The sequence below is a fragment of the Polaromonas sp. genome, assembly GCF_039932935.1.
Taxonomy (GTDB): domain Bacteria; phylum Pseudomonadota; class Gammaproteobacteria; order Burkholderiales; family Burkholderiaceae_C; genus Polaromonas.
Genome location: NZ_JBDTPB010000106.1, coordinates 1 through 56,842, shown reverse-complemented (window position 1 = coordinate 56,842; position 56,842 = coordinate 1). Strand labels below are relative to the sequence as shown.

The 56,842-nt window shown below is 59.9% G+C and carries 56 protein-coding genes (1 of these 56 cut by a window edge); 8 read left to right on the top strand and 48 right to left on the bottom strand.

Annotated elements, in window-relative coordinates:
- A protein-coding gene (locus ABI546_RS17680) for an LON peptidase substrate-binding domain-containing protein (RefSeq protein WP_348048632.1) crosses the window boundary here: on the top strand, positions 1-571 show its 3' portion. The gene continues 92 nt to the left of window position 1, outside the view; 571 of the gene's 663 nt are visible here — the last part of the coding sequence; the start codon falls outside the window, past its left edge; it ends in the stop codon at positions 569-571.
- 4 nt (positions 572-575) lie between these two features.
- Here the strand turns inward: ABI546_RS17680 and ABI546_RS17675 are convergent, their stop codons facing one another.
- From ABI546_RS17675 to ABI546_RS17580, 20 genes are all read right to left on the bottom strand, one after another.
- Positions 576-2,387: a nucleoside-diphosphate sugar epimerase/dehydratase gene (locus ABI546_RS17675; protein ID WP_348048630.1), complete on the bottom strand. Its 1,812-nt coding sequence runs from the start codon at positions 2,385-2,387 to the stop codon at positions 576-578.
- A gap of 12 nt (positions 2,388-2,399) precedes the next feature.
- Complete coding sequence (locus tag ABI546_RS17670) at positions 2,400-3,965, bottom strand: hypothetical protein (RefSeq protein ID WP_348048628.1); 1,566 nt, start codon at positions 3,963-3,965, stop codon at positions 2,400-2,402.
- Entirely contained in the window at positions 3,965-4,612 is a 648-nt protein-coding gene (locus tag ABI546_RS17665; RefSeq protein WP_348048626.1) for a TylF/MycF/NovP-related O-methyltransferase, read from the bottom strand. Before ABI546_RS17665 ends, ABI546_RS17670 begins: the two co-directional genes overlap by 1 nt.
- A 182-nt stretch (positions 4,613-4,794) precedes the next feature.
- Positions 4,795-5,841 (bottom strand): pseudaminic acid synthase, encoded by a 1,047-nt coding sequence (gene pseI, locus ABI546_RS17660; RefSeq protein ID WP_348048624.1) that lies wholly within the window; start codon positions 5,839-5,841, stop codon positions 4,795-4,797.
- A 28-nt stretch (positions 5,842-5,869) separates the two neighbouring features.
- The gene (gene pseG / locus ABI546_RS17655; protein ID WP_348048622.1) at positions 5,870-7,411 is read right to left on the bottom strand and encodes a UDP-2,4-diacetamido-2,4,6-trideoxy-beta-L-altropyranose hydrolase; all 1,542 of its coding nucleotides are present in this window, start codon (positions 7,409-7,411) and stop codon (positions 5,870-5,872) included.
- A gap of 17 nt (positions 7,412-7,428) precedes the next feature.
- A complete protein-coding gene (locus tag ABI546_RS17650) occupies positions 7,429-8,208 on the bottom strand; it encodes an imidazole glycerol phosphate synthase cyclase subunit (RefSeq protein ID WP_348048620.1) in 780 nt (259 codons plus the stop codon).
- Positions 8,202-8,831, bottom strand: coding sequence for an imidazole glycerol phosphate synthase subunit HisH (hisH, locus tag ABI546_RS17645; protein ID WP_348048618.1), 630 nt, complete (start codon positions 8,829-8,831; stop codon positions 8,202-8,204). Before hisH ends, ABI546_RS17650 begins: the two co-directional genes overlap by 7 nt.
- Positions 8,828-9,976: an N-acetyl sugar amidotransferase gene (locus tag ABI546_RS17640; RefSeq protein ID WP_348048616.1), complete on the bottom strand. Its 1,149-nt coding sequence runs from the start codon at positions 9,974-9,976 to the stop codon at positions 8,828-8,830. Before ABI546_RS17640 ends, hisH begins: the two co-directional genes overlap by 4 nt.
- A 1-nt stretch (position 9,977) precedes the next feature.
- Complete coding sequence (locus ABI546_RS17635) at positions 9,978-10,601, bottom strand: pseudaminic acid biosynthesis-associated methylase (protein ID WP_348048614.1); 624 nt, start codon at positions 10,599-10,601, stop codon at positions 9,978-9,980.
- Positions 10,602-10,612: 11 nt separating this feature from the next.
- Positions 10,613-11,347 (bottom strand): glycosyltransferase family protein, encoded by a 735-nt coding sequence (locus ABI546_RS17630; protein WP_348048612.1) that lies wholly within the window; start codon positions 11,345-11,347, stop codon positions 10,613-10,615.
- Between the two features lie 26 nt (positions 11,348-11,373).
- Positions 11,374-12,534 (bottom strand): UDP-4-amino-4,6-dideoxy-N-acetyl-beta-L-altrosamine transaminase, encoded by a 1,161-nt coding sequence (gene pseC / locus ABI546_RS17625; protein WP_348048610.1) that lies wholly within the window; start codon positions 12,532-12,534, stop codon positions 11,374-11,376.
- A complete protein-coding gene (pseB, locus tag ABI546_RS17620; protein ID WP_348048608.1) occupies positions 12,534-13,532 on the bottom strand; it encodes a UDP-N-acetylglucosamine 4,6-dehydratase (inverting) in 999 nt (332 codons plus the stop codon). Before pseB ends, pseC begins: the two co-directional genes overlap by 1 nt.
- 43 nt (positions 13,533-13,575) lie before the next feature.
- Positions 13,576-14,826, bottom strand: coding sequence for a UDP-glycosyltransferase (locus ABI546_RS17615; RefSeq protein ID WP_348048606.1), 1,251 nt, complete (start codon positions 14,824-14,826; stop codon positions 13,576-13,578).
- A 31-nt stretch (positions 14,827-14,857) separates the two neighbouring features.
- On the bottom strand, positions 14,858-16,162 hold the full coding sequence (glnT, locus tag ABI546_RS17610) for a type III glutamate--ammonia ligase (protein WP_348048604.1): 1,305 nt from the start codon (positions 16,160-16,162) through the stop codon (positions 14,858-14,860).
- Between the two features lie 20 nt (positions 16,163-16,182).
- Complete coding sequence (gene asnB / locus ABI546_RS17605) at positions 16,183-17,937, bottom strand: asparagine synthase (glutamine-hydrolyzing) (RefSeq protein ID WP_348048602.1); 1,755 nt, start codon at positions 17,935-17,937, stop codon at positions 16,183-16,185.
- 9 nt (positions 17,938-17,946) lie between these two features.
- On the bottom strand, positions 17,947-19,371 hold the full coding sequence (gcvPB, locus tag ABI546_RS17600; RefSeq protein ID WP_348048600.1) for an aminomethyl-transferring glycine dehydrogenase subunit GcvPB: 1,425 nt from the start codon (positions 19,369-19,371) through the stop codon (positions 17,947-17,949).
- Position 19,372: 1 nt separating this feature from the next.
- Positions 19,373-20,773: an aminomethyl-transferring glycine dehydrogenase subunit GcvPA gene (gene gcvPA, locus ABI546_RS17595; RefSeq protein WP_348048598.1), complete on the bottom strand. Its 1,401-nt coding sequence runs from the start codon at positions 20,771-20,773 to the stop codon at positions 19,373-19,375.
- Positions 20,774-20,874: 101 nt separating this feature from the next.
- On the bottom strand, positions 20,875-21,429 hold the full coding sequence (locus tag ABI546_RS17590; RefSeq protein WP_348048596.1) for a sugar transferase: 555 nt from the start codon (positions 21,427-21,429) through the stop codon (positions 20,875-20,877).
- A 4-nt stretch (positions 21,430-21,433) separates the two neighbouring features.
- Positions 21,434-22,231, bottom strand: a complete 798-nt coding sequence (locus ABI546_RS17585; protein ID WP_348048594.1) for an aldolase/citrate lyase family protein — start codon at positions 22,229-22,231, stop codon at positions 21,434-21,436.
- A gap of 7 nt (positions 22,232-22,238) precedes the next feature.
- On the bottom strand, positions 22,239-23,651 hold the full coding sequence (locus ABI546_RS17580; protein WP_348048592.1) for a lipid II flippase MurJ: 1,413 nt from the start codon (positions 23,649-23,651) through the stop codon (positions 22,239-22,241).
- A gap of 125 nt (positions 23,652-23,776) precedes the next feature.
- On the opposite strand from ABI546_RS17580, the gene lysS reads away from it, so the two are divergent.
- The 4 genes from lysS to ABI546_RS17560 all read left to right on the top strand — a co-directional run bounded on the left by lysS (position 23,777) and on the right by ABI546_RS17560 (position 27,899).
- Positions 23,777-25,312, top strand: coding sequence for a lysine--tRNA ligase (gene lysS / locus ABI546_RS17575; protein WP_348048590.1), 1,536 nt, complete (start codon positions 23,777-23,779; stop codon positions 25,310-25,312).
- A 61-nt stretch (positions 25,313-25,373) separates the two neighbouring features.
- Entirely contained in the window at positions 25,374-26,273 is a 900-nt protein-coding gene (locus ABI546_RS17570; protein ID WP_348048588.1) for a phytanoyl-CoA dioxygenase family protein, read from the top strand.
- 4 nt (positions 26,274-26,277) lie between these two features.
- Positions 26,278-27,396 (top strand): acyltransferase, encoded by a 1,119-nt coding sequence (locus tag ABI546_RS17565; protein WP_348048586.1) that lies wholly within the window; start codon positions 26,278-26,280, stop codon positions 27,394-27,396.
- Positions 27,393-27,899 carry a M48 family metallopeptidase gene (locus tag ABI546_RS17560; RefSeq protein ID WP_348048584.1) on the top strand — a complete coding sequence of 169 codons (507 nt, stop codon included), beginning with the start codon at positions 27,393-27,395 and terminating at the stop codon, positions 27,897-27,899. Before ABI546_RS17565 ends, ABI546_RS17560 begins: the two co-directional genes overlap by 4 nt.
- A gap of 137 nt (positions 27,900-28,036) precedes the next feature.
- On the opposite strand, the gene nagZ is transcribed toward ABI546_RS17560, so the two are convergent.
- The 24 genes from nagZ to ABI546_RS17440 all read right to left on the bottom strand — a co-directional run bounded on the left by nagZ (position 28,037) and on the right by ABI546_RS17440 (position 50,353).
- The gene (gene nagZ / locus ABI546_RS17555) at positions 28,037-29,095 is read right to left on the bottom strand and encodes a beta-N-acetylhexosaminidase (protein ID WP_348048582.1); all 1,059 of its coding nucleotides are present in this window, start codon (positions 29,093-29,095) and stop codon (positions 28,037-28,039) included.
- Positions 29,096-29,158: 63 nt separating this feature from the next.
- A complete protein-coding gene (acpS, locus tag ABI546_RS17550) occupies positions 29,159-29,557 on the bottom strand; it encodes a holo-ACP synthase (protein WP_348048580.1) in 399 nt (132 codons plus the stop codon).
- Between the two features lie 148 nt (positions 29,558-29,705).
- On the bottom strand, positions 29,706-30,521 hold the full coding sequence (locus ABI546_RS17545; RefSeq protein WP_348048578.1) for a pyridoxine 5'-phosphate synthase: 816 nt from the start codon (positions 30,519-30,521) through the stop codon (positions 29,706-29,708).
- A gap of 11 nt (positions 30,522-30,532) precedes the next feature.
- A complete protein-coding gene (recO, locus tag ABI546_RS17540; protein ID WP_348048576.1) occupies positions 30,533-31,282 on the bottom strand; it encodes a DNA repair protein RecO in 750 nt (249 codons plus the stop codon).
- Positions 31,283-31,461: 179 nt separating this feature from the next.
- On the bottom strand, positions 31,462-32,415 hold the full coding sequence (era, locus tag ABI546_RS17535; protein WP_348048663.1) for a GTPase Era: 954 nt from the start codon (positions 32,413-32,415) through the stop codon (positions 31,462-31,464).
- Between the two features lie 197 nt (positions 32,416-32,612).
- Positions 32,613-33,314 carry a ribonuclease III gene (gene rnc, locus ABI546_RS17530; RefSeq protein ID WP_348048574.1) on the bottom strand — a complete coding sequence of 234 codons (702 nt, stop codon included), beginning with the start codon at positions 33,312-33,314 and terminating at the stop codon, positions 32,613-32,615.
- On the bottom strand, positions 33,315-33,656 hold the full coding sequence (locus ABI546_RS17525) for a DUF4845 domain-containing protein (RefSeq protein WP_348048572.1): 342 nt from the start codon (positions 33,654-33,656) through the stop codon (positions 33,315-33,317). It abuts the gene before it with no gap.
- A gap of 67 nt (positions 33,657-33,723) precedes the next feature.
- Positions 33,724-34,695, bottom strand: coding sequence for a signal peptidase I (gene lepB / locus ABI546_RS17520; RefSeq protein WP_348048570.1), 972 nt, complete (start codon positions 34,693-34,695; stop codon positions 33,724-33,726).
- 11 nt (positions 34,696-34,706) lie between these two features.
- Positions 34,707-36,518 (bottom strand): translation elongation factor 4, encoded by a 1,812-nt coding sequence (gene lepA / locus ABI546_RS17515; protein ID WP_348048568.1) that lies wholly within the window; start codon positions 36,516-36,518, stop codon positions 34,707-34,709.
- Between the two features lie 599 nt (positions 36,519-37,117).
- Positions 37,118-38,581: a DegQ family serine endoprotease gene (locus tag ABI546_RS17510; protein ID WP_348048662.1), complete on the bottom strand. Its 1,464-nt coding sequence runs from the start codon at positions 38,579-38,581 to the stop codon at positions 37,118-37,120.
- A gap of 96 nt (positions 38,582-38,677) precedes the next feature.
- Entirely contained in the window at positions 38,678-39,664 is a 987-nt protein-coding gene (locus ABI546_RS17505) for a MucB/RseB C-terminal domain-containing protein (protein WP_348048566.1), read from the bottom strand.
- A gap of 90 nt (positions 39,665-39,754) precedes the next feature.
- Positions 39,755-40,375, bottom strand: coding sequence for a sigma-E factor negative regulatory protein (locus tag ABI546_RS17500; RefSeq protein ID WP_348048564.1), 621 nt, complete (start codon positions 40,373-40,375; stop codon positions 39,755-39,757).
- 88 nt (positions 40,376-40,463) lie between these two features.
- Complete coding sequence (gene rpoE / locus ABI546_RS17495) at positions 40,464-41,108, bottom strand: RNA polymerase sigma factor RpoE (protein WP_348048562.1); 645 nt, start codon at positions 41,106-41,108, stop codon at positions 40,464-40,466.
- Positions 41,105-41,554, bottom strand: a complete 450-nt coding sequence (locus tag ABI546_RS17490; protein ID WP_348048560.1) for a hypothetical protein — start codon at positions 41,552-41,554, stop codon at positions 41,105-41,107. The genes rpoE and ABI546_RS17490 overlap by 4 nt, the downstream gene beginning before the upstream one ends.
- 119 nt (positions 41,555-41,673) lie before the next feature.
- Complete coding sequence (fabF, locus tag ABI546_RS17485) at positions 41,674-42,918, bottom strand: beta-ketoacyl-ACP synthase II (RefSeq protein WP_348048558.1); 1,245 nt, start codon at positions 42,916-42,918, stop codon at positions 41,674-41,676.
- Positions 42,919-43,002: 84 nt separating this feature from the next.
- Positions 43,003-43,242 carry an acyl carrier protein gene (gene acpP / locus ABI546_RS17480; RefSeq protein ID WP_007873885.1) on the bottom strand — a complete coding sequence of 80 codons (240 nt, stop codon included), beginning with the start codon at positions 43,240-43,242 and terminating at the stop codon, positions 43,003-43,005.
- 161 nt (positions 43,243-43,403) lie between these two features.
- A complete protein-coding gene (gene fabG, locus ABI546_RS17475) occupies positions 43,404-44,150 on the bottom strand; it encodes a 3-oxoacyl-ACP reductase FabG (RefSeq protein WP_348048556.1) in 747 nt (248 codons plus the stop codon).
- Positions 44,147-45,097 carry an ACP S-malonyltransferase gene (fabD, locus tag ABI546_RS17470; protein ID WP_348048554.1) on the bottom strand — a complete coding sequence of 317 codons (951 nt, stop codon included), beginning with the start codon at positions 45,095-45,097 and terminating at the stop codon, positions 44,147-44,149. The genes fabG and fabD overlap by 4 nt, the downstream gene beginning before the upstream one ends.
- A gap of 92 nt (positions 45,098-45,189) precedes the next feature.
- Positions 45,190-45,831: a hypothetical protein gene (locus ABI546_RS17465; protein ID WP_348048552.1), complete on the bottom strand. Its 642-nt coding sequence runs from the start codon at positions 45,829-45,831 to the stop codon at positions 45,190-45,192.
- Positions 45,812-47,158 (bottom strand): sialidase family protein, encoded by a 1,347-nt coding sequence (locus ABI546_RS17460; RefSeq protein ID WP_348048550.1) that lies wholly within the window; start codon positions 47,156-47,158, stop codon positions 45,812-45,814. Before ABI546_RS17460 ends, ABI546_RS17465 begins: the two co-directional genes overlap by 20 nt.
- Positions 47,159-47,203: 45 nt before the next feature.
- On the bottom strand, positions 47,204-48,181 hold the full coding sequence (locus tag ABI546_RS17455) for a beta-ketoacyl-ACP synthase III (RefSeq protein ID WP_348048548.1): 978 nt from the start codon (positions 48,179-48,181) through the stop codon (positions 47,204-47,206).
- Positions 48,181-49,296: a phosphate acyltransferase PlsX gene (gene plsX / locus ABI546_RS17450; RefSeq protein WP_348048546.1), complete on the bottom strand. Its 1,116-nt coding sequence runs from the start codon at positions 49,294-49,296 to the stop codon at positions 48,181-48,183. The genes ABI546_RS17455 and plsX overlap by 1 nt, the downstream gene beginning before the upstream one ends.
- Positions 49,297-49,380: 84 nt before the next feature.
- Entirely contained in the window at positions 49,381-49,563 is a 183-nt protein-coding gene (rpmF, locus tag ABI546_RS17445) for a 50S ribosomal protein L32 (RefSeq protein ID WP_007873878.1), read from the bottom strand.
- A 238-nt stretch (positions 49,564-49,801) separates the two neighbouring features.
- Positions 49,802-50,353, bottom strand: a complete 552-nt coding sequence (locus tag ABI546_RS17440; RefSeq protein WP_348048544.1) for a DUF177 domain-containing protein — start codon at positions 50,351-50,353, stop codon at positions 49,802-49,804.
- Between the two features lie 25 nt (positions 50,354-50,378).
- Here ABI546_RS17440 and ABI546_RS17435 point away from each other — a divergent pair, with 25 nt between their 5' ends.
- Both ABI546_RS17435 and ABI546_RS17430 read left to right on the top strand, forming a co-directional pair.
- Positions 50,379-51,026: a Maf family nucleotide pyrophosphatase gene (locus ABI546_RS17435; RefSeq protein WP_348048542.1), complete on the top strand. Its 648-nt coding sequence runs from the start codon at positions 50,379-50,381 to the stop codon at positions 51,024-51,026.
- The gene (locus tag ABI546_RS17430) at positions 51,023-51,790 is read left to right on the top strand and encodes an SAM-dependent methyltransferase (RefSeq protein WP_348048540.1); all 768 of its coding nucleotides are present in this window, start codon (positions 51,023-51,025) and stop codon (positions 51,788-51,790) included. The genes ABI546_RS17435 and ABI546_RS17430 overlap by 4 nt, the downstream gene beginning before the upstream one ends.
- Before the next feature lie 68 nt (positions 51,791-51,858).
- On the opposite strand, the gene ABI546_RS17425 is transcribed toward ABI546_RS17430, so the two are convergent.
- The 4 genes from ABI546_RS17425 to ABI546_RS17410 form a co-directional block, all read right to left on the bottom strand.
- On the bottom strand, positions 51,859-52,815 hold the full coding sequence (locus ABI546_RS17425; protein ID WP_348048538.1) for a S49 family peptidase: 957 nt from the start codon (positions 52,813-52,815) through the stop codon (positions 51,859-51,861).
- Between the two features lie 122 nt (positions 52,816-52,937).
- Entirely contained in the window at positions 52,938-53,303 is a 366-nt protein-coding gene (locus ABI546_RS17420; protein WP_348048536.1) for a Rieske 2Fe-2S domain-containing protein, read from the bottom strand.
- Between the two features lie 18 nt (positions 53,304-53,321).
- On the bottom strand, positions 53,322-53,981 hold the full coding sequence (locus ABI546_RS17415; protein ID WP_348048534.1) for an HAD-IA family hydrolase: 660 nt from the start codon (positions 53,979-53,981) through the stop codon (positions 53,322-53,324).
- Positions 53,982-54,022: 41 nt separating this feature from the next.
- A complete protein-coding gene (locus tag ABI546_RS17410; protein ID WP_348048661.1) occupies positions 54,023-55,042 on the bottom strand; it encodes an RluA family pseudouridine synthase in 1,020 nt (339 codons plus the stop codon).
- Positions 55,043-55,818: 776 nt separating this feature from the next.
- Between ABI546_RS17410 and ABI546_RS17405 the strand changes: the two genes are divergently transcribed.
- Positions 55,819-56,842 (top strand): Rne/Rng family ribonuclease (locus tag ABI546_RS17405; protein WP_348048532.1); only part of this gene is annotated, 1,024 nt, incomplete at its 3' end.

The following is a 56,842-nucleotide window of genomic DNA, read 5'->3' as shown; positions in this document are numbered from 1 at the left end:
GGTCCGCTACCTCGACATGATCAGAAAATGCCACAAGGCCGGCGCGCCTTTCGGCGTTGTCTCGCTCACCGAAGGCTCCGAGGTACGCCGGCCGGCTGATGCAGGCACCCCCAGCGGCGACGGTTTTGCGAACGAAGCCTTCAGCACCGTGGGCACCCTGGCCACCATCACTGAATTTTCCATCCCCCAGCCGGGCCTCATGGTTATCCGCTGCACCGGTGCGCAGCGGTTCGAAATTACTCACCGCGAGAAACTCAGGCACGGACTATGGATTGCCAACGTCATCCGCCTGGAGGACGACCAACCCGTGAAAATACCGGCTGACCTGCAGGCCACTGCCGATGCGCTGGGCAAACTGATCAAAAGCCTGCAAGACCGCGACGTGCCGCAGACCCAAATGCCACTGTTGGCGCCCTACAGGTTGAACGACTGCGGCTGGGTTGCCAACCGCTGGTGCGAGCTGCTACCCATGCCGCTCGAACTGAAGCAGCGCCTGATGCAGCTGGACAATCCCTTGATGCGGTTGGAGCTGGTGAGCGATATTCTGGAGCGCACAGGAATTTCCCTGTAGTAGGTTAATAAATTTGGGGGCGGTATTCTGGCAAGTAGCTGCAGAGCCAAGCGCGGAGGTCGCTGCTCGGAGGCGACGGACCCACCGTAGCGACCCACTCCGTTATGCTGTCGATTGCAATTGCTTGACACCCCGAGGTCTCGGCAATGCGCAGCTTAGGATGAGGTGTCGGTTGGGTAGTCTCGTCGTCAGCTAACAATTCTTCAAACAGCTTTTCTCCTGGCCGCAAGCCAGTGAATACGAGGGGGATATCCTGCTCAGTCTTCCCGGAAAGCCGAATCATCATGCGAGCCAGCTCGGCGATCTTGACCGGTTCGCCCATGTCAAGCACATAGATTTGACCACTTCGACCCATCAGACTGGCCTGCAGCACCAGCCGTGCGGCTTCTGGAATGGTCATGAAGTAACGCACGATATCGGGGTGGGTCACGGTGATCGGTCCACCGCGCGCGATCTGTTCAGTGAACAGAGGAACTACCGAACCGCTGGATCCCAACACATTGCCAAAACGCACGGCGACGAACTCCGTCGCCGGATATTCGAGCGCGACGCTCTGTGCGACCAACTCGGCCATGCGCTTGGTCGCGCCCATGATGTTTGTCGGGTTGACCGCCTTATCGGTCGAGATCAGCACGAACTTACGGGCACCGCAGACGCCGGCGGCGCGCGCAGCATTTAGGGTGCCGAGGATGTTGGTGCGCACCGCCTCGATCTCGTTATACGACTCCATAAGCGGCACATGCTTGTAGGCCGCAGCATGGAAAAACATCGATGGTTTGTAACGCGCGGTGATCGCCTCGAGCCGTTCGTATTCGCGCACATTGGCCGTGTAATAAAACCCCTGCATCTGCGGGTGCGTGTCGCGCAGCTCCTGCTCCAGGCGGTAAATTGCGATTTCAGACGCGTCGGCGCAGACCATGCGCGCCACCCCAAGCCGGGCTATCTGGCGACACAGCTCCGAGCCGATTGAGCCGCCCGCGCCTGACACAAACACGGTCTGCCCCGAAAACAGGTCGGCCAAACCGCGCACATCGAGCTCGACCGCCTGACGGCCCAGCAAATCCTCAAGCTCGATCTTGCGCAGACCGGCGTTCTCGGCGCGCAGCCAGTCATCAGGATGCGGCATAGTCAGGAGCGTCAACCCGACCCCAGGCGACTGCAGCAGCACGTCGCGCCGCTGCTGCGAGCCCACCGCGCCGGTGACCAGAGCGGTGGAGGCTCCCGTGGCTTCGGCAAAGTACGCAAGGTCCGCCATCGAGCCGAGCACGGGCACATTCTGCAGCGACTTGCCGCGTTCGTCTTCCAGCGGCGAGACAATGCCTACCGCATGCCATTGCATAGAGCCCTTGAGCGCGCGCAGGGCGTCGGAGGCATGGTTGAGCGACCCAATGATCAGCAGCGGGCGCGAACTTGCAGCGATGGTGACCTGACGCTCGGCCAACATGCGTGTGCCGGCGCGCGCAGCGCCAAGGAGCACCAGGACGATCAGCGGGTGCAGCAGCAGTACAGAACGCGGCACGGCTGAAAACCGCAGCATCATGATCGCCGCCGTGGTGAGCTGTGCGCCCAACAGCACGCCCCAGCACAGCCTGCGCAGCTCTGGCATGCCCGTGAAGCGCCAAACCTGGCGGTATACACGCATGAGACCAAGTGCCACCACGACGCAGGCGGTGGCGACCAGGCCGCTGTCCAAGGCCATCTGTTCCTGGTCCCCCGGGATGTCGAGGTTGAAGCGCAGCCAGAATGCCAGCCACCACGCAGCCACCACCATGCATGCGTCAACGGCGACGAGAAGCGGGTTAATGATGCGGCTCAAGCGAACCCACCATCAAAAGCTGTGGTCGCCACCGACGAAGCCATCGGCACTGACGCTTATGCCCATGACCTCCAGCGACGCATGTGGCGACTCCATCACGTACCAGAGAATGTCGCCCTCCGCCGCCACATAGCCGGCGTGGGCAAGCATGTCCTCAGCGCACACCGTCATACCCGCATTGCCGTGCAGCATGAACCCGCGCGACGCGACTGGGCCCTGGTTGTCGTGGATGGTAAGCTTGAACTCCCGGTCAGACACCTCATTCTTCAGTTTGCTGAAGGCCGACACCATGATGAGATTGTGTCCGCCCTTGAGCACCGGCACCGCGCCCCAGCGCCATGACCGCCTGCCCATACCCCAGGACTTGGCGAGATATGCCGACGCGCTGATGTTGGTGCCGAGCTTGCCACTCACGTGGAAATTGAGGCCGTAGGTTATACGCGCCGGTACCTTGTGGTCGGGCGCCTCGATCTGCAGCACGTACAGGCCTGCAAGCGCCTCGTGACCCGCCGCCGTCACAAGCTTGCGAATTTCGATGCGGCGCGGCCCGCTCTCTGGCGAGCGGTACGAACCCAAGTCCATGCGGAAGCGCTCGCAGCCCGCGGCATCAAAGGCCTGCAGTGAGAGTCCCAGCTCGCAACGGGCATAAATCGGATACAGCACCATCTCCACGTCGATCCCTTCCTCGAGGTTGAAGGGGATGAACGCCGGATGGATGTCTCCGCCCAGCGTCGAGGTGTCGAAGTAGTCCTGGTGCTCGGTTGCGTCAAAGTAGCTGTGGGTCACTGACAACCAGCTCTGATCCTTGAGCGCGTTGCCCACACCCATGCGCAGGTGGATACCTTCGAACGGAAGGTTGAACTTGCACAGGCCCGGCTCGTCGCCCAGAAACTGGGCCAGCCCCTTGATCGACGCCAGCCGCCAGTCGCACACGCCGTAAGCCGGCAACGTATCGAGCACGACCTGCAGGCGTATCTCTTCGTTGCAGGAATTGACGGCCACTATATCCACCAGCCCGCCGGGAAATGGCACGGGGCCGTTGACGAGGAAGACGAAGGGGTCATGGCGGGCCGTGTCCACGTCAAACCCCGTCTGCCACGGATTGAGTTCAACGCCGCGGTCGCGGTCTTCAGCCGTGTTGTAGACGCGCTGGTTGGTATGGACGTAGCTAATGCCGCGCGGTGTCTCGTAGAATACGGTGATGCCGGGGAACTGGAACTTCAGATCTTGCGAGGAAAAGGCCTCGACCTCGATGCTGCCGGTGAAGTCCTCGTCCGGCGCGATCAAGTCGCGGAGGTCGAACAAGTAGGTCATCTCGGTGAGCATCGTGTGCCAGCGCGCGCGCTTTGCGCCCCGCGCGTCGCGCAAAGTCACCAGCACACCGATGTCGTGGACGTCATTCTTCTCACGCCAGTAATTGAGGAATGACACCTTAGTCGTGACACCTTTGTCGGCCATCGCATAGAACAACGCGGACGCCCGGAACACGGGCATGTATGAAAGATCCCCGTACGAGCCACGTTCCGTCTGAGCCAGTGTCTTCAGCACCGAATCATAGGAGCCGCTCGTTGGTTGCATCAGCAGGTTTCCTTGACGAGGTAGGCCGAAGGCGTGTTGGCCCAGGGGATAGACCTGAGCTTGATCTTCTTGCCCTTGAAGAATTCGTCCACCGCATTTGACTCGCCGTAGTTGCGCAGTGCGTATTCGTCGAACACGACAAGTCCGCCCGCGCTCACGATAGGGTATAGGTTCTCAAGGCACGCGAGGGCACCTTCGTAGTTATCCACGTCGATATAGAGCAAGGCGATGCGAGCACCCAGGTTATTTTTCACAAAGGCCTTGGTGGTCTCGACGACGTTTCCAGCGATCAAATCGACCTTATCGAAGCCCCATTCGCGACAGTTGCGCAGAATGGTCTCCTGGGGAGTCCAGCGCGTTTCGTGCTCATCCAGGCAGTCCTTGTCCTGCTGAAACTGGAATTCCATACTGCGGTCGGCGTCGAAGAAGTCAAAGCCCACGATGCGCACTTCATTGTGCGGTTTGAAAAGTCGCATGAGCTTGGCCCATGTATACAGCCCTGAGCCCTTGAAGACGCCGCACTCGACGATGTCACCGGGCACGTCCGCGACCATCTTGAAGAGTTCATAGCGGGCCAGGATCTTCTGCAATCGGTCAGGGCCCGTGGTCGCTAGAAAATCGTCGTAAATGCTCAGATTGGTGCTCATGGAAAGTCCGGTCATTAGGCTGCGGCAAGGCCACCACATCGCGGTGGCGGGGATCACAACTGCCCGGTACAACCACATCCTGTCTCGGTCGACTCCGGGCGCCCCTCGGGAGGCGCTTTTGAGTATAGCCCAGCCCTCCCGCGCGGGAGACGTAACCAACCTCGTCCGGTGCGCCTTTGCGCTCAAGCCGTGAGCAAGTCCCAGCTGAGCGGCGTTCCCGCCACGACATCACAACGCAGCCGCATGCCCAGCACGGTATCCATGTGATGGGGCTCCAGGCCGAAGCCGGGACGCACACAGCGCACGTTGGAGGGGCTCAGCACATCGCCAGCCCGCGCGTCGGCGCAGACGTAGAGTGAGCGCCGGAAGGCCAGCGACGGCTTTTCGGCAGCAGTCGGCCCGTAGCTCACGCTGCCTAGGGCCTGCCAGGCGCGCTCGGTCTCGGCTCGCAGCAGCAGGAATTCGGCCGGCTCCATCGAGAACGCGGAGTCCACCCCTCCATCGGCGCGCGTGAGTGTGAAGTGCTTTTCAATGACGCTGGCCCCCAGCGCCGTGGCCGCCACGGCCACGCCGCAGCCCATGGTGTGATCAGACAGCCCGACTTCGCAACTGAACAGCTGACGCAAGTGCGGGATGGTGCTGATGTTGGTGTTGCCCGGCGAGGCGGGGTAAGTGCTGGTGCACTTGAGCAGCACCAAGTCCTGCGCGCCGGCCTCTCGCGCAGCGCGCACCGCGCCATCGATCTCGGCGGCCGTTGCCATGCCGGTGGAGATGATCATCGGCTTACCCGTCGACGCTACCTTGCGGATGAGCCGCAGGTCGGTCACTTCAAACGAAGCGATCTTGTAGGCGGGCACGTGGAGCGACTCTAGGAAGTCCACTGCAGTTTCATCAAAAGGGCTACTGAAGCAATGCAGGCCGTGCGATGCCGCCCGGTCCATGATAGGCTTGTGCCAGTCCCAAGGCGTGTGCGCCTCATCGTAGAGCTCATAGAGCTGTCGACCGGCCCACGGACTTTTCGGGTCTTCAATGAGGAAACCAGGCATACGCACGTTCAGCGTCATTGTCGCGGCCGTATAAGTCTGCAGCTTAATTGCGTCCGCGCCTGAGTTTGCGGCTGCGTCCACTATGGCTAGCGCACGGTCCAGCGACTGGTTGTGGTTGCCGGACATCTCCGCGATCAAGTAGGGACGGTGGTCGGCGTCGATTGGTCGATTGGATATTTGCATGTATTCGGTGGGTCGCTGGTTCGTCCATCTATTGTCGCGCTTCCGCGAATTCAAGGGTGAACAGTGTGAAGTGACCCCGCTCGTCGAAGGCCGCCGCCTCGCTGAACCCCAGCGCCCTAAGCACCCGTGCGGAGGATTTGTTGTCCGGCTTGACGCGGCCAACCACACGGGCGGGTATTGCGTCCCGTCGCAGGGAGTCGAGCGCACCGCACAGAAGCGGGCGCGCCAAGCCCAGACCCCTGAACGCCGTGTCCACGGAATAGCTAATCTCCCAGTGGTCGCCCCGCTGATCGGCGCGCCAGTCGAACCTGACCTGACCTGCCGGGATGCCGTTGCCTGCCTGCCCGACGAAGATCCGGCACTGCGCCGATTGCGTCAGCTTCGCGCGGAACCAGACAGCATGCTGCTGCGGAGGAATCAATTGCGGCTGAAAGGCGTTGGCCCGCACGACCGGGTCATTGGCCCAGTCCAGCAAAAGGTCTTCGTCTTCAGCGCCGGCGGGGCGCATACGCAGCGTGCGCTCGGCGGCGCAGGCCAACACCGCCGCAATGCGCGCTGCGCCCTTGCCATCTACCAGTTGGGCACCGCGCGAGGCAAGCTCCCGCCTGCGCCCCGGATCTCTCACCAGCGCAGCCACGCAACTGCCAATGCCCTCGCGGAGATCGGCCGACGCTAGGCTGCCACCGGGGTTGGCCCAAGCCAGTACGCCGATCGCCTCGAGATGCGGCAAGGTGGCCATCTGGTTGTCCGCAACCAGGCACGCGATAGTGGGCGCGCCCACGCAGCAGCGCTCCCAAGTGCCCCCCCCGCCAGCACCAATATGCAGATCGTGGCGTGCGAAGAAGGCGGCTAGGTCCGGGAGATCTACCGCGAGCGTGGCGCCGGGCGTCCGCGCGCAAAGCGCCTTAAGCGCGTCGATGTGCGGGCTCATGCACGAAGAGACTATCTCTATGGGCCCTGCGAAATCCGCCACCTCGCGGCAGCCCCGCAAGGCCGCACTGCAGGCGTCCACCAGATCGGTGCCCCCCATGAAGATGCCGATGCTGCGCACGTCTTCCGAAAACCGGTAACGCGCCCCCTGCGCATAGGCCGAGCCCAGAAGTGCGAAGCGTGGCCCGGCGAGTAGCCTAACCCCTTCCGGGATCACGTCCCGGTATTTGGCTACCGGGTCAGGGTGGAAGTTATGGTCAATGAGCACGTCCGGCGCCAGCGGCCGGTCGGCCAAGTCGTCAACAGCAGCCACGAGGCAGGAGAAGCGAGCGCGCACCGCTTCATGCCATGGCGCGGTGATGCCGTACTGGTCCACTACTACCACTTGGGGGTCAAACGCGGCTATAGCTGCGATCGCAGCGTTCTGATCGGTGGGAGACGATGATGCATCAAGCCATTCACAGGCGAACGGCAGGCCGGCCATCAAAGGCGCTGCCGTGCCGTCAGCCGGGTGCAGCACAAAGCGAACCTCGGCCCCGCAGTCACTCAAGGCATGCGCCAGCGCGACACAGCGACGCACATGGCCCGTTCCGGTGGCGACCGATGCATCAGCGCGTATCGCGACTCGGAGTCTGCCCATCGTACTTGTCGACCGCGTCAGCCGGACCCGGCGACGAAATTGGAGCGCACGGCGATGCCAGCGGCGGCAAGCGCCTTCTTGGCTTCGGCCGGCGTCTGTTCGGTGAAATGGAACATACTGGCAGCCGCCACGGCCGAAGCGCCCGCTTCCTGAATGACTTGGCGCATGTGCTCGTAATTACCGGCGCCACCCGACGCCACTACTGGCACGTTGACAGCGCGCACCACCGCTTCGACGAGCGCCAGGTCATAACCCTGCATGGTGCCGTCGCGCTCAATCGAGGTGAGCAGGATCTCGCCCGCTCCGAGCAACACCACTTGGTGCGCCCAGTCCACCGCCGACAGGCCCGTGTCACGTGTGCCCGAATGGCTGAAGCAGCGCCAGCCTCCGGCGCCGTCGGCGCGCACATCGATACTAGCCACCACGCATTGCGCGCCGAAGCGCCGCGCGCTCTCGCTAATAAGGGCTGGATTGGCGTAGGCCGCCGTATTGACGCAGACCTTGTCAGCTCCCGCGCGCAGCAGGCCCTGCATCTGCGCTGTGTTGCGCACGCCGCCCCCGACCGTCAGCGGCACAAAGCATTCGTCGGCGAAATCAGACACGGCCTCGGCGTCAGGCTCGTCGCCCGTCGTGTTAGCGGTGATGTCGACCAGCACTAGTTCGTCCACCTCGCGCGTGTTGTAAACCTTGATGGCCGGTAATACCGATCCCACGCGGCGCCAGCTGTCGAAGCCCACACCCTTGACCAAGCCCACACCCTTCCACAACAACGTGGGGATGACACGAACCTTCAACATGGATGCTCCATGAAGTTCTTCAGGATGCGCAGGCCGGCCCTGGAGCTCTTCTCTGGATGGAATTGGATGCCCATGATGTGCCCCGCTGCCACGGCCGCCGTGAGCGGTGCACCATAGTCGACCGTCGCGGCGATGACGTTGTCCTGCGCAGCCAATGCATAGCTGTTGGAGAAGTAGACGTCCGTGCCCGAAGGGATAGACTTGAGCAGAGGATGCGTCACATTGCGGATCTCCAGTGAATTCCATCCCTGCTGCGGCACGCGCAACGCGCAGCCCAGCACATCCAGTCGCTGCACGGTACCCCGCACCAGCCCCAGGCCAGGCGTTGCCCGCCCCGGCTCGCAGCTCTCAGTACCGGCCTCGGCCAGCACTTGCATGCCGACGCAGATTCCGAGGATGGGTCGACCGCCCCGAACCAGTTTGACAATCTCATCGACCCAGCCGTCCGCCACCAAACGCTCCATCGCGTCCCTGAAATTGCCGACCCCCGGAAGGATGATGCGCCGCGCCGCGGCAAGCTCACCCGGCGTGTCCGCGATAACGGCCTCGGTGCCGATGGCGTGCAGCGCGCGCAGCACAGAGCCGAGGTTGCCCGCTTCATAGTTGACAATGCAAGTCTTCATACGTTGTCGTAATTGACCTTTTTCAAGTTGCCGCGCGCGTCTTTCACGAGGGTGCCGCCATCGCGCGCGAAGATTCTCTTGTTGGTGAACTTGTCGCACAGGCGCGTGAACTCATCCACGCTCATCTCAAGCGGCGCAAGGATGTCCGCCAACGGCTTTCCCAGGTACTCCCATGGGAAGAGCCCATCCAGCCGGCGCACGGCGTCTAGCCCGTCCTGCCGCGTCAGGCGGCCGCGCCTGATGTGCAAACACGCCAAATCCGTCGCGCGACCGAAGCCGAACTTCAGGAACTTGAAGTAGTCGTGGATGCCGGTCTGGTGATTGTCCAGATTCTCGTAGTTGACCATCGAACCTTCGACCACCTTGTCATAGGTGACGAAGCCGTTGGACTGCGCTATCAGAGTGTTAGATAGGCCGTCCCACGGTAGATAGTGGCCGAGGAACAGTCCCGTCACGCCAACGCGGGTGAGCTCCTCGTCGCTCGGGTAGGTGTAGTTGATAAGGTGCCGCGCTTCGATGCCGTCCATGCCGATAAGGTCCGACACGCGCATGCCAAGCAAGCCGCCGAACTCCTCCAACCAGCGCCGGTTCAGTGTGCTGCCTTCGGCCGCAGATGCGGGGCCACCGTATTCGTTCTGAGAGTTCTCGCCCCACACAATGAGCGGCACGTTGAACTGCACCGCGGCCCGCACGGGGATGGTGAAGATGCCCACATGCTCGGGCCAAGAGATGTCGCCAACCTGCGTGAGGCCGATGCGGTTGAGCCTGACGCGCACCAGGGGGTTGGGCGATATTTCGACGTAGTCCACACCCAGGTGTTTGAGGTTCTCGATGTTGCGTCGCCCGAGCTCTGAGAGATCGCAGGTGGTGGATGTCACACACAGCGGGTTAAGCCCCAACTGCAGCATCCGCACGACCTGATAGGTGCTGTCCTTACCACCACTCACAGGCACGATGCAATCCCAGTTGCTGCCATCGCGGCGACGGTAGCGCTCCAGCACATTCAGCAGCTCGACCTTGCGCGAGTCCCAATCCATCGTCTCACGATATTCGTAGCTCCGGCAGGCATTGCAAATACCCTCTCCGTCAAGGTGCAGGTCCGGCTTAGTGTCCGGCATGACGCAGCGCTTGCAATAGTGCAGCATGTCAGCCCCTTTTTTCCATCAGGAACCAGGTGATGTCGTCCTGCGGGAAGTTCGGATCGCGACGGTACGCAAACCCGTAGTCCACTAGCGTCAGGTTCTTGTGGCGGTCCATCAGCTCGCCGCAAAAATCGCGCTTGAAGAGTCGTTCAGTGTGGCCGCGGTAGTTGATAGCGACGGGCGCGGGGTTGTAATACTCCGCCACCAGCATGTACTTGCCCGTGGCTTGATGCAGCTTGTCGTACACCAACGGCAATGCGTCGGGGTTGATATGGATGAGAACGCCCTTGATCAGCACGAGGTCAAAGTTACGTTTGGGCTCGTGCTCCAGGATAGACTCCTGGAAAACATTGCCCGGCGGCACGATCTCGCCCAGCTGACGCGCGGCCTCGGCGTTGATCTCAATGCCGAACTGCTCCTGCAGGGGGTGGAGCAACTTCAACGCCCGCAGATTCATGCCGATGTTAGCGCCGAATTCAATGCAACTGCCCACGCCGCGCGCTTGGCGCAGCGCCTTGGCGAAGAAGTCGAGGTTGGACGCCAGCAGCGCATCGCCCTTGTTACGGTCAATGTATTCGGTGCCGAAATCGCCGGCCCAGAAAGCCTCTTGCTCAGTCTTGAAAGTCATGAATTTTCCTGTCACCCTTGAGAAACCTGTTTCTGTCCGATGTGGGCATTGATTTTGCGCCATTTCGGGTGCCGCGCCATAAGCGCCAGCACGTCATTCATGCCGAACTCCGGCTTGCTCGGGTACAACGCCTCGACGATGCGAGAGACCAGCTCAAAATCCTCCGGCGTGTCCACCGTCCAGCGATGGCCGCTCAGGTCGGGGGTCATAATGTAGGAATGGAGGCGAAACCGCTCCGGACGCCAGTAAATGAACGGTGTGACATGCTCGCGCTCCTGCGGGTCACGCGCTTGGCTACCGGCCGTGTACAGCGCCTCGGCCGTCATGATTTCTACCGCCAGGCCGTACGGGAAGCTGGGTGCCAACATGTTGGACAGGTAATCACAGCGCGGCGCGGCCGCTTCAAACCAATTGAGTGCTTCATCTAGGAGAGCGGGATCCATCAAGGGGCAGTCGGAGGTGATGCGCACAACGGTCTGTGCGCCGAACCGACGCGCCGCCTCTACATAGCGCGACAGCACGTCAGCCTCGGATCCACGCGTCACGTCGACGCCTTCGGACTCGCAGAAGGAAGCAATGGGATCATCGCTAGCGTTGACCGTCGTCGCCACGACGATTCGATCCAGCCGCGTGGCGTGGCGCATGCGCTCGAGCTGGTAGGACAACATCGGCCGACCCATGATAGGCATGAGCACCTTTCCAGGAAGACGGGTGGACGTCATCCGCGCCTGCACGATGGCTACCATGCCAACGCCACCCGTCGCTACGGCTCTCATCGTGCCAGCACCTCGCGCAACGAGCCGGCCACCCTGTCCTGTTGGCTTTCGTCCAGAAGAGGGTAAAGAGGGATCGACAGCGCGCGCCGGCCATAGGCCTCGGCCGCGGGGAACATGCCGTCGGTGAAGCCTAGGCGTCGATAATAGGGCTGCAGGTGGATGGGCGTGTAGTGAACATTCACGCCGATATTGGCAGCTCGCAGACGGGCATAGACCTCGGCGCGTGTGGCGGGCGCACCGTCCTCCACCTCGACTACGTACAGGTGCCATGAGCAGGTGCGATCAGCCGGTTGCGCAGGCAGCTTGAGCGGCAGGCCCCTGAGCAGCCCGGGGTAGCGCGCGGCAAGTCGCTCACGCTTTTGCTGGAACGCCCCCAGTCGGCTCAGCTGGCTATGGCCCAGCACGGCCTGAATGTCGGTCAACCGGTAATTGAAGCCCAGCAACTGCTGCTCGTAGCACCATGGGCCTTCCGGCGGCTTCTCCATCTCCGCAGGCTCGCGCGTAATGCCGTGGCTACGCAGCAATTGCAGCTTTGCGGCCAGCTCCGCGCTCTGCGTGGCCAGCAGACCACCCTCGCCGGTGGTGATGATCTTGACAGGGTGGAAACTAAAGACCGAGACGTCGGCATAAGCCTGCGCCACCGGAGCGCCCTCATATGTTGCGCCCACCGCATGCGAGGCATCGGCAATGATGGCGAAGCCATATTCGTCGGCCAGTTGGCGCATCTCGCGCAGGTCGCAGGGCAAGCCCGAAAAATGCACGGGGATCACCACGCAAGGCAGTCGGCCCGACATCTTAGCGGTCTCGAGCTTTTGCGCCAACGCCTGCACGCTCATGTTGCGGGTGATAGGGTCGATGTCGACGAAGTCCACGTCGCTACCACAATAGCGCGCGCAGTTGGCCGAAGCCACGAAACTGTTGGGCGTCGTCCAGACGACTTTCCCCGGACCGACGCCGAGCGCCACACAAGCCAAGTGCAAGCCAGCCGTCGCGTTGGATACCGCGACGGCATACATCACACCATGCACGGCCGCAAAAGCCGATTCGAACGCCGGTACAGCCGGCCCCTGCGTCAGCCAGTCGCTGGTGAGCACCTGCCGCACAGCGGCAAGGTCTTCTTCCTCGATGGTCTGCGTGGCGTATGGGATGAACGACATCAGATCGCCCCGATCTTCGATTCGTGCGCGGCGATCCATCTCCGCAGAGCCTCCACACTCATCCACTCCCCATTGTTGTCGCTAGAATAGGTGAAGCCCTCAGCCACGCGCGCGCCGTCCTTGATGCGCTTGAAGTCCGTGTGCCAGCTGTGGATGGCCGGCAGGATCTTGAAATGCTCCGGGTACTCGTAGGTGTAGTGAGCGTCCTCGGAGCTGATCATCTGCTCGTGCAACTTCTCGCCCGGTCGAATACCCACTATCTCATGGCGCGCCGCGGGGGCCACGGCCCGGGCTATGTCGAGTACATTCATGGACGGGATCTTCTTGACGTAGATCTCGCCACCTTCCATGTCCTCGAAAGCGTGCCAGACAAGCTCCACACCCTGCTCCAGCGTGATCATGAAGCGAGTCATACGCTCGTCGGTGATGGGGAGCGCGCCCTTATCGCGGATCGACAGAAAAAAGGGAATGACTGAGCCGCGCGAGCCCATAACGTTGCCGTAGCGCACGACAGAAAATTTGCAGCCATCGGCGCCTGCGTACGAGTTACCCGCCACAAAGAGCTTATCGGACGCGAGCTTGGTCGCGCCGTAGAGGTTGACGGGACTGCTGGCCTTGTCGGTGGACAGGGCGACCACACCCTTAACGCCCTTATCAATACATGCGTCAATGACGTTCATAGCGCCGTTGATGTTGGTCTTGACACACTCGAAGGGGTTATATTCAGCCGTTGGCACGATCTTGGTCGCAGCAGCATGCACCACATAGTCGACGCCATCCAGCGCGCGGTACATGCGCTCGCGGTCGCGCACGTCGCCGATGAAAAAGCGCACCCTCTCATCGCCGGTGAAATTCTTGGCCATGTCCCACTGCTTCATCTCGTCGCGCGAGTAGACGATGATTTTGCGTGGGTTGTAGCGGGCCAGCGTCATGGGCACGAATGTGTTGCCGAACGAACCAGTGCCTCCGGTCACGAGAATGGTGGAATTGGCTAGCATCGCGGGATTGCCTTGGTTGAGCGCCCGGGTCGGGCCTGAAGCTTCATATTGTCCGCGAAACGCTGATGGGCCTATCCAGCGCGCGCGCCACGACCTGAGCGACACGCGTCGCGGCCTGACCGTCGGACTGGAAAGTCCGCATAGGTTGCGGATCAGCTAGCACTCGGTCTAGCGTCGCCGGCAGATCCAGGTGGGTCGGGCTGGGGTAAGACACGCCCAGCGCAGCCAAGCTGAACCAAGTGTGGACCGATGGAGAATTCTCGATCGAAATCACCGGTTTGCCTGCGACGGCTGATTCCAAGCCGACTGTGGAATTGGTGTTGGTGATCACGCTCGAGGCCAGGATGAGCGGGTGGATAGGCTCCCTTGGCGGCTCGCTGAAATGCACCTGCGGGTCGTCCGCCAGGCGCGGGTACTCGAACCAGTCGCCGGGGTGGTAGCGCAGAATGAGGGCCGTGCACGGCCGCTCGCGCACGTAGGCCCGCAGGATGTGCTCGATCTGAATCGGGAAACTGCGTCCTGCCGGTATATCGGTGCCGGGGTGAGAGACGGGTTCCCACGCGCCGGCGTTAAGGATGATTTTTTTGCCCTCCCAGCCCTTGCGCCTTAGAAAGGCGTGAGCCTGCTCACGATTGGCCGGGTCGAACAGCCCGTCAAAGGCGGGATTGCCAGTCACGCGGATGCCTTCGGGCGGGAAGCCGCGCGCCAGCAGCCGCTGGCCGACCGACTCGCTGATCACGCAGGTGTATTGTGGCTTGACGAGGCGCAGCACGTAAGTGTCGCTGTCCAGCCCGAACAGGTCGACCATTCCCACGCTCGGGATGCCCCGCTCCACAGCCACTTCCAGCGCAGCCTGCTCACTGCGTGGAGAGTTGGTACACACGACCACGTCGGGGCGTATTGCATCCAACACGCGGCGCATGAAGTTGAGTGGCAGGAAGCTGTAGCGGCCATGCGCCGCGTAGGTATCGGCCGCGTCCTGCCCGCCAAGCCGCGCTACAAGATCCAGATAATTGATACCTAGGTAGGCGATGGACTCTTCCTCGCCCACGTCGGGGCTGATGTTTCTCGGATGCAGCTTACGGCCCCAGTGCTCCACCGAATCGGCGTCATACAGATGCATGAAATCCTTATAGCCCAACGGCGCCTCGCCGGCCTTGACCGCACGGGAGTGGCCCGTGGTCAGCGCCAGCAGCACGCACTCGATACGAGGGTGCAGCACCCTCAACTGCCGCATCACCGGCAGCACCATGGAAACATGGCCTCCGCCATACGTGACGAACAGTGCCTTCATGACCCCATAGCGCCTGATGTGCGTGCCGCGCTCAGAAGAAGTCCACGTAGCGGCGAAACTCCGCGGGCGACACGTTCAGCAGCAGTTCGTCGCATTCGGCGTTCTTTACGTCCAAGAATTCACGCACTAAGGCTTCGCCCAGGCCCTGCGTAAGTACGGCGTTTTTTTTCAACTCGTCCAGCGCCTCGGGCAGAGAGGCTGGCAGACGCCCGATGCCTTTTTGCGCCAGCTCGACAGCGGTGAGCTGATAGAGATTGTCGTTGCGCGGCTCACCCGGGCTCAACTCGCGCCTGATGCCGTCCAGCCCCGCGTAGATCACTGCGGCCGTCAGCAGATACGGGTTCGACGCGGCGTCCGGCAGGCGTAGCTCCAACCTACCGCCGGGGATTCGCACGAAGGCCGTGCGGTTGTTATCGCCCCAAGCGATGTTGACTGGCGCCCAGGTCGCGCCAGAGCGCGAGCCGCGCGAGACCAGTCGCTTGTAGGAGTTGACGCAGGGAGCAGCGATCGCGGTCAGCCCAGGGGCGTGGGCCATCAATCCACCGAGGAAATGATAGGCCAAGGGGCTCAGGTCCATGCCGCGCGGATCCGCCTTGTCCTCAAAAGCGTTCTCGCCGAATTTTTTTCCCGCCGACATGTGCATGTGCAGCCCGCTGCCCGAACGCTCTGCAAAAGGTTTCGGCATGAACGAGCACAACATGCCGTGTTTTTTTGCGATTGCCGTCGCTGCCATTTTGAAGTACGTCAGGTTGTCCGCTGTGCGCAGGCCGTCTGCATAGGTGAAGTTCATCTCAAACTGACCGTTCGCGTCTTCGTGGTCAATCTGGTAAACATCGATACCCGCCCCTTCGAGCGCGGCGCGCAACTCCATGAGGAAGTCCGACACCGACGACAGGTGCCGGAAGTCGTAACAGGGCTTGTCGAGTGACTCAGAGCCGGTCGCGACCTCGTATCCACCGGTTGCGGTTGCTTTGAGCAAAAAAAACTCTGGTTCGAGGCCGGAGAAAAATTCAAGGCCGGTGGCCTCACGAAAAGCGGCGAGCGCCTTCTTGGCCACCACGCGTGAGTCGAGCACGTGCGGTTTACCATCGACATGTCCATCGCAGCTGACGCTGGCGGTCGAAGGCATCCAGGACACGGGACGCACACTGTCGCGGTCGCCAACGGCCATGAATTCCTGACCATGGGGGCCCATTCCCATACCGGCGATCGCAAAGCCCGCAAAACCCGCTCCCGCGCCAAAGATCATTTCCTTGTGCTTGCCCGGCACCAGTTTCGCCTTGGGCCGGCCATGGATATCGACAAACTGCGCCAAGTAGTAATCAAAATCTGCCATGTCCGGCCTTCCGTCTTTAATTATGCGTTTTCGGGGAAAAATTCCTGTAGCCAGAGCTTTGTCATCAACAGAGTGCGCAGCTGTTTCGTGTGATTGTGCAGGCCGCTGCGATGCTCCTCCAACATCACCAGCAGCTCATTGCGGTCAAATCGGCCACCATCACGCAGACTCAGAACATCGCGCGCCCAGGTATAGAGCGGCCCTTTGATCCATTCGCCAATCGGCAGGGTTGGCATGGTCTTGGGACGGAAGACAAAATCGTGGTCGAAATAGCTCGCTGCGGCCTGCTTGAGAAAATGCTTGCCGATGCCATCACGGAACTTTGAAGTCACCGGGAGGCGTGCAAACATTTCACTGACACGATGATCGAGAAAAGGCGCCCGACCCTCGATTGACCAGCAGGCCCCCATACGGTCGCCCTTGACTGAATTGTTGCCCGGCATGAGCGAATTCAGCTCATAGGCTGCAACCTGCTCTGCCGGCTCAAGGTCGCCAAATGGCTCGATGATTTCCATGAACCTGTCGAGCGCGCCCTGGGTGTGCGGGAAAAAAGCCGGGCTCATCATGCGCTGACGGTCTTTTTCGGTGCTGTAGCTGATCAGGTCGAAGTAGCTGCGCATCGGAAAATTGGTGCGCGTCATCTCCGAAAAAAACTGTTCATTGTGACGGAAACCGAGCATCACCTCATCGGGGCCATCACCGGTAAACATCACGATTTTCCCCTGTTTGTGTGCCTCACGAGAAAGCAGGAAGAACAAAAAGAATGAAAAATCGCCATGCGGCTGCTCTGCATGCCGCACCACGGTTTGCGCAATCTCGGGAATATCGGCTGGTTTGATATCGAGCGGCTTGAGGTTGATGTCAAGCTCTAAAGCAACACGCTCAGCATAGGAATACTCCGAAAACCCTTTGTCCTCGATGCGCAGGCCGATCGCATCGAGCTCTGGCCGGTTCCATTGCGGCACAAGCCGATTGGCGATCACGGACGAATCGACGCCCCCAGAAAGAAAAAGCCCGCCGTCGACGTCAAATCGCATTTGCAGCTTGATCGCTTCGTTGAGCGCCTGCTCAAGCTGCTCCTGAGACGCGTCAACGCGAGGGCCATCGAGAGGCCAGCTCCAATAGCGGACCGGCTCGGAGAATTTTCCGGCACCATAGCGCATGAAAGTGCCCGGCGGCAGATGACGAATGCCTTCAAAGCAGGTCTCCGGCGGCGGGCAATAGTTGAAGGTAAATACATTGCCAAGCGCCGATTCGTTGACCTTTCGCTCAAATTTCGGCAGCGCGAGGATGGCTTTTATCTCGCTGGCGAAAGCCAGGCCGCCCTGGTAATGTGCGTAAAAACACGGTTTGATGCCCTGGCGGTCACGCGCAAGCATGCCGGTTTCTGTCCGTTGGTCCCAGATGAAAAAAGCAAACATGCCGACCAGGTCGTCGAGCATTTTCTCGCCTTTTTCGCACCACAAGTGCACCAGCACTTCGGTATCACAGCGCGACTTGAACCTGTAGCCCTTGGCCTTGAGCTGTTCGCGTAACTCGATGAAATTGAAGATTTCGCCGTTGAAAATGACCCAGACCTTGCCGTCGGTACTTGACATCGGTTGCATGCCATTTTCGGGGTCAACCACAGCAAGCCGTGCGTGACCCAGCACAGCTTGCCCAAGGTCTTCAACCCCCTGCTCATCGACCCCGCGATACTTGATGCTGTCGATCATCTTCCAGACATCGTCTTTGGTCGTACCCGCAGCGTTGACCACGCCAGCTATTCCACACATGGCAAATCCTTAAGTCTTCAAATCAATTCGTGCAATTTTCCGGCTCAGCGGCGCGCTTTCGACGAGTGCTTCGTCGGTAGCATCCTCATCAAAGACCCGCTGGAAAATTTCCACCTGGTAGTCAAGGCTCGCCTTGGTCTCGGTTTCCGTCGGCTCGATCAACATCGCCGACTTGAGATCGCCGGGAAAATAAACGCAGCCCGCGCCTACCAGCGTTGGCGGATGAATGCCGTAGTCAATCAATCGCTTGGCGAACTGACGTGCCGAGGTGTTGAGCTTCTCGCCCGACAACAGGGTTTCATGTTTGCAGAATTGGTCGTAGACCGGCGGCAGCATAGGCGCAAGCCGGTGTTGCAGGTAATTGGCGTTCAGCACCGCGTTTTCGGATGCCTGACGCAACCCGGCTCCACCCATGGTGCGCAAGTAGCCGTAAGCACGCAGCAATACGCCAACATGACCGTGAAAGCTCTTCATGCGGCCGATGGACAATGGTCGCGCATCATCTTGCTGCGCTATGCCGTTCCTGCGAACTGCAATCGGTCTCGGCAAATAGGCTGCCAGCGCAGCTTTGACTGCGACCGGGCCGGCGCCCGGTCCGCCCCCGCCGTGCGGCGTGGAAAAGGTCTTGTGCACATTGACGTGGACCACGTCAAAACCCATGTCGCCAGGGCGCACGATGCCCATCAACGCGTTGAGGTTGGCGCCATCGTAATAGAGCAACGAACCATTGGCATGAACCGCGTCGGCAATCTCGACGATCTGGTCCTCAAACAGGCCCAGGGTTGAAGGATTGGTCAGCATGAAAGCCGCGACATCGGGAGTCAGCATCCTGCGCAGCGCGGCAAGATCGACCCGGCCCTTGAGGTCGGATGGCACGATACGGCAATCAAAGCCAGCCATCGCGGCCGAAGCCGGATTGGTGCCATGTGCGGAGTCGGGTACCAGCACCACCGGGCGCCGGTTATTCAGCCGCGCAAAATGTGCGCGGATCACCAGCAGCCCCGCAAGTTCGCCATGGGCACCCGCAGCGGGCGCCAGGCAGCAGGCGTCCATGCCCGTGACCTCGCAAATCATGGCCTGCAGCCGCTCGTACATTTCCCAGACGCCGCCCAGCGTGTCGGTGTCCTGCATCGGGTGAGCATTGGCAAAACCCGAAAGGCGCGCAAGTTCGTCATTGCGCTTCGGGTTGTATTTCATCGTGCATGAGCCAAGTGGATATGGCCCGTTGTCGACGCCATGCGACTCCTGGCTCAGGCGCGTGAAATGCCTGACGACGTCAACCTCGCTGACTTCGGGAAGCCCGATGGCTGTACGGGGTCTCGCAAAAGCCGGCGGCACAGGGACCTTCACTGGCAGACGCCCGGCAAAAACATCGCTGGCTGCGCCGGGACGATGCAATTCGGTGATGGTCTGGGAAGCGGACGTAGCAGCCATCTCAGCACTCCCGCAGGCAAGCCTGCGCACGCGCAGCATAAGCCTCTATATCAGCACGGGATTTGGTTTCAGTGACTGCTACCAGCAGGCCGCGGTCATGGCCCGCCAACGCAGCTTCGACCGGCACACCCGCAAAAAACCCCAGCTTGCGCATGCGCGCACAAAAGACGGTGGAAGGAACCGGTAATTCGACCGAAAATTCGTTGAAAAAAGTGCCGCTGCGCAGCGGCCTGACGCCGGGCAACGCTATCAACAGCTCGTACAGCAAAGCCGCATTGGCTGCATTGGCTTCGGCGATTCGCATGAAATTTGCGTCACCCAGACAGGCCAGGTAAATAGCAACTCGAATCGCATTGAGCGCCTGGTTGGAACAAATGTGGCTGGTAGCCTTGTCGCGTGCCACGTGCTGCTCGCGGTCTTCCTTGACCAGCGCATACCCAAGTTTTCCGTTGAGGTCGTGCACCCTGCCGACCAGCCGGCCCGGCAGGTACCGTTCAAGGGGTTTGCTGCAGGCAATGATGCCAACATAAGGCCCGCCCGCACTGAGCGGCAAACCGAGCGGTTGGCCTTCGCAGACAACAATGTCGGCACCGAGCCTGCCAGGCGCTTCGATCCAGCCGCAAAGCAGCGGGTTGACACACACGCCAAGCAGTGCATGCCCCTGTTTGCAAATCGGCGAAAGTGCGGCGACGTCCTCAACAACGCCAAAGGCATTGGGGCTTTGCAGCACCACACCAGCAACATCGCCGGATGCCAACAATGCGGCCAGTGCCGCTGCGTCGATCTGACCGGTGCCAACGTCATGCCCTACGCTGTCGAGCCGCACACCACGCGGCTCCAGATAGGTTGTTAGCACTTCGCGGTATTCCGTCCAGAGGGCTTGGGTTACCACTATGCGGCGCTTGCCACTGGCCGAGCACATCATCCAGCACGACTCGGCAAGCGCCGTCGCGCCGTCATAAACCGAGCAATTGACCGACTCCTGGCCCAGCAACTTGCCCACGAGCACCTGAAACTCAAACAGGGCCTGCAGCAGGCCCTGGCTCATTTCGGGTTGATAAGGCGTGTAGGCCGTAAGAAATTCGCCGCGGGAGACGATGGCATCGACAACGGCTGGAATGTAATGCTCGTAGGCGCCGTTACCGAGAAAATTTGAATGCGTGAGCACTGTTTGGTTCAGCCCGGCCATCGCCAGGACATCACGCATCAGCTCCCATTCGCTGAGCGCGGGGGGCAGGTCAAGCTCGCGCCGAAGGCGAACCTGCTGCGGCACATCCGCAAACAGCTGCTCCACCGAAAAAAGCCCCATCGCCTCGAGCATCGCCTGCCGGTCGGAACCCGTATGAACGTTGTAACCGATCGGCTTTTGCTCCATGACAGATTCAGCTTGTCTTTGGTTCACGGTGTTTCAGCGGCCAGGGCGCTGGTTTGGGGGAGTCGGCTGCGATAGCGGGATTATAGAGTCCGCCCCCCGTTCCACGCGAACGGTATCCCCATCCGGGTTCAATTGGCATGCCTCCCGCCGAGCTGCATCAGAGTTGCCCACAATATCTGGATATCACTCCACCAGGAAACCTCACAGACATACTGCAAATCGAGTTCAAGACGGCGTTCCCAGGAAATATTCGAACGTCCGTTAACCTGTGCCAATCCCGTGATTCCAGGTCTCACGCTGCAGCGTCGCACCCAGTCCTCCGGCACATATAACGGCCGTTGGGCCTCCACGTCAGGACGGGGGCCAACCAGGCTCATGTCACCCTTGAGTACGTTGAGCAGCTGTGGCAATTCGTCGATGCTGGTGCGACGAATAAATCGTCCCACACGCGTGATCCGCAAATCGCCGGCCTCGGTGAAATATGGGCCCGCTGCGGCTGCATCGTTTCGCATGCTACGAAACTTGAAGATCTTGAAGCTGCGACCACCAAGCCCAACCCGGTTTTGACAAAAAAATACAGGGGGACCGTTGTCCAGAACGATCGCGAGCGCGACTAGCAACAGCAGCGGCAGGAGTAATAGCAAGGCCAGCAGCGACAGGACAGTATCCAGCAGGCGCTTCATGCGTTTATGCCTTCGGCACAAGTTGACGCGCGACCAAGTTTTCGATGAGCCTGCGATCAGCCGCGATTGCGGCAGCATCGCGCAAAGCCAATTCGCTCTCAGCTCGTCGCAACTCGCTAACCGCCGCTTCGAAAGATAATTGCTGACCGGGCTGATTGAAGGTGCGCGACAAGATCACAGCCTGCGATCCAAGGCGCAGGTGCTCCGCAAGGACTATCCGCCCAGGCACCCTGCCCTCGCCGAGACGGGCAATACCGCCGAAGCCGAAATTTTTACTTGCTCGCATACAAATTTCAGCCACGCGATCAACATGCCCCTGAATCAGAGGCTCGAACATAAAGCTGCAGCCCAGCGACAAATGCAGGTCGTTAAGTCCCACGAAAACTTCCGCCAACCCAGGCGTATCTATCCAGTCCTGAATTGACGTCAATGCCTCTGCGGTCTCAAGCAACGCCACGATCGGGACGCGTCCGCCTACTATGGCGGAAAATTCGTGCAGTTGCGCCTTTGACCGAAACATCGGCAGCATAAGTAAATCCGCCCCTTGGGCCAACACAGCCTCTACTTCGACCCGGCTACCCGGATTTGGCGGATTAATCCGCACCATGAGACGTGACCGTCGCAATACAGTCTTAATGCGCGACACATCCTCGATTTGATGCTCGCTAATAAACGTGTTCCTGCCGGCCTGGCGCTCGGCTTTTCCAAGGCGTTCGAGATCGACAAACAACCTCATACCGTTGAGCGCGTCACAGCGACGCGCAAAGTCGGGATCGTTGGTTATCTGCAAAAATTCGATCATGGTCAGATTATCGTTTCAGCGCGGCCCGAAGCACCGGACTACAAAAGTAGCTCACCGTCAATAATAAACAAGCCAAGGTTGCCGAGATGATGAGCATCAGAGGCCGATTAAATCCGGCAACCACAGGTTTGCTCGTGGCCAGTGCCCCACAAAGCAGGACCGGCACGGCCAGTTCGCGCCACGGTAAGGCCCGCCACGCCAAGTCGCGCGCGAACCAGATCAGCACAACTGCAATTGCGGCGAGCGTCAATACCAAGGACAGCATCATGCCCGGCCCTCCGGTGACTCTGCTCAGCGCTAGTCCGAGCAAGCCCGCGCCATAGGCCATCACTACGACCGGCAATCGCTTCGCAGTCGCCAACACCAGAACCAGCACGGCGATCAAGGCCTGCGGCAGTAACGTCCAGGCGCTCAACGCCGCCCATTGGGCCACCTCCATAACCTGCGCGGACTCCATACGGCCCCATCCGAAAAGCAGCCGGGTCAGCGGTTCGGCGGCCAACCAGAGCCCGAGCGAAGCGGCGCAGGCCAAAGTCCATGAGAGCATGAAAGCAGCGCGCAATTGCACTGTAAATTCACGCCCAGCCGCGTGAGCGCGGGCGAAAGCGGGAAAAGCCAGCACGGCAACGACCTGGATCGCGAGCTGGTTGGGCAGTTCGGCAAGTTTCCAGGCATAGTTGAAGGTCGCCAGCGCCCCTTCCCCGCTACCCGACACCAGGCTACGTGCGAGTAAGGGCAGCGTGGCTGGCAAACTGGTGGCCAACAGGGCCCAAACCCAGATATTCCAGTGCGGAAGGCCCTCGACAATCTCGCCGCTTGGCGCCAGCGGCGGGCCCAACCGGCCCAGTCGCCACTTCAAAAACAACAGGCGCGTCAGAAAAGCAAGCAGCAGTCCGGCCCCAAGTAGGCTGACAATGAGCAGGGGCTCAATGCGTGAAGCGGCCAGCAACATTGCAACGATCACGACGCCCGTATGTACAACATTCATGCCGTACATGCCTACGACATCGCGTTCGTGTTGCAAGCGGGTATACCAAACCAACGTAAGAAGTGAAGCCGGCACAGCCAGCGCAGCCCAACGCATGGCGATCACGACTTCGCCCCCCAAGGCATCGCGCACTCCCGGCGCAAGCCATCCACCCAGTATCGACGGCATCAAGATAATCCAGACGGCCAGAGCCACGCCCGCACCGAGGAATAATTGGGAGGCACGGCGCTGGCTCCGGGCCAAGGCCTGTGGCGCTTGCCCGGCCCACCAAGGCAGCAACGCGTAAGACAGCGCACCTCCCGCCAGAATGGCACTGGCAAGATCGGGCAAGGTCAACATCAGCACAACCACATCAGCGACCCCGGTCGTGCCAAAAGCCCAAGCCTGGACAGACTCCCGTGCCAGCCCCAAAACCCGGCTGAGCAGCAGCAAACCCAGCGAAATCAACCCGGCGCGAAAGTACATGAACGAGATTATCAGGCGATCCGATACATGACTTTGGCCACTCATATCCGTAAAAACCTAAAATCACGACTTTCGACCAAAAGATAACATCCATGTCCGACCAACAAATGCCTGTCACGCCGACCCAGGACGAGAACCAGCTGATCGCCGAACGACGGGAAAAACTCAAAGCCATCCGGAGCAAGGGCGTTGCCTTTCCGAATGATTTCAAGCCCACGGACCGTGCGGCGGCATTGCAGGCTGCGCACGGACATAAAGATACCGAGACACTGGCGGCTGAAGCCACACCAGCCAAAATCGCCGGCCGCATGATGCTAAAACGCGTGATGGGCAAAGCGAGCTTTGCCACCCTGCAGGACAGCACAGGCCGCATTCAGATATTTTTAACACGCGATGATGTCGGCGAGGAGCTTTACGCGGCCTTCAGGCACTGGGATCTCGGCGACATCGTCGCAGCCGAGGGTCGAGTCTTCAAGACAAAGACGGGTGAGCTTTCGGTTCACGTAACCAGCCTGCGGCTGCTGACTAAAAGTTTGCGGCCCATGCCCGACAAGTTTCACGGCATGGCCGATCAGGAGCAGAAGTACCGCCAGCGGTATGTCGATCTCATGATGGATGAACAGGCGCGCAAGCGCTTCATAGCCCGTAGCAAGGCTGTCAACGCGATCCGCGAATTCATGGTGAACCACGAATTTCTCGAGGTCGAGACGCCGATGTTGCACCCGATCCCGGGCGGCGCCAACGCCAAGCCGTTTAAAACCCATCACAACGCACTGGATCAGGAGATGTTCCTGCGCATTGCGCCTGAGCTTTACCTTAAGCGGTTGATCGTGGGCGGCTTCGAGCGTGTATTCGAAATCAACCGCAGCTACCGCAACGAGGGTATTTCGGTGCGCCATAACCCTGAGTTCACGATGATGGAATTCTACGCAGCTTACTGGAATTACCGTGACCTCATGGATTTCACCGAGTCGTTGATTCGCGACGTCGCACAAAAGGTATGTGGTTCACTGCAGCTAAGCTATGGAACCGGCCGGTCAGGGGGGCCGATAGATCTCAGCGCGCCGTTTGAGCGCCTGACGATTCGTGAGGCCATCATCAAATACACCGAGGCGGGTTCACACGTGGACGACAGTGTCTGGCTCACCAATGGCCTCAAACAACTCGGCATGAACGAGGAAAAAGACCGGCTATCAACCCGGTCTCTTGCCAGCCTTCAAGTGATGTATTTTGAAGAGCGGGTAGAAGAAAAACTCTGGCAGCCGACGTTCATCATGGAGCACCCGACCGAAATCTCGCCGCTGGCTCGAGCCAATGATGAGCGGCCCGAGGTGACCGAACGCTTCGAGCTCTATATCACCGGCCGCGAATTCGGCAATGGTTTCAGTGAGCTCAACGATGCCGAGGAGCAGGCGGCGCGTTTTCAGTCCCAGGTTGCAGCCAAAGACAGTGGCGATGACGAGGCGATGTTTTACGACCATGATTTTGTACGCGCCCTCGAATATGGAATGCCCCCCACTGGCGGCTGCGGCATTGGCATCGACCGGCTCATGATGCTGTTGACCGACAGCCCCAGTATCCGTGATGTCATCCTGTTTCCCGCATTGCGATACCAGCCCGAGGCTTGAGGTCAGCATCCCGCGCTCCTGCGCACCGGCTCACTCGCGCAACCTCACAAAGGAATCATCGATGTCAGCGCTCAAGCAAATCCTGGCCAATAAGTCGCTGGCCTACTACTATGCGCAGAAAGGCGTACGCATTCTGCCGCTGCGCCGCGCTCTTGGTGCCTGCGTCGCCAGGCTGATGAAGCTCGGCGGCGGAAAACTCGCTCCGCCTGAGTCCGGCACGGTTGCGCAGCGCCTGAGCCAAGAGCTTGAAAATACCGGTTTTGCCGCATTACCCGAGAAGGTGCTTAGTGCGGGAAAACTAGAAGAAATACATTGCCAACTGAAAACATGTCCGTTATACGACTACTACGGCTCGGATAAAACCTACAAGCTTGCGGCTGTTCCAGCCGACGTCATAAAGGTCCGCTATGGTCATGCCGACGTATTGGCTTGCCGGGGACTGATGGACTTGGCCAACGATCCTGACATCCTGCAAGCAGTGGCACAGCGGCTGGGTGCAACACCAATCCTCGCCACGGTCGACGCCTGGTGGACCCTTGGCGAGCACAATCGGGCCGCCAACAAGGCCTTTGACGACATCTACCATCGTGATGCCGACGACCTGCGCTTCGTCAAGCTTTTTGTCTATCTGACCGATACCAGCCTCACCAGTGGTGCCCATCGCTTTGTACTAGGCTCGCATGCCGATGACCGCTTTGTACGACGCGGGCCAATCCGCGACGAGGATGTCGAAAGTGCTTATCCCGCCGCAGCTATGCTGACCGTGACCGGCAGCGCCGGCACAGGCTTTCTGGAGGAAACGTGGGGCATACATCGCGCCATGCTGGCGACCGAAGGGCGGCGCTTGATCTTCTCGGCTATCTATACCCTGGCGGCGCAAACGCCTTTTGCACCAGCCAAGCCGTTGCTGCCGCTGCCCAGCGGATACAACCGCTACGTCAATCGTCGGCTTTTTTACTAGCATCGTGGCCGCAGCATCCTTTGGCTCGGCCAACGCGCCCGGCCGCATTCTCGGCTGGGATTTGCTACGCGGTTGCTGTGCCTATGCCATCATCAGCTACCACCTGATGGCCTGGCAGAAGGTCGCAGACATCCACACCATCGGTTTCTATGGTGTTTACCTGTTCTTTGTGTTGAGCGGTGCCAGCCTTGTACTTAACTACCACGAGCAATTCCGGACCGGATTCAGCTTGCCGGTGTGGCTTCGTTTTCTTTTCGTGCGCTATATGCGGTTGCTGCCGCTTTTCGCGGTTCTGGTTGCGATTTCACTGCTCTGGAAAATCAAGACCGGGGGGGCAACCCCTGCACTGCTGATCAAGGCTTTGCTCAACCTCAGCTTCACTTTTGGCCTCTTCGATCCGGCACTGAGCTCAATGGTGGTCGGCGGCTGGTCGCTCGGCATTGAATTTGTTTTCTACCTCATGTTCCCGCTGTTTGTCTGGCTGCTCGGTAGCAGTGCAACAAACTGGCGACGCTGGAGTGTTTTCGCTGCACTGATAGCACTACAGTTTTACTGGATAGCAACGACAATCGCACTCGACGCCCTGTCGCTGAAATCACTCTCGGCATACCACCAAGTTCCGGCTTTTTCCGCTTACTTCTTTGGTGGTTGCATCATCGGCTGGTTTTACCTGAAAAAGCGACCGACAACCGTGATAACCGGCTGGTTGTGCACAGCCGGCATCTTGTTGGGAGGTGGATTAATGGTCGGGCTCAACAATGTTGACGACCCAGCTTCCGTGCTCACCGGATGGCGGGGCGCAGCGCTGACGACCCTGTGTTTTGCGCTGGTATGGTGGGCCGGGCTAGCGAACTTCAGCCCGCGCTTTTCTGCTTGGCCGACTTTTATGGGCGATGTGACTTACGGTGTTTACCTAATCCATCCCGTGCTCTATTTCGGCCTAGCCTTCGCCGTGGCGCCCAAGCTCGGCTGGCTGGATGTCGCAGCCGGTCCATCGCCGACCGCATTAGCGCTAGGCACCGCCATCGTGCTGATGACCAGTTTGCTGGCTTACATCAGCGAAAAATATTTCGAACAACCTATACGGCGCTGGAGTGTGCGTCGCCATCGGGCGGCTCGATGAAATACCTCGCAGGCTACCCAGAAAACCTGCAAGCCCAGATACAACAGCTGCTGACGCAAGGCCGGCTGGGGGAGGTGCTACTCGCCAAATACCCCCTCGCCCATGGCGTGCGGACGGACAAGGCCCTGTACGACTACGTGATGGGTCTCAAAAGCGAGTTTTTACGCAGCTCGGAGCCGCTATCCAAGGTCGCGTTTGACAGCAAGCTGCACGTGATTGCCCATGCGCTGGGCACGCACACCACCGTTTCCAGGGTCCAGGGCAGCAAACTCAAGGCCAAGCGCGAAATCCGAGTGGCCACGCTGTTTAGGGAAGCACCGGAAGAGTTTCTGAGGATGATTGCGGTCCACGAGCTTGCCCACATCAAGGAAAAAGCGCACGACAAGGCTTTCTACCAGCTCTGCACCCATATGGAGCCGCACTACCACCAGTATGAATTTGACCTGCGGGTATACCTGACGCACATGGACGCGGCGGGCAGGCTGGAGTGGCCTTCCGCCTGAAAACGCGACCCGGCCAAGCGGAATTTTCACGAATCAGCCATCAGACCAGATTTATGAAAAAATGGCCTGAAACCCAATAAGGACGAGCGCAAGCTGCTATATATTTAATAGCAAACCACAACCACCAGAACGCGATATCAGGGAATCAGTCCCATCGCGTGCATATAGGCCGGGTGCAGCATCAGTTCATCCCATTCGTGTGCTGGTGTTGCGGGCAGCAGGTCCAGGCGGCGCAACTCGCTGGACTCCAGCGCCTCCCATCGCCCTTTGAGCAGCGCTTCGGCCATGCCGTCCAGCAGCTCATCCACCGGCTTGCCTTCACCCACCGACTGGTTGCACAGCAGAACCATGTCGCAACCGGCGTTAAGCGCCGTGACGGCGGCCTCGGTGTAGCTGACTTCCTTGCCGTCAATGAGCCGTGCGCCGGCCATGCTCAGATCGTCGCTGAAAATCGCGCCGCCAAAGCCCAGTTGGCCGCGCAAGATGTAGGTGAGCCACTTTTCTGAAAAGCCGGCCGGCCGGGCATCCACCCTGGGGTAGATGACATGCGCCGGCATGACGCTGGTGAGCGTGGTGTTAAGCCATTCATACGGTGCTGCGTCGTCGGCCAGGATGGCCTTCAGGCTGCGCCTGTCGACAGGAATGTCGGTGTGGGAGTCTGCCTTGACAAAACCATGGCCGGGAAAATGCTTGCCGCAATTGGCCACGCCGGCTTGCAGCAGGCCATGCATCAGGCTTTTGGCCAGCAGCGTGACCACGCGGGGGTCACGGCCAAAGGCGCGGTCACCAATCACACCGCTCTCTCCCCAGTCCAGGTCCAGCACCGGGGTAAAGCTGAAATCAACACCGCAAGCGCGCAGCTCGGCACCCAATACATAGCCGCAGGCAGTGGCGGCATTGGTGGCCGCCAGTTGATCTTTCATCCACAGCGTGCCAAGTGCGCGCATGGGCGGCAGGTGGGTAAAACCATCCGTCCTGAAGCGTTGCACACGACCGCCTTCGTGGTCTACGCAAATCAGCAAATCCTGCCGGATGCTTTTGATCTCGGCGCAGAGCGCAGCGAGCTGCCAGCGGTCTTGCCAGTTGCGGGCGAACAAGATGACGCCGCCAGTCAAGGGATGCTTCAGGCGGCGGCGGTCGGCCTTGGTCAGGGTAAGGCCGGCGATGTCGATGATGAGGGGAGCGTGCTGGGTCATGGAATTGAAATCAGGAATGAATAACTATTAAATTGATAGCTGGTGGCGCACGGCTGGCAGGCGCTAGGGGCTGTTTTTCTCTACAACCACAAAGCTGGCGGCGTAATCTGTTTCATCGGTGACGGAGACATGGGCGGAGAGCTGGCGGGCTTCAAACCAGGCCTTGAGCGTGCCGTGCAGCACGATCTCGGGCTTGCCGCTGGGCGCCTTGGCAATTTCACAGCTGCGCCACGTCATGGGCATGCGCATGCCGAGGCCAATCGCCTTGCTGAAAGCCTCTTTGGCTGAAAACCGGGTGGCAAGGTAGCTGACGCCGCGGTCGGGCCAGCGGGCGCTGCGGAGTTTCCACGTGGCGAGTTCGCCGTCGCTCAAAATCCTGCGGGCAAAACGTTCGCCATGCCGTTCAAGGCTGGCGCGGATGCGCCGGACATCGCAGATGTCGGTGCCGATGCCATAGATCATGGAGCCCCCACCGTAATCATGGAGCCCCCACGGTCGCCCACTTGCGTGTGGCTTCCTGCCCCCCGAGGGGGCCGCCCGCCTGCGGCCCGGCGAAGCCGGTTCCGCGGCTCATGCTGGTACGTCATGGAAGTCTCACAGCCGCGGGAATTCATGCGGATACGAACGCCTGGTCTATGCAGCGCAAATAGTCTTGCACTGTCGCCGCATAGCCCTGCTCCAGCGCATCGGCAATGAGTGCATGCCCAATGGAGACTTCCAGCACGCCGGGCACGGCCGCCAGAAACTCGGTGAGGTTGTCTCGGTTCAGGTCGTGGCCGGCATTCACTCCTAAATTGATAGCTGCTGCCGCCCGTCCTGCTTCGGTGAAACGGCTTAAAGCCTTCAGTTTTTCGGGGCCGCCCCAGGCTCGCGCGTAAGTTTCCGTGTAGAACTCCACACGGTCGGCGCCCACCGCTTTGGCTGCCGCCATGGCTTCAGGAACCGGGTCCATGAAAAGGCTGACCCGTACACGGCGATCGTGCGCCTCTTCAATCAGCGGCCGCAGGCGCTCGGCGTCTTCGGGGAAGTTCCAGCCATGGTCGCTGGTGAACTGGTCTTCGCTGTCGGGCACAAAGGTGCACTGATGCAGCGGCAGACCCCGGGCAGCCAGGTCGTGCACAAAAACCATCAAATTCTGGAACGGATTGCCTTCGATGTTGAATTCGCGATCAGGCCAGTCTTTCATCAGGGCCGCGAGTTCAAAGACGTCATCTGCCCGAATATGCCGCTCGTCGGGACGCGGATGCACCGTGATGCCCTGGGCCCCTGCCTGCAGGCAAATTTCTGCGGCACGGCGCACGCTGGGAATGTCCAGGTGGCGGGTATTGCGCAGCAAAGCCACCTTGTTGACGTTGACGGACAAGGCGGTCTTGTGAGGCGCCACCGGGAACTCCGGCGCATGCGAGGCGGGGGAAAAGGGTTTCATGGCAGTACTCATTAAAAGGCTTGCAGGTCCATCATCATTTGCCGCGTTTTCAGGACCTTGACGCCGCAATGGTAGTGCAGCAGGCTGCGCAGCTGGGTTTTCAGTTCACTGAACCCCGGAATACATGCCCGGACCGTGTCGGAGAAAAGGGCCTCGTCGCCCAACGCCTGCTGCAGCGCCTGCCATTGATCACCAGGCAGGCTGACACGGTCATCGTCGTGCGCCTGCCTGAGGCCCGCTTCTGGCACCAGTACGTAGCGGGTGTCCGCAGATACGGGCGCCAGCGTCGCCGTTTCGACGTCCAGCAGCGGCAAGAGCCCGATGTCGCGCAACAGCCGCAACTCGAAAGCGCGCAGCGCGATTTGCAGCGTGTCGGCGCTCTGCGCAGCAATCAGCTGCACCGTGGCCGCATAAGCATCAAACAACACCGGGTGCGGGTCGTCGCGGGCCATGAGGCGCATCAGCAACTCGTTGAGGTAATAGCCCGACAGCAGCGCGTCGCCGGTGGGCATGACATGGCCACCCTGCCATTCGGCGCTTTTAAGGGTGCGTATCTCGGCATCGCCACCAAAGGCAATGTGCAGCGGCTGCAGAGGCAGCAAAATCGGCCGGAAGCTGGAGCTGGGTTTTTTGGCCCCCCGCGCCACCAGCGCCACCCGCCCGTATTTGCGCGTGAACACCTCCAGGATCAGGCTGGACTCGCTCCAGTCGTAGCGATGCAGGACGTAGGCAGGTTCGTCGCCAATGCGTTTAGTCGCCATAGGCGTCAGGCATAGGATTCGCAGCGGCCTTTTGGGAGGCCTGGGGTTGGCGCTCCGCAAGCCATCTTTGAGGCGCCCCTCCCCACCAGCAGGGGCCGCGGAACCGGCTTTGCCGGGCCGCAGGCGCAGCGACCCCCTCGGGGGGCAGCGCATTACACGAAGTGAAAAGCGTGGGGGCCCTACTCATACCCGAACGTTTTGACCCGTGCCTCGTCGTCAGCCCAACCCGAGCGGACCTTGACCCAGATTTCGAGAAACACCTTGCCGCCGGTCAGGGTCTCAAGCTCATGCCGGGCTTCAGTGCCTATACGCTTGAGCTTTTCGCCTTTCTCGCCAATGATCATGCCCTTGTGGCCATCACGTTCCACCACAATCGTGGCGGCAATCTTTCGCAAATTACCCTCTTCTTCGTATTGATCAATGATGACCGTCGAGGTATAGGGGAGCTCGTCTCCTGTGAGGCGAAACAGCTTTTCGCGAATGATCTCGGCAGCCATGAAACGGTCGCTCCGGTCGGTCAGTTCGTCGGCGCCATACATCCAGGGCTGGACCGGCAGGTATTTTTCGCAGATACCGAAGAGGCGCTCAATGTCCTTGGCGTTGTTGGCCGACATGGGCACGAATTCGGCAAAATTGTGCCGCTCCTGCATTTCCTTGAGCCAGGGCGCGATCTCGGCACGGCGATGAATCAGGTCAAACTTGTTGGCCAGCAAAATCGCGGGCGTTTTTTCGGGCAGCAAGGCCAGTACTTTCGCGTCGGCCTGGTTGAACTGGCCGGCTTCCACCACAAAGACGATCAAGTCCACGTCGTTGACAGCGCCGACCACAGTGCGGTTCAACGAACGGTTCAGCGCATTGCCGTGCCGGGTTTGAAAGCCTGGCGTGTCCACGAAGACATATTGCGTGGCCTGGACCGTACGCATACCGGTGATGCGGTGGCGCGTGGTCTGGGCCTTGCGCGAGGTGATGCTGATTTTTTGCCCCACCAAGGCATTAAGCAAAGTGGATTTACCCACATTGGGCTTGCCCACGATGGCGATCAGGCCGCAGCGCTGCTCGCCGGCCGGTGGTGGGGGGGCGGCGTCGGCGGCAGGTACCGCCGCTCCGCGCGAAGACAGCGCCTGCGTCAGCATCGCTTCCAGCGCGTCGGGCGGCTGGGCGGCTTCAAGAGATTTGGCCTCCCGCGCCTTGGGTTTAGCCGCCCGCTTGACTGGCGGTGTAGCCGCCGGGGCGGCGATCGCCTTTTTTGGCGTTTGGGGTTCTTTTTTACCTGTACTCATAATCTAGTGTGTTGGCCTGCACCCCGTGAGGCGGCTGCCCCGGCGCAGAGTCAGGATTCCAGTGTTTTGACAAACATCAGCATGGCCGCCGCTGCGGCCTGCTCTCCGGCTCGGCGAGACCCGCCGATGCCGCGCTCGGCCCGGCCGTACTCGGCGATCTCGCATTCCACATCGAAGGTCTGCTTGTGGGCCGCCCCCATGGTGCCCACCACGCGGTAAATTGGCAGGTTCATTTTGCGCCCCTGTAACCACTCCTGCAATTCGGTTTTCGGGTCTTTGCCGATAGCCTGCATTTGCGGGTTGATTTCCACGTCCTTGAACAGGCGGCGCACCAAACCATCGGCGGTTTCGAAGCCAGCGTCCAGGTAGACGGCGCCTATGACGGCCTCCAGCGCATCGGCAAGGATGGAAGGGCGTTTTTGTCCGCCCGATTTCGCCTCGCCTTCACCCAGCCGGATCAGCTCAGGCAGTCCTAGTACGACGGCCAGGTTGTGCAGGGTGTCCTGCTTGACCAGGTTCGCCCGAACCCGCGAAAGGTCGCCTTCGGGCAAAGAACTGAGCTGCTCGTAAAGCAGTCCCGCAACAGCCAGGTTCAGGACGGAGTCGCCCAAAAACTCGACACGTTCATTGTGATCGGCGGAAAAGCTGCGATGCGTCAGCGCCTGCTGGAGTAGCCTGGGATCGGAAAAATCATGCTGCAGGCGCTTTTGCAGGGCCAGCAAACCAGGACTTGAAGCAGCACTGGCTCGCACTTACTTGGCACGGCCGTTGTACTTGAGCAGCAGAAAAGCCGGGCCCGCCATGTGGATTTCTTTGTTATAGGCGAAGGCTACAACGGTTTTATCGCCCTCTTTGGTCACTTCAAGGTCCTTGCCTGTAATTGACTTGATATCGTCAATCTGGGCGGCCTTGTCGAAGATGGACCGCGCTTCGGCCACGGTGTTGCCTTCCCTGGCCTTGCCTGCGGCCTTGTTGATGGCCTGGTATTCCACCAGCGTCGGAAAAACCTGGGCGGCCAAAATACCGCCACACACAAGAATGCCACCCACAAACAGAATGCCAATAAAGGAAATGCCACGTTGATGATGTTTCATTTTTTCTCCTGCTCTGACTTGAAAAGTCTGCCGCACTGCACCGGATTCATCCCCGGGCGCATCGTGCTTATTCGAAAGACCCAATACGCTTGAGGTTGCCGAAATTCATCCAGACAAAAAAGGCTTTGCCGACGATGTTTTTATCTGGAACAAAGCCCCAATAACGGGAATCCAGCGAATTATCGCGGTTGTCCCCCATCATGAAGTACTGTCCCTCCGGCACCTTGCAAACCACGCCTTCGCTACTGTAACGGCAATTTTCCTTGAAAGGAAAGTCCATGACCTCCCGCTCATCGAGCCCGGAACGGCGCGCGTCGTCGTTCAGCAGGCGGTATTTCCTGGTGCCGTTGACTTCTTCGAACTGTTTGGCGTAGCGCAAGGTGTCCTCGTCAAAAAATTCGGGCAGTGGCGTCTTCACCAAGGGCTTGCCATTGATGGTCAGTTTCTTGTTGAGGTAGGCAATTTCATCGCCAGGCACGCCGACCACACGCTTGATGTAGTCCAGGCTGGGCTTGGGCGGATAGCGAAACACCATCACGTCACCGCGCTGCGGGCTGTTGTTGTCCAGCACCTTGATATTGAGCACCGGCAGGCGGACGCCGTAATGAAATTTGTTGACCAGGATCAGGTCATTGACCAGCAGGGTCGGGATCATCGAGCCAGAAGGAATCTTGAACGGCTCAAACAGAAAAGAGCGGAGCAGGAACACCACCACGATCACCGGAAAGAGGCCAGCGGTCCAGTCCAGCCACCAGGGCTGCATGATGAGCCGGGTTCTGGCTTCGTCGACATGGTTGTCAAGCTGGTTGATGCCTTTTTCCGCGAGTTCGGTCTGCCGCCTGGCAGCGCTTTCCTCCAACGCCGCCGCCGCACGATAACGCTGCGGCAGAAAGTAAAACCGCTCGGCCAGCCAGTAAATCCCGGTGACCACCGATGCCAGAAACAAAAGCAGGGAAAAGTTGCCTTCGACGACACCGAAATACCAAGCCGCGCCATAGCCCACAAAGGCCGCCAGCACAACGGCCGTGATCGAACTCATTGCGCCGCGCATTAGTCTTCCACCTGCAAAATGGCCAGGAAGGCTTCCTGGGGTACTTCAACGGAACCGATTTGTTTCATGCGTTTTTTACCCGCTTTTTGTTTCTCAAGGAGCTTGCGCTTTCGTGAAATGTCGCCGCCGTAGCACTTGGCGATCACGTTTTTGCGCAGCGCCTTGATTGTCTCACGCGCAATAATGTTGGCCCCGATGGCTGCCTGAATCGCGACATCAAATTGCTGACGCGAAATGATTTCGCGCATTTTGGCCACCACTGCCCGCCCGCGATAGGCCGACTGGCTGCGGTGAACGATGATGGAAAGGGCATCAACCTTCTCCCCGTTCAGCAGGATGTCGACCTTGACCACGTCGGAGGCCCTGAACTCCTTGAATTCATAGTCCATGGACGCGTAGCCGCGCGAGACGGATTTGAGCTTGTCGAAGAAATCCAGCACGATTTCGCCCAGCGGCATTTCGTAGGTCAGCATGACCTGCTTGCCGTGATAGGCCATGTTCAGCTGGATACCGCGCTTCTGGTTGGCTAGGGTCATGACCGCCCCCACGTAATCCTGCGGCATATAAAGATGCACCGTCACGATGGGTTCGCGAATCTCGTTGACTTTTCCGCCGTCGGGGATTTTCGACGGGTTCTCGACCCTGATGGTTTCGCCGTCGGACCGGAGCACCTCATACACCACGCTGGGGGCTGTGGTGATCAAGTCCTGGTCGAACTCACGCTCGAGCCGCTCCTGGACGATTTCCATGTGCAGCAGGCCCAGGAAGCCGCAGCGAAAGCCAAAGCCCAGGGCTTCGCTGACTTCCGGCTCGTAATGCAGCGACGCATCGTTGAGCTTGAGCTTTTCAAGCGCATCGCGCAGTGACTCATACTCGCTGGCTTCTGATGGATAGAGACCCGCAAACACCGCCGGCTGGATTTCCTTGAAGCCGGGCAATGCCTCGGTGGCCGTGAAGGCGGCTCCGCCCGTGCCGGGCTTGATGAGGGTGACGGTGTCGCCCACCCTGGCAGCCTGGAGCTCCTTGATCCCGGCAATCACAAAACCCACTTCGCCAGACTCCAGCGCCTGACGAGGTTCAGTATGCGGCGTGAAGACGCCAAGCTGCTCGGCGTTGTACATCGCCTCGCTCGCCATGAGCTTGATGCGGTCGCCCTTGGCGAGCCGGCCGTCTACGACGCGCACCAGCATCACAACACCTACATAGGCGTCGTACCAGCTGTCGATGATCATGGCGCGAAGTGGGCCGTCCGGGTTGCCCTTGGGCGACGGGATCCTGGCGACGACGGCTTCCAGAATTTCGTCGATGCCCATACCCGTCTTGGCGCTGCAGGGAATCGCGTTGGTCGCATCGATGCCGATCACTTCTTCGATTTCCTGCTTGGCGTTCTCAGGGTCGGCTTGCGGCAAGTCCATCTTGTTGAGCACCGGCACTACTTCGACGCCGAGGTCCAGCGCGGTGTAGCAGTTGGCAACGGTCTGCGCTTCAACACCCTGACTCGCGTCGACGACAAGCAACGCGCCCTCGCATGCGGACAGGGAGCGGCTCACTTCGTAGGAAAAGTCGACATGGCCCGGCGTGTCGATCAGATTGAGGTTGTAGACCTTGCCGTCGAGTGCCTTGTATTTGAGCGCGGCGGTCTGCGCCTTGATGGTTATCCCACGCTCTTTTTCAATATCCATCGAATCCAGAACCTGCGCGCTCATCTCTCTGTCCTGCAAACCGCCGCAACGCTGGATGAGCCGGTCAGCCAGCGTGGATTTGCCGTGATCAATGTGGGCAATGATCGAAAAATTTCTGATGTGATTCATCAACGAGGACGCCTAAGTACTTGAAAGTATTGCGAAGAGATTGAACGTAATTCGCGAGGGCCATAAAAAAGGGCGCGTCGAGTAGCGACGCGCCCTGAACCAACAATCTATGGCAACTGCGATAGTTGGAACTTCATTGTAGGCAAAAAGCTGGGACCGAACAGTCCCGAAATGGCCATATTTTTGTCGTTGCAGGCTAGCAACAGGAAACTTATGCACAACTTATTCACAATTTTGTATTGCTTGTCTCTGGACAACTTGTGGGTGATCTGTGGACCGTTCTGTATTAAGCAAAATAAAGAGGGAAACCACAGTTTTACCTAATCTGATATATCCAAATCAGCTAGGTGGGAGCCTGCATTCTACCGAAAACGGTCCATGAACCGTTTTAATGTAAGCAAGCACTAACAAAAATAACGCCCTGCGAACGGAAAAATATATTTTTGCGAGCGCCCTATTTACAGGCCCAGGCAGCAAAAACCCCCATGGCCCGACAGGGTATGGGGGTTAATACGTCCTAAGGCATGCTCCCTGGCAAGCGGCTTAGAACTCGCACTTCCGGGGCGCCCCTTTAAGAAGCGCCTCTTTAGGAAGCGCTCTTAACGAGTGGGCCTGATCAGTGCGTATTGCGCCCATTCGCCACGGCGAAATAGCACGTTGATGGCCTTGGACTTGTCGATTTTGGCAAGGGCCGCTTCAAACTCCTTGACGCTGGTGACCTCGGCGTTGGCGATCGCAACAATCACATCGCCCTCTTTCAGGCCCGCACGCGCAGCAGCCGCTTCAGCCGTGTCCACCTTGACGCCACCTTTGATCTTGAGTTCTTTCCTCTGTGCGTCGGGCACTTCACTGACGGCCAAGCCCAGGGCTTGAGCGGCACCCGCTACCGGCGGCTTGGTTTCAGGGCCTGCCGACGCTTTTCGCGCAGGTTTTTCTGGCTCGACCTCACCGATGGTGACGGAGAGATCCTTGCTCGCACCACGCCGGAAAACAGTCACCAAGGCCTTGGTGCCTGGTTTCACATTGCCAACCATGCGTGGAAGGTCGCTGGATTTTTCGATCGGCTTGCCATCGAACTTGATGATGATGTCGCCGGCCTCCACGCCCGCTTTTTCCGCGGGCGCGCCACTTTCGACCCCTCTGACCAATGCGCCCTGGGCCTTGCCCAGCCCGATGGACTCCGCCACTTCCTTGGTGACCTGGTCGATCTGCACGCCGATCCGGCCGCGTGTGACCTTGCCGGATGTCCGCAGCTGGTCGGATACGCGCGCCGCTTCGTCAATGGGAATGGAAAAAGAAATGCCCTGGAAACCGCCGGAACGCGAATAAATCTGGCTGTTGATGCCAACCACTTCTCCGCGCATGTTGATCAGCGGCCCGCCGGAATTGCCGGGGTTGATGGCCACGTCGGTCTGGATGAAAGGCAGGTAGTCGCCGGTGTCCCGCTGCTTGGCGCTCACAATGCCTGCCGTCACGGTGTTTTCGAGGCCGAAGGGCGAGCCGATGGCCATCACCCATTCCCCTACCTTGAGGCGGTTGATATCGCCAATTTTCACGGCGGGAAGTCCCGTCGCCTCGATCTTGACCACGGCCACGTCGCTGCGCTTGTCTGCGCCAATGATCTTCGCCTTGAACTCGCGCTTGTCCGTCAGGGTAACGATGACCTCATCGGCACCTTCCACCACATGGGCATTGGTCATCACGAAACCGTCGGCGGTCAAAATGAAGCCTGACCCCACGCCGCGCGGCTGGTCTTCGTCAGGCTGGTTGCGCTCAGGCCGGGGAGCGCGGGGCATGTTGGGAGGAACGGGGATGCCAAAGCGCTTGAAAAATTCCAGCATCTGCTCATCGGCGCTTCCGGACGCCGCTGCCTTGGCTTTCTCCAGCGTGCGGATGTTGACCACCGACGGCCCCACCTGCTCCACCAGATCGGTGAAATCAGGCAATGTGCGGTTTTGCGCCCAGACCGGCGCAGCCGGCACCACTGTCAAGACGGCGGTGCTCCCTATCAGGGCAGCCGTGAGGCAAGAGCGCAGTGTTTTCCGATTCATTTTTTCAAGCATCATCAGCCTCATCATGTGTGTTGTCATCTGGCAATCACCCCTTGCAGGCCACCCGAAAATGGCGCGAAGGCCCGGGTCATACGGGGACGCCGCCTATTATTTCTTGCGCTCCAGCCCGCTGGCAAACAGCTTCAAGGTTGCCATGGGGACTTCTCCCATCACCGTGACCCAATAGGCGTCCAGCTGTCGGGTGATGGTCTGGGTGGCGCCCATCGACAAACTGGATTCCTGACCGTGGCGCTGCCGGTCAAACGGCTCGACAAAGATTGACACCGACGCCAACCCGTCCGAAAAAACCCACTGCAGGGGCTCTTCACCGGATACGGGGCCGGGCGCCGGCGCTGGGGCAGAAACCGGCCGCTTGTAGCAGCTCATCGGCTTAAAGCCTGCCACGGGCGCCTTCAGTACCCAGCCTTCAGCACTGGCTGTGGTCTTCACGAGAACGGGTTTTTCAACGCGGTAACCGTCAACCTTGCCCATCATCTGAAGGAGCTTGTCCATCTTGACGGGGGCATCGAGTTGCAATTCTGAAAACGCGGCCTGTTCCAGGACTTTGCCGTCGGTATCCAGCGTTTGCAGCTTGACGACCAAACCCTTTTTCTGCTCCGTCCAGACGCGGTAACCAAAACGCAAGGCGTCCCTGGGTACCAGCACCACGATATCGGCCTCAACGCCGGCTACGCGCTCAGTCCCTTCGGACTTCACTTTGTAGTAGTCGGCGATACGGCTGTCGGTCGACTGAAGCAGCTGGGGAAACATGCCCAGCGACTCTCGTTTTTCGCTGCGGACTACCTTGTGGTCCGGCATAAAGGTGACCACCTGGTCGTTGTGCCGGAAAATGGAACGTGGCGCACCGGTGAGAGTCTCCACTCGCTCCATTTGCTGGTCACCCTCGCAAACATGCCAGATCTTGCCGCTGGACATGCTGCCTCCGGAGGAGACAACAAAGGTGCCGATGTACGACCGTTTTTTGGAAGACTCGTGCATGCGCATCAACCAGTCGTTGATGTTGCGGGACTCCACTGGTGCAGCGGCGGCAGCGGGTGGCGGCAGTGGCGCCACCTGAGCTGCTACGAAATTCATAGCTGGTAGCGCACATCCTGCAAGAGCTAGAAGGCGAAAAAGCTTGAATTTCATGGTGTTTTCGAGATCCGGCAGCAACATGGCGCCCGCTCAGCGGCCCGCATGTTGTGGCGTTTCAAAAGTAGCGTTCCGCAAAAACCCCGATGGCTCCTGCAGGGCGGAGGTGCCGCCCATCTGCTTGTGGGCAGCCAGCAGCTCCTCAAGCCGCGCATCCCGCACTACGGGGCCTCGTGGCGAAGCCACCACGACTTGCTGTGACACCGCCGACTGGGCCAGTTGCGGCGCCGGGCCGGAAGACAGCAAACCGGAGGCGTTCCAGGCAATCGCAGTAACAGCGGCCAGCGAGGCAACGCCCGCCACCAGCTTCCATCGAAAATCGCTGTCATTGGCGGCCTGGCCTCGCTGCTGCGAGATTTCCTGCGCGGGCGTTTGAACTGCGTCCGTCGCCGCAACGGCGGGACGGGAGTTCGAGCCAAGCGACGGTTCCTGGACGAGCCGCTGATTCAGACGCGCCAAAAAGGTCGGATCAGCCCCGCGGGTTCCCAGCGCAGGAGACCGCAATGCGTCGCCGATCAGGTGATAAGTGTCCCAGGCGGCAATCGCCGCGTTGTCGTGCCGGCTGGCGTGGAGCGCTGCCGCAAGTTCGTCTCCATCCAGTTGGCCATCGGCCAGGGCGGACATGAGTTCACTGGTGTGCATTGACGGTTTCATGGTGTTCGTGGGCAGCGGGACTGCCTGGGTGGAAGGCTGAAAATACGCAACTGATTTGTGGTTTCACTAATGGCTCCTGGATGCCGCTTCACCAGCGCTTGCCGCTCTGGTTTTCCAGTAATGGCTTCACCTTCTGGGAAATCGCCTCGCGCGCCCTGAAAATCCGGGACCGCACCGTGCCGATGGGGCAATTCATGGCTTCTGAAATCTCTTCATAGCTCAGCCCCTCTATTTCACGCAGGGTAATGGCTTGGCGAAGCTCTTCTGGCAAGGCCTCCATGGCGGCATTGATGATTTCGGCGATTTCCTTGGTGGCTAGCACGGCTTCGGGCGTTTCCGAGCTTGTTAGTTCGTTTTCCAGCGGGGAAGTTTCATCGCTTTCGTCGCTTTGGCCCGATTTAAAGGAGTTTTCGGAAACAGTCGGGTCCCGCTTAAGGTCCATCAAGGCCTTTTTCGCGGTATTGACCGCAATTCGGTAGAGCCACGTGTAAAACTGGGCCTCTCCCCTGAACTGCGCCAAAGCCCTGTAGGCGCGAATAAACGTCTCTTGGGCGATGTCTTCCACCAGGTCCACATCGCGCACCATGCGCCCTATCAGGCGCTGGATGCGCCGCTGATATTTGATCACCAGCAGCTCATAGGCCTTCTGGTCGCCCGCGACGGTGCGCTCCACCAGGACGGCGTCGCTGTCCGTGGGCTTTTCCGTCTCGAGAGGGGGAAAGTCAGCGCTCATGAATGGGGTGATGTAGCATCGGCTGGGCGCATAGGCCCCGATACTGCCACAGCCGGCGCGGGCTCTGACGGGAGTGAATCGTGCAGCGATGACGCGGACGACGACTTTCGTGGAGAATAAACCGCCCTGCGCAGGTCCAGCCAGCGATCCGGCATGGCATCGCGCTCCACCCAGAGCCACTCCCGGGCGTGAACGGTGTTTTCAAGCCCGAGCAGCAAATAGTGTTGAAGGTCGGCAAGGACCCAAAGCTCGTATTCTGCGATTCCCGCCTGGTAGCCCGGTTTTTCCCAACGCCAGCGGTCACCGTCCCACGCCAGTTGACCCAGTGCGGAATTGCGCCAGCCGCGGTACGCGGCAACGCCCGCCCCCACCACGCCAGCCGCCGCCAGACCGATGCGCCAATCCAGTTCACGGGTTTGAAAATACCAAAGAAAGGTCAGAAGCAAGCCAGACAGCCACAACCCTAATAGAAGCGAGCCCAGAAAACGCGAACGCCCCAGCGGATAAACAACCGGCGGGGCGTTATGCAAGGTCAAGACCGCGTGAGTGCGTGTGGGAGCCGAGATCAGGCGCGTTTGAAGACCAGTGAGCCGTTGGTTCCGCCAAAGCCGAAGTTGTTTTTGACGGCTACCTCAATCTTGGCGTCCCGCGCGGTGTTGGCGCAGTAATCCAGATCGCATGCAGGGTCCTGGTTGAAGATATTGATCGTCGGCGGGATTTTCTGGTGATACAGCGAAAGCACGGTAAACACCGATTCGATGCCGCCGGCTCCGCCCAACAGGTGCCCCGTCATGGATTTGGTCGAGCTGACCATCATGTTTTTGGCGTGGCTGCCAAACGCAGCCTTGATGGCATTGGTTTCGTTCAAGTCGCCCAGCAACGTGGATGTGCCGTGGGCATTGAGGTACTGCACTTCATCGGCATTGACGCCCGCATTCTTCAGCGCCATGACCATGGAGCGGCGCGGGCCGTCGATATCGGGCGCTGTCATGTGATGCGCATCCGCGCTCATGCCGAAACCTATCAGCTCGGCATAAATTCTGGCGCCGCGCGCCTTGGCATGCTCGTATTCTTCAAGAACCACCACACCGCTGCCTTCGCCCAGCACGAAACCATCACGGTCCCTGTCCCAGGGACGCGAAGCCGTTTTCGGGTCTTCGTTCCGGGTTGACACCGCGCGCGCCGCCGCAAAGCCGCCAATGCCCAATGGAGACACGCAGGACTCGGCGCCACCGGCCACCATCACGTCGCAATCACCATATTCAATCATGCGCGCGGACATGCCGATCGCGTGAAGGCCGGTGGTGCAGGCCGTGACGACCGCGACATTGGGGCCTTTGAATCCGAACTTGATGGATACGTGCCCCGAAATCATGTTGATGATCGAGGCAGGTACAAAGAAGGGGGACACCCGACGCGGACCGCGATTGATCAGCTCGGTATGCATTTGCTCGATCAACGGCAAACCGCCAATGCCCGAGCCGATATTGCAGCCAATGCGGGTCGCCATCTCGCCATCGAGCGCATCACCGGTAGGCAGGCCGCTGTCTGCGACCGCCTGGCAGGCCGCAGCCAGCCCCAGGTGAATGAAGCGGTCCATGTGCCGGGCTTCTTTTTCGGGGATGTAATCGCCGATATTAAAACCTTTGACCTCCCCCGCAAATTTGCAGGCAAAGTTGCTTGCATCAAACTGCTTGATCAGATCAATTCCGGTAACCCCGGCAACCAGATTGGCCCAGGAGTCAGCAACGGTATTACCTACCGGGGTGACACACCCTAGACCTGTCACGACGACACGACGACGGCTCATTCAGAAATCCTGAGAAGAACCTGAAAAGCCTTGGGACGGCATTTCAGGCTTGATGGCTGCAAGGCAGGAGCGAAAGCCCCGGCCTTAAGCCTTTTGATGGGTGTTGGCGTAGTCAATCGCGTTCTGGACGGTGGTGATCTTCTCGGCGTCTTCGTCGGGAATCTCAATGCCAAACTCGTCTTCCAGAGCCATAACCAGTTCTACGGTGTCAAGTGAGTCAGCGCCCAGATCAGCCACAAAAGCTTTCTCGTTGGTGACCTGGCCTTCTTCCACGCCAAGTTGCTCGGCAATGATTTTCTTAACACGTGCTTCGATATCGCTCATAGTTCCCTCTGAGGGTTGTAAATTAATCCGTGATTTTACCGCGTTAGAGTCGTTTCCCTAAGCACCGCGCCGGACGGATAAAAACCGGCTTCGATTTCCTGTGTTTTTAACACTGTTGGCCTGCCATTTTCATGAAACCGCAGGCCGGAACGGGTCAAGCGCTACATATACATGCCGCCGTTGACGTGAATCTCCTGGCCCGTAATGTATGCCGCCTGCGGGCTGGCCATAAAGGCCACAGCGTGGGCAATGTCTTGCGGTTTGCCAAGGTGCCCCAGCGGAATCTGCCCCAAAAGGGCTTTTTGCTGCTCTTCCGGCAATCCGGCTGTCATGTCGGTTTCGATAAATCCAGGTGCCACGCAGTTGACGGTTATGTTACGCGAGCCCAGTTCCCGTGCGAGCGCGCGTGTCATGCCGGCTACGCCGGCCTTGGCCGCCGCGTAATTGGACTGCCCCGCATTGCCCGAAGCCCCCACGACAGACGTGATGCTGATGATGCGGCCGTAGCGTTGCTTCATCATGGTGCGCATGACCGCACGGCTCATGCGAAACACGGCCTTGAGGTTGGTATCCAGCACGGCATCCCAGTCGTCGTCCTTGAGCCGCATTGCGAGCATGTCGCGCGTGATACCCGCGTTGTTCACCAACACCTGCAGGCCGCCGTGCTCCTTGACGATGCCGTCGATCAACGCTTCGGCTGCCGTCATGTCGTTCACGTTCAGGTTTTTCCCGCCGCAACCGGGAAAAGCGGCCAATGCCTGGCTAATTTTGGTGGCGCCTTCGTCACTGGTGGCGGTCCCAGTCACCTTCAGGCCTTTTTGGGCCAACTCCAGTGCAATGGCGGCGCCAATGCCGCGCGACGCTCCCGTCACCAGCGCAACCTGGCCTTCAAACTTCATTTCGCTCATGCCAATAACTCCTTCGCTTCGGCCATGGAGGCCGGATCAAACAATGCAATACCCGTCAATTCGGGGTCGATTCTTTTGGCCATGCCCGCCAGCACCTTGCCGGGGCCGCACTCCACTAGATTCGTCAAGCCGCGTGCCTTGATGGCCCGGACACACTCCACCCATCGCACCGGGCCAAACGCCTGCCGGTACAACGCCTCGCGGATACGCCCGGCATCCGTTTCAACGGCCACGTCAATATTGTTGATGACTGGAATCTGCGGCGGCGCGAAGTCGATAGCGGCCAGTTTTTCACGAAGTTTTTCGGCGGCTGATTTCATCAGACTGGAATGAAACGGGGCCGACACCGGCAGAGGCAGCGCCCGTTTGGCGCCGTTGGCCTTGAACATTTCACAAGCCTTTTCAACAGCCGCCGTGCTGCCCGCAATGACGGTCTGCGTGGGATCGTTGAAATTTACGGCTTCCACCACTTCCGCTGCACCAAGCCCGAAACTGCGCGTCACCTCGGCGCAGCCCTCCACCACCTTGTCGGTCCCCATACCCATAATGGCCGCCATCGCACCCACACCGACCGGCACGGCGTTCTGCATGGCCTGCGCCCGAAAGCGAACCAGCGGCGCGGCCTGCGCCAATGAAAGCACACCAGAAGCCACCAGCGCGGAATATTCGCCCAACGAATGGCCAGCCACCGCAGCGGGCGCCACGCCGGTCTCCTCTACCCAGGCCCGATAAGCGGCGACACCCGCAATCAGCATGACGGGCTGGGTGTTGGTTGTCAGCGCGAGGGCCTCTTTGGGGCCTTCCTTGATCAACTTTCCCATGTCCTCGTCCAGCGCGTCAGAAGCCTCCGCCAGCGTCTGCAATACCGCGCGATGGTCTCCCCACGCATCCAGCATGCCGACTGACTGGGAACCTTGGCCAGGAAAAACAACAGCAAACGATTTCAAATGATTACTCCAGTGGTCGAATTCCAGGATGGCTGAAAAGCATCCGCATCCATTTTAAGAACATGAACAGTCACTTTTGAGGCGCCAGCGCGTCAAGGCGACAGCGAAATGGTGCCATGGTGCATACGGCGCAGCCACGCAAAACCGCGGCCCACAGCCAACTTGATGCTTTGAAAGATGGCAGCAACACCAAGCCATGGGTCAATGAGGTAGTCCCACAGATTGGTGGACTCCATCGCACCGGCGACCCAAGCCAGAAGTGCCACGGCCACCAGCACCGGCACTAGCCGAAACCCCTTGACCCAACACATGATTGAGACAAGCAGCAACACCACCCCCAGGCCCGGTGAACCCCAGCCAAGCCGGTAAGCGTCCCAGTCGCCCCACCCCAGGGCCAACGGATATAAAAACAGTGCGCCCATAGCGAACACCAGATTGACCGAAGTACGCTCACGGAGAACCGTCGGAGGCTCGCCGGACAGACGCCGATACATTCCAAGACATGCCAGAACCACCAGTGAAATGCTCAAGTCCGAACTGACACCACGAACATACGCGAGCAAAGGCAAACCGGCAGATCCCACCGGACACCACAACAGCACAAACACCGCCGCGGTGACCCATCGGGTCCAGAGCGCTCCGCCATAGCGCCAGCTCAACAGGCGCAGACACCCGGCACACAGTACAAGGTCGATGCCGAGCAAGGCGAACAGATCATTTGCTGGCGGGAGCATGGCCGGGTGCCGCTTGGGCGGCTTGAAGATTTTGCAGGGGATCGAGCCGGACGTGCTTGATGCGCGTGCGGTGCCAGGTGTAAACCAGATGCAAATAGCCGTCGCGGCTTTGCAGCAGGTAGGGATAAGAGAACTCCTGCGAGCAGCTCTGGTCACCGCACAGCTGGCGCCGGGCACTCGCCACATACGCCTGGACTTCGTCTTCGCGCGCGCCGCGAGCTTTGAGTTCCTGGCTCAGCAAACGCTCGTACTCAGTCAGAGACGTACGCACTTGCGGATTGGCCGACGACTCCACAAGCCATGGCGTCGCGCCATCAAACGAGCCCCCCGCAGCCGTCTGCAACAGGGCCAGAACCTCACGATTCCTGGGCGCCGGATTCAGGGCCAGCCATTGTGTTCCAGCATTGGTCACTGCCCCGCCTACCGCAGAATCCGGGTTGGGCCACGCAGTGACCTGGGTGGGCGCCCAGGTCTTGCCAGCATCCGTGGTGTGCGACGCCATCAACGCCGTGGCATTGCCCGCGCGCATATAGATCTGCGCTTTTTCAGATGCCGAGACCAAGACCACCGGCTGCAGGCTGCCACGGCTGCCGGGTATGCGCACCTTGTCGATCACCTGGCCAGCGCTATTGATGCGAAGAACTTCGCCAAACTTGGTGACGAACTCGTGATAGACCGGCAAGCCAGTTTCTCCATTCTCAAAATTGACGGGCGCCGCCTTGACCAAGGTGCTGATGTTCAAAAAAGGCGAGGTCACCAGCCGGTGCGGCGCGCTCCAGGTAAAGCCCTCATCGGCGGAACGCGCCCAAGTGATGGAGCTGCCCGCCCACCCGCCTAGCGAGACGTTGACCATCCACAGCCAGAGCGCTCCGTCGGGCGCTCGCGCAATCACCGGATTGCCCAGTTTTTTGACATAGCGCCACAAGCCCTGCTGGAGTTTGTTCCGGTCAAACAGCGTGCTTTCGGCACCCCACCGCAAACTTGCAGGATCCATGACAGCGGTCTGGATCGTGACATCCCCAGCCCCTTCGCGTGACCCCGAAAACCAGACCGCTCGCAGGCGGCCGTCGTTCAGCTCGACCATGGAAGCCGCATGCACCGCCTGGCCGGGAGAAGATGACACGAACTGCGCATCAAAGCGAAAACGCCCGTCTGGCGACAGTTGCTGTGAGGGAGGTTTGGCGACGGGAGCTACGGGGCCGCTCAACGGCACCGTCAATGGGGAGGCGGGTGTACGCTGCGAAATTTTCCATCCGGCCAGCGCAAAGGCGAGCACCAGCGCCGCTGCCACAAGGCGATCCACCGCACCGGAAGGTCTGAAATTCAAATGCCCCACCTGTCTGTGAAAGCCTGGCAGAGGGGTAGGAGCCGCTCAGTAATTGAGAAGCACCGCACCCCAGGTAAAGCCGCCGCCTACGCCTTCCAGCATAAGGGTGTCGCCTTTTTTGATCTTGCCGCTGCGCACCGCCACATCCAGCGCGAGCGGGATGGACGCAGCGGACGTGTTGCCGTGCTGGTCGACCGTGACGATGAGTTTCTCAAGCGGCATCTTTAATTTCTTGGCGGTGCTTTGCATGATGCGGATATTGGCCTGATGCGGGACGAGCCAGTCAATGTCGGCGTCGGTCATGTTGGCCTTTGCCAGCGTCGCGCGTGCGGCACTTTCCAGTACGCCCACGGCCAGCTTGAATACGGCCTGGCCATCCATCTTCAGAAGAGGATCACCGAGAATCTGACCACCCGACACATTGCCGGGGACGCAGAGAATACCGACATGTTTACCGTCGGCGTGCAGGTCGCTGGCAAGAATACCGGGCGTCTCCGACGCCTCAAGCACCACGGCGCCCGCACCGTCACCGAAGAGCACGCAGGTGGTCCGGTCCGAAAAATCAAGGATGCGCGAAAACACTTCCGCCCCGACGACCAGCGCTTTGGTCGCCGAGCCCGTGCGGATCATGGCGTCCGCCACGGTCAACGCATAGACAAATCCGCTGCACACAGCCTGCATATCAAACGCAGGACAGCCGGCAATTCCCAGCTTGTTCTGCAAAATGCACGCAGCCGAAGGAAACACCATGTCCGGCGTCGATGTCGCCACGATGATGAGGTCAATGTCAGAGGGCTGCAGGCCCGCAGCCTGCAGGGCATTCTTGGCGGCTTCCACGCCGAGGTCGCTGCTGGTCACATCCGCTGCCGCAAAATGGCGTGCCCGTATGCCGGTGCGCTCCACGATCCATTCGTCGGAGGTTTCGACTCCCCGAGTGGCCAATTCGGCTGCCAGGTCGGCGTTGGTCAATCGGCGCGGAGGCAAATAGCTACCGGTGCCGGTGATGCGTGAGTAACGGGTCATTAGTGGGGGGCTGGTGTTGGGACTGCTGAGCCAATTGGCACTGAATAGGTCTCGAGCACCACTTCGGCAGTGGCCGCCGCTTGCGCCGCCACCAACAAAGGTGCTGCATGGGCAATACGTTCGCGAACTCTCTCAAGCAAATTGTTCCGAGCCGCATCATAAGCCCGATTCAGCGCGGTCTCGAAAGCAAAAGCATCCGCCGAACCGTGACTTTTGAAAACCAAACCTTGCAGGCCTAACAACGCGGCACCGTTGTAACGGCGATGATCTACGCGATTTTTAAACGCAGTTAGCACCGGATAGGCCACGATGGCGGCGAATTTAGTGAAAATATTTCTGGAAAACTCGGCTTTGATAAAGCCGCCAATCATGCTGGCCAGCCCTTCACTGGCTTTCAGGGCGACATTTCCGACGAAGCCATCGCACACGACAATATCAGTAGTACCTTTGAAAATATCGTTGCCTTCGACATTTCCATAAAAATTCAAATCACCGGAATTCGATGCAGAACGCAGAAGTTCGCCGGCTTTTTTGATAATTTCGCTACCTTTGATAGCTTCTTCGCCAATGTTGAGCAAGCCCACGCTCGGCGTCGGATTCTCAGAAATAGCCGAAACCAAGGCAGAGCCCATGACGGCGAACTGAAGGAGGTGGTCTTCGGTGCAGTCAACGTTGGCACCGAGATCCAGTACCGTCGTTGCGCCTCCGAGCGCATTGGGTAGCTGCGTGGCAATGGCCGGCCGGTCTATGCCATCCATCGTTTTGAGGACGTAGCGCGCGATCGCCATCAGGGCGCCGGTATTGCCGGCTGACACAGCCGCTTGGGCCGCACCGCTCTTGACCTGGTTCATGGCTATCCGCATGGAAGAGTTCTTCTTGCGACGCAAGGCAATCTCAATGGGGTCGTCCATGGTGACGATTTCGCTCGCCGCAACGATCTCACAGCGTGAATGGGCTTGCAGCCTGGCATGAAGCGGGTGCGCCGCCAGAACTTCGGGCTGGCCAACCAACACCACGGACGCATCCGGGTGTCCCTCCAGAAAAGCCAGGCTGGCTGGAAGGGTGACGGCGGGGCCGATATCGCCGCCCATGGCATCGACAGCGATCCTGATCATGGGATGACCGGTGCAGTCAAGAAGTGATATTCAGGCAAAAGAAAGGCCCGCAGGATGAGTGCGGGCCCATGCTTTAAACGTGGATTACGCTTCGGATTTGGTTTTGAGCACCTTGCGGCCGCGGTAAAAACCGGTGGGGCTGATGTGGTGACGCAAATGGGTTTCGCCCGTGGTGGATTCCACGGCAATACCTGGCACGGTGAGTGCATTGTGCGAACGGTGCATACCGCGCTTCGAAGGTGACTTTTTGTTTTGCTGGACGGCCATGATCCGCTCCTGATGGGGTGTAAGGTTGGTAAATTACGCACCAAATTCCGAGTTCAGATGGCTGGACCTGAATATCGGCCCAAGGCGGTCTAAACGCCGTGTCACCGTATTCACCGCATTGGTACGCGAAGCCTTTGATTATAGCTCGATGCGGGGCAATTTTCACTACGTCAGTACCAGACCGGGTAAATGTGGGCCACAGCTAAGACTTATTGCCAATTTAAGTAATACAAAATAGCTATTTTTTTGCCTTGAGTTGCGCTAAAACCGCAAAGGGGTTGGGTTTTTCCCCCGATGTCCCGGCCGAATCACCCTCTGTCAGCTCACCCGCCTGGAGCTTGGGCGGCACGGGACACTCCTCATGCATGGGCACCAAAGGCAAGGCCATCAGCAATTCATCTTCCAGCACAGCGAGCAGATCAAACTGAGGCTCCATCACCAACAGATCCTCTTCCGACTGGTCATCCTCGGCCATAGCAATGTCTTCACTGGCCACAAAGCGGTACCACTGGTCCACCTGCACGGGTGTGGCAACCACGCCCATGCAGCGCTGGCAGGTCAGCGGAACCACGGCGCCGGCGATCAGATGCAGCCACACATCGTCCTCGGCACCCGGACGCGGCCTCAACTCCCCCATCGCCTCCCATTTCACGGCCGAATCGGGCTGCAGCCCTTGCGCTTCGTGCGCAAGGCGCTCCATATTTTGTAGCAAGGTAGTTTCGGTCAGTGCCGCACCATCCTGGGCGAATGCGGTTACGTTGAGTCGGCTGGGCTGCAAGGATCTGGACATACAGGCAGTGTAAGAGAATCGAGGCATGAATCCTGTTTCCGATCCCCTGAGCACCGCCGAACGCACCCCTCCAAACCGCCCGCTGATTTTGGGCTCTAGCTCCCGATACCGGCGCGAGCTGCTGCAGCGGCTGCGTATTCCGTTTGAGGTGGCCTCGCCCGACGTGGACGAGACGCCCGGCTTCGGGGAGCTTCCCGGCGCACTGGCCGAGCGCCTGGCCCTGGCAAAGGCCCGCGCGGTCGCTGCAGCATTTCCCGGCGCCGTCGTCATTGGCTCCGACCAGGTGGCCGACCTCGATGGCCAACCGCTCGGCAAGCCGGGCACCCATGAAAAAGCCGTCGCCCAGTTGCGCCGGATGCGAGGGCAAACGGTTATTTTTCAGACAGCCGTGGCCGTGGTGTGCCTGGAAAGCGGCTATGAAGCGCAGAGTCTGGCGGCGGTCAAGGTGAAGTTTCGCGCGTTGACGGATGATGAAATTGAGAATTACCTGCGTGCCGAACAGCCTTACGACTGCGCGGGCAGCGCAAAAAGCGAAGGTTTGGGCATCGCGTTGCTCGAATCGATCGACAACGACGACCCCACGGCACTGGTCGGCCTGCCGCTGATTCGCACCTGCAGGCTCATTCAGGCTGCGGGCGTGAAACTGCTTTCACCTCAAGGGAGCCAGGCATGAGCGGCGCAGCGAAGGGAAAACTCTATTTGGTGCCCGCGCCGCTCGACTTCGGCTGCGATGAGCTCGCTCCGCTGCAGGACGTCATGCCGCTGGGCACCGTGCACATCGCGGCCCGGCTTAGCCGCTGGATTTGTGAGAACGCCAAAAGCACGCGCGCCTACCTCAAACGTATTGACGCGCTGCAGCCTTTAACAGTGCCGCTGCAGTCCCAGCAAATCCAGGAACTGCCGCGCGAAGTCCACAAAAAAGGCGATCACACCGGCAGTTTCGACGCACGCCCCTTGTTGTTGGCGGCGACCGAAGGCCACGATGTCGGACTGGTTAGCGAAGCCGGCATGCCGGCCATTGCGGATCCCGGGTCTTCCGTGGTGCGCGCGGCCCATGACCTGGGCTTGGAGGTCGTGCCCCTGACCGGGCCGATGTCGCTGATGCTGGCCCTGGCAGCCAGTGGCCTTAACGGCCAGAATTTTGCCTTTGGCGGTTACCTGCCGCAAACGCCCGCCGAACGCGTGCAGCGCATCCGTGAACTCGAATCCCTGGCACTTAAATCAGGGCAGACCCAGATTTTTATTGAAACCCCTTATCGCAATGCAGCGCTGTTTCAGTCCCTCCTGCAAACGTTGCAGGGCAACACCCGGCTGTCGCTCAGTTGCGGCCTGACGATGCACAAGTGCTGGTCCCGCAGCGCCCAGGTCAGCACCTGGAAACGCGACAAAACCCAGGCGCCACTGGACTTGCCGACCGTTTTTTGTATGGGCCGCTAAAAACAAAAAAGCCCGCTTAATGCGGGCTTTTTTATAGAGGCAATAACCAAGCTACCCAGGCCGTTTTTTCAGCGAAGCGCGGGAATCGCCTTGAAGGCCTTCATCGCGCCTTCCCCCATCGCTGCACCAAACTTTTTGGCCAGGCGTTCGGCCACGTTGTCGCGGCGGGTGTAGTCGATGATCTCATCGGTCTTGACCACCTCGCGTGCCACGTATTCCAGGTTGCCGAGCTGGTCGGCAAGGCCCAGTTCCACAGCCTGCTGCCCACTCCAGAACAGGCCGCTGAACATCTCCGGGGTTTCCTTCAGGCGTTTGCCACGGCCGGCTTTGACCACCGTGATGAACTGCTGGTGAATCTGATCGAGCATGGCTTGGGCAAAGGCTTTTTGCTTGTCGCTTTGCGGGCTGAAGGGATCCAAAAAGCCTTTGTTCTCGCCGGCCGTCAACAAACGGCGCTCTACGCCGAGTTTGTCCATCAAGCCGGTGAAACCAAAGCCGTCCATCAGCACGCCGATGCTGCCGACAATGCTGGCCTTGTCGACATAAATCTTGTCTGCCGAGACGGCGATGTAATAAGCCGCCGATGCGCAGGTTTCCTCGACCACGGCGTAAACCGGCTTTTTGTGCTTGGCCTTCAGGCGCAAGATTTCATCGTTCATCATGCCAGCCTGCACCGGACTTCCGCCGGGTGAGTTGATCAGCAGTACGACGGCCTTGGCACCGTCATCTTCAAAGGCGGCACGCAGGGCTGCGTTGACAAACTCGGCGCTGGCATCTGCCCCCGCGGCGATTTCACCCTTGATTTCCACCACGGCGGTGTGCGGCACCGCCGCATCGGAAGCTGGGGTGCCACGGTGCAATGCCATCCAAACCAGGGCAATAAAAAACGCCAGCCAGGACAGCCGTACAAAGGTTTTCCAGCGCCGTGTGGCCTTTTGCTCATTGAGCGCCGCGAAGGCCAGCTTTTCCAGCGTTGCGCGCTCCCAGCCAGGGGTATTGGACGGATCGGCAGCGGATCTTTTCATTTGCGCGTGTGGCGGAAGCGACTCAGGGTGGTTAGGCCGAAAGTCAGATTCACGCAGCGAATCGGAGTCCATGGGAGGGTCGGGGCGGTGGGGATCGTTCATGTGCAATAGTTTAGAGAGGTTTAGAACGCTAACGGCTTGAGGTTGTAAGCAGAATGCCAATAAACAACCCCTTCACTTTCTGAAAGTGCGATTTTGACCAGTCCCCCCTGGCAGGGGCCGCCGGCGCATTGGCCGGTATCCGGGCGGTAAGCCGCACCGTGGCTGGCGCAGAGCAGCCACCGCCCCTCGGCGTCAAACACCCGGTTGGGCTGCCAGTCCAGTTCCATGGCGACATGGGTACAGCGGTTGAGGTAAGCATGCGCAAGGCCTTCAAAACGAACCGCAAAGGCGCGGCAAGTCTGGCCGGCGTACACCACATCGAACGGCACGGCGAGCCCGCCCTCAAGAAGGTCTCGGCTATTGCATAGCGCTTGCCGTTCATCCATGGAGGTTGTCATCCCAAACTAGCCGTTGGCCAGCAGCCAGGAGTGCAGCTCCAGCACCGAATGCGCCACATGCCGCGGCGACAGCTCGGTAAAGGTATCCGGCTCATGCGCGCCATAACTCACCCCGACGCTGGGGCAGCCGGCATTGACGGCCATTTGCAGGTCATGGGTCGTGTCACCGACCATCAGCACCCGCGCGGGGGCCACGCCAAACTCCGCCATCAGCTCATGCAACATGCGCGGGTCCGGTTTGCCTGCTGTCTCATCGGAGGTGCGCGAACCATCGAACACCCCTTTGAGCTCCACGGTGCGCAGCACCTCATCCAGCCCGCGACGTGATTTACCCGTGGCAACCGCCAGCAAGTGACCCCGCGCCTTCAAGGCGTCCAGCAACGGCAGCACGCCCTCAAAGAGGCTCAGGTCATCGTAATGTGCGGCGTAGTGATGGCGGTAGCGTTCTCCCAGTTGGGGATACCGTTCAGGGGGTACGTCCGGTGCGGCGTGGGCCAGGGCCTGCATGAGCCCCAGGCCAATCACATAACCGGCTTCTTTGTCAGTCGGCACCGTACCGCCTACATCAGCTACCGCGGCCTGGATGCATCGCACGATGATTTTGGTCGAATCAAACAGCGTGCCGTCCCAGTCGAAGGCGATCAGGTCGAAATTTCGGGTTTGCATCGGCCTATTGTCGCCGGGGCTGCCGTAACCTTGCAGCAGCGTTAAACCATGTCCTCAGGCGTTGCTGGCAAAAACTGCTGCAGCTCGGGCGGCAACGGCGCTTGCAGGTGCACCACCTTGCGCAACTTGGGATGGTTGAACTTCAAACTCCAGGCATGCAGGAACATGCGCTTGAGCGGCACCGCGCCAGCCGCAGATTTCTGCAGCGCCCGGTTCAACTCGAAGTCGCCGTATTTGTCGTCACCCGCAATCGGGTGCCCCTCATTGGACAGATGCACCCGGATTTGATGCGTGCGGCCCGTCTTGATCGTGACCTCGAGCAAGGTGAAAGCCGTTGCAGGCGCCAGCAGGCTGGCAGGAAAGGCCGATTTGACCTTGACCAGCGTCACCGAGCGCATGCCGTCGGGATGCTCATTAGGCACCACCTTCACGCGCCGCTCGCCGTCAGGCAACAGGTATTTATGCAGCGCCTTGTCGATCACGCGGTGGTTGGCCGGCCAGTCACCGCCGACCAACGCCAGATAAACCTTGTCGGTTTCGCGCTCCCTGAATTGTTCCTGGAGCAGCTTGAGCGCCATGCGCCGCTTGGCAATCAGCAAGATGCCGCTGGTTTCGCGGTCAAGCCTGTGCACCAGCTCCAGGAAGTCGGCTTCCGGGCGCGCCATGCGCAGCTGCTCGATCACGCCAAAACTTACGCCGCTGCCGCCGTGCACGGCCACGCCGGCCGGTTTGTCGATGGCGAGCAAGAAGTCGTCTTCAAAAAGGATGGGGAATTCGCGGGACGGCGCGTAACCACCGGTGGTCGAACTCGCGCCGTGCCGGGCGATTTCCTGGGCCATGGCCTGGGCTTTCTGCTCGGCCCGTTCGGATGTCCGCACCGGCGGCAGGCGCACGATGTCGCCCGCTTCGACACGGGTGTCCGCCTGCGCCCGGCCTTTGTTAACCCTCACTTCGCCGCTTCGAATGATGCGGTAAACATGGGTTTTTGGCACGCCCTTGAGCTGGCGGATCAGGAAATTGTCCAGGCGCTGGCCGGCGTAGTCTTCGTCCACCGTAACCAGCGTGGCCTGAGGCGCGGGCGGGGTCGCTACGGGCTGGGCGGCTACGGCACGCGCGGGGGGTGGCTTGGGTCTGGGCGCGGGCGCGGCGGGGCGAACCGGTGTTTTCCCGAGTCTTCTTGCCTGGCCTGGCGCTGCCCCTATAATGTGTTTCACTAGCGATGCGCTGTAAGTGGTTGATTTGTCTGGAGTTTAGTCCACGCAAGTCCCCCGCCCTCAAAAGGCAAACAAGCAGCCTCGCTGGAAGGTCGATGCCCACGCCGGCAATTGCCCGCAAGCGACGAGTGCCAGGCACCTCGCGGCGAGCGTCTTTGCACGGTAGAAGAGTCGACGTTTTGCGAACACAACCACGGAATACCATGTGTGCAGCCCAAGTCACGAACAACAGGCTGCATGCGGATCCAGTCGAGATCAAGTCCTTAACGGGTAGCCTTCTGATGACAACACTGGTCAGTCTGATTTATATATGCCTGCGGCGCCTCACGACATTCGTGGGCCCTGCTTTCGGCATGAATCAGCCGCCAGCCCTTGTACAGCGGGCGCAAGCAGCTACTATTTTTGTAGCACCCATCCGTTTGACCCCTGCTCGCTCCATCCACGCGCCTACGCCCAGACCACGTCGCTGACCGATTTATTTCGGTCGGCCGCGTGCTGTCAAAAGCTCTCCGGCAATTCCTCCAGTTCGCACTGCGTCCCTCCGGCGTCGTTGGCCCATTTTGGGCATGTGATTGATGTTCGAGACATGACATCAAAACGAAGAACGATAAGGAAGGCTACCCATGAAACGGATGCTGGTAAACGCCACACAGGCTGAAGAACGCCGTCTGGCGATCGTCGATGGACAAAAACTCCTCGACTACGAAATTGAAATCGAAGGGCGCGAGCAGCGCAAGGGAAACATCTACAAGGCAGTCGTCACGCGCGTCGAGCCCTCGCTGGAAGCCTGCTTCGTCGACTACGGTGAAGACCGCCACGGGTTCCTGCCGTTCAAGGAAATCTCCAAGCAGTACTTTGCCCAGGGCGTGCCCGTCAACCAGGCGCGCATCAACGATGTGATCCGCGAAGGCCAGGAACTGCTGGTCCAGGTCGAAAAAGAAGAACGCGGCAACAAGGGCGCAGCCCTCACCACCTTCGTCTCCCTGGCAGGCCGCTACGTGGTCCTGATGCCCAACAACCCGCGCGGCGGTGGCGTGAGCCGCCGCATCGAGGGCGAAGACCGGGCCGAGCTCAAAGAGAACATGGACCAGCTGGAATATCCCAACGGGATGTCCATCATCGCGCGCACCGCCGGCATCGGCCGCAGCGCGCCTGAGCTGCAGTGGGACCTGAACTACCTGCTCAAGCTCTGGACCGCCATTGACGGCGCAGGCAAGGGCGGCAAGGGCGCTTACCTGATTTACCAGGAATCCAGCCTCGTGATCCGCGCCATCCGCGACTACTTCAACAGCGACATCGGCGACATCCTTTTTGACACCGACGACGTCTATGAACAAGCGCGCCAGTTCATGGCCCACGTGATGCCCGAGCACGAGCACCGCGTCAAGCGCTACCGTGACGACGCGCCGCTGTTCAGCCGCTTCCAGATCGAGCACCAGATCGAATCGGCTTATGCCCGCACCGTGCAGCTGCCCTCCGGTGGCGCCATCGTCATTGACCACACCGAAGCGCTGGTTTCGGTCGACGTCAACTCGGCCCGCGCCATCAAGGGCGGCGACATCGAAGAAACCGCCACCCGCACCAACCTCGAAGCCGCCGACGAAGTGGCCCGCCAGATGCGCCTGCGCGACCTGGGCGGCCTGATCG

What these genes read in the sequence shown, in the direction of transcription:
- ABI546_RS17425 (WP_348048538.1), bottom strand. Translation starts at nt 52,815, where the DNA reads ATGAAAAGATCCGCTGCCGATCCGTCCAATACCCCTGGCTGGGAGCGC.
- ABI546_RS17455 (WP_348048548.1), bottom strand. Translation starts at nt 48,181, where the DNA reads ATGACCCGTTACTCACGCATCACCGGCACCGGTAGCTATTTGCCTCCG.
- lepA (WP_348048568.1), bottom strand. Translation starts at nt 36,518, where the DNA reads ATGAATCACATCAGAAATTTTTCGATCATTGCCCACATTGATCACGGC.
- ABI546_RS17585 (WP_348048594.1), bottom strand. Translation starts at nt 22,231, where the DNA reads ATGATCGAATTTTTGCAGATAACCAACGATCCCGACTTTGCGCGTCGC.
- ABI546_RS17640 (WP_348048616.1), bottom strand. Translation starts at nt 9,976, where the DNA reads ATGCTGCACTATTGCAAGCGCTGCGTCATGCCGGACACTAAGCCGGAC.
- ABI546_RS17430 (WP_348048540.1), top strand. Translation starts at nt 51,023, where the DNA reads ATGAGCGGCGCAGCGAAGGGAAAACTCTATTTGGTGCCCGCGCCGCTC.
- ABI546_RS17570 (WP_348048588.1), top strand. Translation starts at nt 25,374, where the DNA reads ATGTCAGCGCTCAAGCAAATCCTGGCCAATAAGTCGCTGGCCTACTAC.
- ABI546_RS17435 (WP_348048542.1), top strand. Translation starts at nt 50,379, where the DNA reads ATGAATCCTGTTTCCGATCCCCTGAGCACCGCCGAACGCACCCCTCCA.
- plsX (WP_348048546.1), bottom strand. Translation starts at nt 49,296, where the DNA reads ATGATCAGGATCGCTGTCGATGCCATGGGCGGCGATATCGGCCCCGCC.
- ABI546_RS17505 (WP_348048566.1), bottom strand. Translation starts at nt 39,664, where the DNA reads ATGAATTTCGTAGCAGCTCAGGTGGCGCCACTGCCGCCACCCGCTGCC.
- ABI546_RS17510 (WP_348048662.1), bottom strand. Translation starts at nt 38,581, where the DNA reads ATGCTTGAAAAAATGAATCGGAAAACACTGCGCTCTTGCCTCACGGCT.
- ABI546_RS17615 (WP_348048606.1), bottom strand. Translation starts at nt 14,826, where the DNA reads ATGAAGGCACTGTTCGTCACGTATGGCGGAGGCCATGTTTCCATGGTG.
- ABI546_RS17415 (WP_348048534.1), bottom strand. Translation starts at nt 53,981, where the DNA reads ATGCAAACCCGAAATTTCGACCTGATCGCCTTCGACTGGGACGGCACG.
- rpmF (WP_007873878.1), bottom strand. Translation starts at nt 49,563, where the DNA reads ATGGCCGTCCAGCAAAACAAAAAGTCACCTTCGAAGCGCGGTATGCAC.
- ABI546_RS17560 (WP_348048584.1), top strand. Translation starts at nt 27,393, where the DNA reads ATGAAATACCTCGCAGGCTACCCAGAAAACCTGCAAGCCCAGATACAA.
- pseC (WP_348048610.1), bottom strand. Translation starts at nt 12,534, where the DNA reads ATGTCGTTCATCCCATACGCCACGCAGACCATCGAGGAAGAAGACCTT.
- nagZ (WP_348048582.1), bottom strand. Translation starts at nt 29,095, where the DNA reads ATGACCCAGCACGCTCCCCTCATCATCGACATCGCCGGCCTTACCCTG.
- pseI (WP_348048624.1), bottom strand. Translation starts at nt 5,841, where the DNA reads ATGCAAATATCCAATCGACCAATCGACGCCGACCACCGTCCCTACTTG.
- ABI546_RS17670 (WP_348048628.1), bottom strand. Translation starts at nt 3,965, where the DNA reads ATGCAACCAACGAGCGGCTCCTATGATTCGGTGCTGAAGACACTGGCT.
- ABI546_RS17635 (WP_348048614.1), bottom strand. Translation starts at nt 10,601, where the DNA reads ATGACTTTCAAGACTGAGCAAGAGGCTTTCTGGGCCGGCGATTTCGGC.
- gcvPB (WP_348048600.1), bottom strand. Translation starts at nt 19,371, where the DNA reads ATGGCTGCTACGTCCGCTTCCCAGACCATCACCGAATTGCATCGTCCC.
- ABI546_RS17665 (WP_348048626.1), bottom strand. Translation starts at nt 4,612, where the DNA reads ATGAGCACCAATCTGAGCATTTACGACGATTTTCTAGCGACCACGGGC.
- recO (WP_348048576.1), bottom strand. Translation starts at nt 31,282, where the DNA reads ATGGCGACTAAACGCATTGGCGACGAACCTGCCTACGTCCTGCATCGC.
- acpP (WP_007873885.1), bottom strand. Translation starts at nt 43,242, where the DNA reads ATGAGCGATATCGAAGCACGTGTTAAGAAAATCATTGCCGAGCAACTT.
- lepB (WP_348048570.1), bottom strand. Translation starts at nt 34,695, where the DNA reads ATGAGTTCGATCACGGCCGTTGTGCTGGCGGCCTTTGTGGGCTATGGC.
- fabG (WP_348048556.1), bottom strand. Translation starts at nt 44,150, where the DNA reads ATGAGCGAAATGAAGTTTGAAGGCCAGGTTGCGCTGGTGACGGGAGCG.
- ABI546_RS17420 (WP_348048536.1), bottom strand. Translation starts at nt 53,303, where the DNA reads ATGGATGAACGGCAAGCGCTATGCAATAGCCGAGACCTTCTTGAGGGC.
- ABI546_RS17630 (WP_348048612.1), bottom strand. Translation starts at nt 11,347, where the DNA reads ATGGTAGCCATCGTGCAGGCGCGGATGACGTCCACCCGTCTTCCTGGA.
- pseB (WP_348048608.1), bottom strand. Translation starts at nt 13,532, where the DNA reads ATGCTAGCCAATTCCACCATTCTCGTGACCGGAGGCACTGGTTCGTTC.
- lysS (WP_348048590.1), top strand. Translation starts at nt 23,777, where the DNA reads ATGTCCGACCAACAAATGCCTGTCACGCCGACCCAGGACGAGAACCAG.
- fabF (WP_348048558.1), bottom strand. Translation starts at nt 42,918, where the DNA reads ATGAGCCGTCGTCGTGTCGTCGTGACAGGTCTAGGGTGTGTCACCCCG.
- ABI546_RS17465 (WP_348048552.1), bottom strand. Translation starts at nt 45,831, where the DNA reads ATGCTCCCGCCAGCAAATGATCTGTTCGCCTTGCTCGGCATCGACCTT.
- era (WP_348048663.1), bottom strand. Translation starts at nt 32,415, where the DNA reads ATGCTGACGCAGGCGCTGTCTTCGCGCGGAGCGGCGGTACCTGCCGCC.
- ABI546_RS17545 (WP_348048578.1), bottom strand. Translation starts at nt 30,521, where the DNA reads ATGAAACCCTTTTCCCCCGCCTCGCATGCGCCGGAGTTCCCGGTGGCG.
- asnB (WP_348048602.1), bottom strand. Translation starts at nt 17,937, where the DNA reads ATGTGTGGAATAGCTGGCGTGGTCAACGCTGCGGGTACGACCAAAGAC.
- acpS (WP_348048580.1), bottom strand. Translation starts at nt 29,557, where the DNA reads ATGATCTATGGCATCGGCACCGACATCTGCGATGTCCGGCGCATCCGC.
- ABI546_RS17440 (WP_348048544.1), bottom strand. Translation starts at nt 50,353, where the DNA reads ATGTCCAGATCCTTGCAGCCCAGCCGACTCAACGTAACCGCATTCGCC.
- ABI546_RS17650 (WP_348048620.1), bottom strand. Translation starts at nt 8,208, where the DNA reads ATGTTGAAGGTTCGTGTCATCCCCACGTTGTTGTGGAAGGGTGTGGGC.
- rpoE (WP_348048562.1), bottom strand. Translation starts at nt 41,108, where the DNA reads ATGAGCGCTGACTTTCCCCCTCTCGAGACGGAAAAGCCCACGGACAGC.
- hisH (WP_348048618.1), bottom strand. Translation starts at nt 8,831, where the DNA reads ATGAAGACTTGCATTGTCAACTATGAAGCGGGCAACCTCGGCTCTGTG.
- glnT (WP_348048604.1), bottom strand. Translation starts at nt 16,162, where the DNA reads ATGGCAGATTTTGATTACTACTTGGCGCAGTTTGTCGATATCCATGGC.
- ABI546_RS17500 (WP_348048564.1), bottom strand. Translation starts at nt 40,375, where the DNA reads ATGAAACCGTCAATGCACACCAGTGAACTCATGTCCGCCCTGGCCGAT.
- ABI546_RS17525 (WP_348048572.1), bottom strand. Translation starts at nt 33,656, where the DNA reads ATGAAACATCATCAACGTGGCATTTCCTTTATTGGCATTCTGTTTGTG.
- ABI546_RS17590 (WP_348048596.1), bottom strand. Translation starts at nt 21,429, where the DNA reads ATGAAGCGCCTGCTGGATACTGTCCTGTCGCTGCTGGCCTTGCTATTA.
- pseG (WP_348048622.1), bottom strand. Translation starts at nt 7,411, where the DNA reads ATGGGCAGACTCCGAGTCGCGATACGCGCTGATGCATCGGTCGCCACC.